The following is a 56,072-nucleotide window of genomic DNA, read 5'->3' on the forward strand; positions in this document are numbered from 1 at the left end:
CTGGATACGGTGCGCTTCTGGCTCGACCGTGGCGTCGACGGCTTCCGGCTCGATACTGTGAACTACTATTTCCACGACAAGCAACTGCGCAGCAACCCGCCGATGGTCTATGATACCGACGGCGCCGGCATGGAGACGGATACCAATCCGTATTCGATGCAGAACCATCTCTACGACAAGACGCAGCCGGAAAATATCGGCTTTCTGAAGCGGTTGCGGGCGCTGCTCGACAGCTACGACAACCGCGCCTCGGTGGGCGAAGTGGGCGACGGGCCGCGTTCGCTGAACACGCTGGCTCTCTATACGACCGGCGACGACAAGCTGCATATGTGCTACACGTTCGACCTGCTGGGCCCGGCGTTTTCTGCCGCCTATATCCGCAAGGTGATGCAGACCGTGCTCGATACGGTGGTGAACGGCTGGGTGTGCTGGGCGTTTTCCAACCACGACGTGGTGCGTCACGTGACCCGCTTTACTGAGGATCCGTCCGAGCAGGACCGCGTCGCCAAATTGTCTGCAACGTTGATTTCGGTGCTGCGCGGTTCGATCTGCCTCTACCAGGGCGAGGAGCTGGGCTTGAGCGAAGCGGAACTGACTTACGAGGATCTGCGCGACCCCTACGGCATCCGCTTCTGGCCGGCCTTCAAGGGCCGCGACGGATGCCGCACGCCGATGGTGTGGGAAGCGGGCGAGGCCCATGCGGGCTTCAGCGAGGGCGCCAAGACCTGGCTGCCCATTCCGGCCGATCACGCCAGCCGTTCGGTGGATGCGCAGGAGGCAATGCCGGATTCGGTGCTGCAGCACTACCGCGAAACCTTCGCCTTCCGCAAAAACCACCATGCGCTGATCGACGGCGACATGACGTTTATCGAGACCAACCAGGACCTGCTCGCCTTCGTTCGCGAAAAGGGCGGTGAGAAGCTGCTGTTCGTGTTCAACCTGACCCGCGAGCCGCAAAACTTCGTGCTGCCCAAGCGGATGGGCGACGTGATGCCGGTCGATCTTCCGGGGTTTGTGTCGAAGCTGGAAGCGGGTGCCGTGAAGCTCGATGCGCTGGATGTGTTCTGCGCGCGGGTGTGATGGCGTAGGTGTGAGTGGGATGGGAGGGGGAGGCAATCTTCCCCTCTTTCCTGTGATTGCCACAGGAATTTTGCCGACGCGTCGGTAGGGCGACCACGGTTCTTTCAGCCCAAGGACTTGGGCTGGCTGGGTTCCTTTGACGAGCACAGGAATGCGGGAGTGTGGGGGAATGCGGGGGAATGTGGGCGCCAAACTATCGGCGCCGTTGCCTGTGGATTGGTGCGGGAGCAAGACATTTTGGTGGTGCAACGCCCGTTGATCCCGCACCGCTTTCCCTGATCAGATCTCCTCGATCCGTCGGTCGTCTTCCGGGAGGATCGAGAGTTCGCGCCAGTCGATTTCCTCGAGCAGGAGATTGTATTCGTCGACGTTCAACTCGTAGGAAGCGCGGAGGTTTTCGAGTTCGGTGCGTTGTCCGGCGATGAAGAGAAGCACCAGCCTGCGGTAGGTGTCCATCGAGGCGGCACGGTCCGGGTCGTCGAAGGCCTGGTGTTCCATCGTGAGCTTTGCGCGCAGTTTTTCGGCTTCCGTCCCGGTCTCGCCATCGAGGCGGCCGATGCCTGCCTTGACGACGCGGCGGCGCATCTCAGACAGTTCCTGCGCGCTGGTATGGCGCCGGTCGAGGCCGAGCCAGCGGATGAGCGGTGAAAGCGTCAGGCCCTGCAGGACGAGCGTGGCGATGACGACGGCGAAGGCGGTGAGCACGACCATGTCGCGTTCCGGGAAATCGGCGGGAAGCGCGTAGGCCGTGGCAAGCGAGAGGAGGCCGCGCATGCCGCACCAGGAGGCGAGGATCGCCTGTCTGGTCGATGCCGGTTCCTCGCGTCCGTCGCGACGTGCCCGCCAGGCCTCGATGCGGTTATAGGCGAGGCAGAGCGCGAAGCGGGTGGCGATGACGATGGCGACGATCACGGCGGAAAACAGCAGAGCTTCGGCGAAGTGGCCGACCTCCATGTCCGCATAGATGTCGCGCACCTGCATGCCCATCAGCAGGAAGGCAACGACGTTGAGGACGAAGACGACGACCGTCCAGACCGCATAGGACTGCACCCGCATGCGCGCCGACGACAGGCTTTCGCTGGTGCTGGCGATCGTCATGGCGAAGGTGACGATGGCGAGCACCGCAGACAGTTCCAGATGTTCGGCGAGGATCCACAGAAGGAAGGTCTGGACGAATTGCAGGAGATTGCCACCAAGCGTGCCTGTGACGTAGGCCGACAGGCGGCGGATCACCAGCGCCGCGACCCAGCCGAGCAGGATGCCGCCGGGAACGGCAAGAACGAGATGGGTCGTTACTTCGCGATCAAGCCCGCCGGCCGACTGGACCGCAAGGGCTGCTCCAAAGATCAGAAGTGCTGCCGCATCGTTGAACAGGCTTTCGCCGCGCAGGATGGCATCGGTGGTGCGCGGCACCGACATGGTGGAGAGGACGGCGGTGGAGGCGGCGGCGTCCGGCGGCGCGACGATGGCGCCGAGCACGATGGCGGCCGCAATCGGCAGGCCGGCCATCACATAGCCGGCGACCGCGACCGTCGCCGTGGTGACGACGACGCCGCCGAGCGCAAAGACCACGAGCGGCAGCCAGAAGCGCCTTGCGGTATTCAGCGGGAAATCGAAGGCGGCATCGAGCAAGGCCGGCGCGATAAACAGCGCCAGCGCGATCTCCGGATCGAGCGCGAAGTAAGGCGCGCCCGGCACCAGCGCCACCGCGACGCCTGCCAGCGCCAGCATCGACGGATAGGGCACGGAGAGCCGCCGCGACACCTGCAACAGCACGATCGCGACCAGCATCAGGATGAGCAGGCTTTCGAAAAAGGTCATGGGGGTGGCGTCATTCGCTGCAGGGGTGATCGACCGGGCGCGTCACAGCGCATCCGTCGAGCATCATGTAGGGCGGGAGGGTGAAAGGGAAAACGGTTTTCGGGCGGGTGAGGGTGATGGCGGGTCTGCGTGGGCAGCGGGATTTGGGCGATGCCAGGTCCAAGGTCTGTTTCGAACGGCATTGCTCCGGGTTGCGGGACGCGATATCTGCTGGAGGCAAGGGCTTTGCATCGATCCAGCCAGATGGAGATGCAGGGCCGGCAGCGCTCAACAGGTGATGGACCGATGGCCCGCAAGAACAGAGACGAACCGGCTTCATGGGACGAGGCTGCGCCGGAGCCCGTGTATTGTCCGATGTGCGAGCGGGTGATCCCGGCGGATCAGCAGGAAAAGCATTATCTCGTCCCCAAGAGCAAGGGCGGCAAGGAAACGGTTTGCCTGCACCGGATCTGTCACGACCAGATCCATGTGAATTTGACGGATGCCCAGCTCGCCAAGAAGTTCTCGACGATCGAGGCTATCCTTGAAGACCCGGCGATACGGACATTCGTTGCCTGGGTGAAAACAAAACCTCCGGGGTATGCGGCTCCGCCGAAGGAGCCGCGACAGGGCCGGGGACGCGGGCCGAAAGCTTAAAGTCAGACGATGGCCCGGGCTGATACCGGACGCCATCAAGTGTGCGCGGGGCGTAGATGATGGCGAAGTCCGCCGACGCCGTCGTTCGCTTTTTTTGATCGGCTGCTCACAGGTTCCTCGGTGAAAAACAAGCGCTTGCCCTTGCGGTGCCAATCCGGACTATCTACGACCGGGGCAAAAGTAAGGGATTTTCATGAGCAGAATTATTTTGGTCGTTTTGGTTGTTCTCATCGCAGCAACCGGGTTTATCGGGCAGCGCTGGTACAGCTACGTGTCGAACACGACTTCGGCCTATGACGAGGTCGGTATCGAGATCAACAGCCGTCTGCCGGGACCGCTGAACAAATGGGGCTGCGACAAGCTGCATGCCACATTCGGCGAAGTGCCGCCGCCTTATGGCTGCGCGAGCGCCGACGGAACGTCCTGGCGCTGAGCGGAAGCGCCTGCCTTTGCCTGGATGGTGAGGGCAGCCACGTTTTCACAGTGTTACAAACAAAAAAGCCCGCGATTGCTCGCGGGCTTTTTTGTTGCTTGAACGGAGGCTGTTTCGATCTCAGTCGAAATGCAGCTCGCGTTCGCCGTTTTCGTCGCGGATGCAGGTCTGCAGTCCGATCTTGTTCAGGATGTTGAGGAAGGGCTTTGGCGCCAGTTCTTCGACGTTTGCCATCTTCTTCACATCCCATTCGCCTGATGCCACCAGCATGGCGGCGGCGACCGGGGGGACGCCAGCGGTGTAGCTGATGCCCTGGGAGCCCACTTCGTTATAGGCTTCCTTGTGGTCGGCGACGTTGTAGATGAACACCGTGCGTTCCTTGCCGTCCTTGATGCCCTTCACGAAATCGCCGATGCAGGTCTTGCCTTCGTATTCGGGCGCCAGCGACGACGGGTCGGGGAGGCAGGCCTTGACGACCTTGAGCGGTACGACTTCGGAACCGTCGGCAAGCTTGACCGGCTGTTCCGACAGGAGGCCGATCGATTTCAGGACGGTGAAGACGTTGATGTAGTGATCGCCAAAGCCCATCCAGAAGCGCACGTCGGCGCCATCCATGTTCTTGGCCAGCGAATGCACTTCGTCATGGCCGCACAGATAGGCGCGGCGGGTGCCGACGACCGGCAGGTCGTAGTCCTTGCCGATTTCGAACATCTTGTTGACGGTCCATTCGCCGCCCTGCCAGGCGTAGACGACACCGGTGAATTCGCGGAAGTTGATTTCCGGATCGAAGTTGGTGGCGAAATACTTGCCATGGCTGCCGGCATTGATGTCGACGATGTCGACATCGGTGACCTTGTCGAGATAGTCATCCTTGGCAAGGCGGGCATAGGCGTTGACGACGCCCGGATCAAAGCCTGCGCCGAGGATGGCGGTGATGCCCTTTTCCTCGCATTCCTGCGCACGCTTCCACTCGTAGTTTCCGTACCACGGCGGGGTTTCGCAGATCTTGTTCGGCTCTTCGTGAATGGCGGTGTCGATATAGGCGACGCCGGTATCCATGCAGGCGCGCAGCACCGACATGTTGAGGAAGGCCGTGCCGACATTGATGACGATCTGGCTGCCGGTCGCCTTGATGAGGGCTTTGGTGGCTTCGATGTCGAGGGCGTCGAGCGCGTGGGCTTCGAGCTTGCCTTCTACCTTCATCGCCTTCTTGTCGTGGACCGAGGCGATGATGGCGTCACATTTCGACTTGGTGCGGGAGGCGATATGAATATCGCCGAGCACGTCGTTGTTCTGGGCGCATTTGTGCGCCACGACCTGGGCGACGCCACCGGCGCCGATGATGAGTACGTTCTTTTTCATGGTGGGGACGAGTTCCTTCAAGTCCAATCGTCAGAAGCCGCTGAGCTTTGTGCTCAGGATAGGCTTTGTTCGTAGTCCGCGTAGCCGAACTCGCGGACCGTCCTGAGGCTGCCATCCAGTTCACGGATGGCGATTGCCGGCATTTGCACGCCGTTAAACCAGTTTTTCTTGACCATCGTGTAGCCGGCGGCATCCTGGAAGGAAATGCGGTCGCCGACTTTCAGTTCATTCGGAAAACCGAACTCGCCGAAAATATCCCCGGCAAGACAGGACTTGCCGCAGACCATGGCACGATAAGGCCCCTGGTTTGGATGAACCTTTGCGTTTTCACGGTAGATCAGAAGATCCAGCAGGTGCGCTTCGATGGAGCTATCCACCACGACAAGGTTCTTGCCGTTGTAAAGGGTATCGAGGACGGTGGTTTCCAGCGTCGTCGAGCGGGTGATCGAGGCTTCGCCGGGTTCGAGATAGACCTGGACGCCGTACTCGCCGGAAAAGCGCTTGAGGCGCTCGGCAAACAGGTCGACCGGGTAATCGTCGCCGGTGAAATGGATGCCGCCGCCGAGGCTGACCCATTCGGCCTTCTTCAGCAGGGGGCCGAACTTCTGCTCGATTTCGCCCAGCATGCGATCAAACAGCGAGAAGTCGCCGTTTTCGCAGTTGTTGTGGATCATGAAGCCGGAGATCAGGTCCATGACCGGCTCGACCTGCTTCTGGTCCCATTCGCCCAGTCGCGAGAAGGGGCGGGCGGGATCGGCGAGATCGAAGGTGGACGAGGAGACGCCGGGGTTGAGGCGCAAGCCGCGGGTGATGCCCGACGACTGGTTTTCGAAACGCTGCAACTGGCCGATCGAGTTGAAGATGATTTTGTCCGCATGCGAGACGACCTCGTCGATCTCGTAATCCGCATAGGCCACGGAATAGGCGTGGGTTTCCTTGCCGAAGCGCTCATGGCCAAGGCGGACTTCGTTGAGCGACGAGGACGTGGTGCCATCCATGTAGTCGCGCATGAAATCGAATACCGACCATGTGGCAAAGCATTTCAGCGCCAGCAATGCCTTGGCGCCCGACGTCTCGCGGACAGCAGCGATCCTCTCCATGTTGCGGAGAAGTTTCGACTTGTCGATGAGGTAGTAGGGGGTCTGGAGCATATCGTGCGGTCGGCCTCGTGACGGTCCTGGGAAAGCGTATGGCGCCTATTGCCTCAGGCGGCTGTCATCTTCAAGACCCGAGGGCCAAGATTGTCGAAAGGGCCGCGGTTTGGCAGCCCTTTTGACAGAGACAGAGACGGTCCCGTTTGCCTCGCGTCAGGCCGCGGGCGGCATCTTCGCAAAGCGCGCAAGGGCCGGGTCGAGGTGGTCCCATGGCTGGGCCGCGTCGGTCCACGTGATGATCTGCGGCCGATATTGGTCCGGTGCGTCGAGGCTTGCTGCGCGGATGACAAACATGTCCGGCATGGCCGGAAAGGTCATGGAGACGGGCGCGCCGCAGGTTGGGCAAAAGGCGCGTCTTTTCACGGTGCCGCCATCGCCTGTTGCTTCCCAGTGACTCGGCTGGCCCTCGATCGTCACCGTCGCTCCGACGAAGACGAGATTGGACGTGTGGCCGGTGCCGCTTTCGCGCTGGCACTGACGGCACTGACAATCGACCATGGCGACGGGTTCGCCGGTGACGGTGTAACGGACGGCGCCGCAGGTGCAGCCGCCGGTAAAGGGTTCATGCATTGACGCTGCTCCATTTCTGGTTGCCGGTGCCTGAGGCTCGCGCCGGGGCGGGGTGTGGTCGCTAGAGGATCTCAGGCGGGAACGATGGCTTCGTATTCCTCGCGCAGGCGAAGCCATGCGGGCCAGAAGGCGGCAGGATTTTTGCCCGCTGCCTTGACCTCGAGGATGTCGAGGTGGGCATGCCAGCCAGCGCCGACCATGACCATGTTGCGACGGTCGGAAATGCGGCGGTGGGTGAGGGTCAGAAGAACATCCCTGCCGACGGCCTGCAGTTCGATCGAGACCTCGCCTGAAGGTGGCCAGGAGAAAACCACCCGGTGGGGTGCTTCGAAGGCGATCATCTCGCTCTGCATGCGCTGTTCTTCGGGAAAGCCTTCCGGGCGGCCGGCGGAATCATCGCTGAGTTCGTCATTGCGCCAGATGAGTTCGAACGTGCCGCCCGGCTGGCTCGGCATCGTGCCGGACGCGAGCCACTGGCGGCGCAGATCGCTGTCGGTGACATAGTCCCAGATGCGTTCGATCGGCCCTGGTAGCTTGCGCTGGATCGTCAGGGCGAGGGGTTCTGTCATGAAGGCGTGCCTGCTCAACGATGTCATGTCGGTCATTGATCGTCTCCCGGTTTGCTGTGCGGTTTTCCTTCGGCTTTGGTGGTGGCCTCGCCTTGCGGGCCGGTGGTCTTGATCGCATCGTCCTCACGCAACAGCCGGTCGAGCGTGTCGAGGCGGGCGGTCCAGAAGCGTTCGTAGAAGGCCAGCCAGTCGTGGGCGGCGGCGAGCGGGCCTGGCGATAGGCGGCAGAGATGCGTACGGCCCTGGATTTCCCGGCGGACCAGCCCGGCTGCCTCCAAGACCTTGATGTGTTTCGACGCGGCTGCCAGCGACATGTCGTAGGGCGCTGCCAGTTGGCCGACAGTCTGCCCGCCGCTTCCAAGAGCCGTCAGCATCTGCCGGCGCGTGGTGTCGCTCAGAGCCTGAAAAACCGCATCGATCTGATGTTCCGTTAATTCAACCATAAGGTTTAACTTAAAGCCTCCGCTGTAATTGTCAACCATATTGTTGAATGTCCGGTTCTGGCTTTTATCAAGAGTTGCAAAAGCGAGAGGGAATCATAATCTGCAGGCGCTGCCCGATGCACCGGTCAGCCAAATGCAGACGTTCACCTCTCACCTGTCAGATCAATCGAGGGTAAGCCATGAGCAGCAGCTACATCACCACCAGCGACGGCACGCAGATCTACTTCAAGGACTGGGGCAGCAAGGACGCCCAGCCGATTGTCTTCCATCATGGATGGCCGCTTTCGTCCGATGATTGGGACGCCCAGATGCTGTTCTTCCTTGGCGAGGGTTACCGCGTGATCGCGCATGACCGTCGCGGGCACGGACGCTCCAGCCAGACCGATACCGGCAACGAGATGGATACCTATGCGGCAGACGTGGCCGAACTGGCGGCGCATCTGGACCTCAAGGAAGCCATCCATGTCGGTCACTCGACGGGTGGCGGCGAGGTCACGCGCTATGTCGCGATATTCGGCCAGCCGCAGGGCCGTGTCGCCAAGGCCGTGCTGATCGGTGCTGTACCGCCTGTCATGGTGCAGAGCGACAGCAATCCGGGCGGTTTGCCGCTGTCGGTGTTCGACGGATTTCGTACCGCACAGGCAGCCAACCGGGCGCAGTTCTTTCTCGATATCCCGACCGGACCGTTCTACGGCTACAACCGCGACGGTGCGAAGGTTTCCGAGGGCGTCATCCGCAACTGGTGGCGTCAGGGCATGATGGGCGGCACAAAGTCGCATTACGATTGCATCAAGGCGTTTTCCGAAACCGACTTCACGGAAGACCTCAAGGCGATCGACCTGCCGGTTCTCGTCATGCATGGCGACGACGACCAGATCGTGCCGATCGCCGATTCGGCGATGCTGTCATCGAAGCTTTTGAAGAACGGCACGCTCAAGGTCTACGAAGGTCTGCCGCATGGCATGGCGACGACGCATGCCGATCTCATCAACGCTGATCTGCTGGCGTTCTTCAAGGCATAGTTAAAACAGAAATGGCTCGTCGCGAGACGAGCCATTTCCAGAGATTTCATCGGTTTCAAAAAATCTTACAAAGCAAATTTCAAAAAGAAAAAATGCTACCAGCCATGCCGGCAACGCTGTGTGGATGCGTTCTGACCCGCCGCGTCATGCAGCGGACAAGATTTCAGGCGGCTGCAGATTTCGTCTCAGCCGGGATGCAGTAGATGTTTTCAAGCGTCGACAGGACCTTGAGAACCGAGTCCGCGGAACTCGAATAATAGATCGTCTGCGCATCGCGGCGCGTCTTCACCAGTTTCTGCGCGCGCAGCTTGGACAAGTGCTGTGACAGTGCAGACTGGCTCAGGCCAACTTGAGTAGCCAGTGCCCCCACAGCTACTTCGCCCTTGACCAGGCAGCACAAAATCATCAGCCGCTTTGGATTTGCCATCGCAGACAGCAAATTCGCTGCTGCATTCGAGTGGTCTGAAAGTGGCATCGTTTCCATCATATCTCTATCCCCTCTTCCTGAGCATGCCGTGCTCCGGTAATGCCGTAGTCCCTGGAACTGACTAAACCAGCAGACATCAAAGTTGTATATCCCTAGATTTTGGGTAGTCGACTACACTGTTTTAGACATATTGAAAATATACTGGGACGCGTGCTCGGGGGACGATTGCAACGTCCTGAACTCATGTCTCAGCAATGTGTCGCCGGCGATCAGATCTAGCCCAGCGCTATCTGCACCGACGAACCGCCATTGACCAGCATTCTTTGCGCCGAGCCGTGCGGCAAGGCTGTTCGCTTCGTCCGTCAACTCTCTGATATCGCGCGAGAAATTACTCCATTCCTCGCCGCTTCCAGGGTTCGCGATGACAAAGTCGCTGCCATTCAAGGCATAGGCCCTGCCAAAGCCGCCGTTGAGCGAGGCCGACTGCGGAACAAGGCGAAAAAAGTAGAAATCCGGAAAGTCGATATAGAGTTTTGCTTTCGGATGACGGTCCAGAAACCGCTGGCGGATGCGCAGATGGACGGGACTATCCCTTTCCACTTTTTCCGCAATGCACTGAACGGTGATTCGCGGATGGGCGAGCGGATCGCCCTTGCCGGTCTCGCCGGCGAGTAGAGAACAGCGGGGATCGCCTGCCAATCCCTTCGTATGACCCGACAGCGCCGATACGAGAATCACCGGCACGCCATCGAGATCGGTTCCGGTCAGCACGCGGCTCGCGGAGGGAAAACCGCTTGTGGGATCAAGCACCGCAAGCGCCATGTGACGGGCGCCGCGCACCAGCATCCGCGCAAGGTGGCGTGCCTCCTCATCCGTGTCGCGCAACACGCTTTGATCTTTCGAAGGTTCCTGCGCAGAGGTCGGTGGAAGAGCCTGTCTCACCGTCATTGCGCCCTGCAGCTCGTCGGTCAAAATATTCACCAGTTCTAAATTTCAAATCTCTATAACAGCAGATCATTAACAAACGAGTGTCAGTCCGCCTTGATTTGCATCAAGTCCGGCGTCGATGGCGTGTCAGACCTGCAATCACGTCGTCAGCCGTAATCGCGCCGACGACGGCGCCGTTATCGACGACCGCGATCGATCCCCTCTGGCGGGCCAGCGCATCCATGATGTCGACCAGCGGCGTGGTGCTCTTCGCTGTTGCCGACACCGGCGGCGCCCCGGCATCGGCGGTTACGCCTTGCCGCATCACGTCGCCCGCGGTCAGCAGGCTGATCGGGTTCATGTGCTGGACGAAATCGGCGACATACTGGTTTGCAGGTGCCTGGACGATCTGCTGCGGGGTGCCGCACTGGACGATACGGCCGCCTTCCATGATGGCAATGCGGTTGCCGATGCGGAAAGCCTCGTCGAGGTCGTGGCTGACGAACAGGATGGTCTTTTTCAGGCGGCGCTGGAATTCCAGCAGCTCGTCCTGAAGGCGGGTGCGGATCAACGGATCGAGCGCCGAAAAAGGTTCGTCCATCAGCAGGATCGGTGCGCCGGTGGCAAAGGCGCGGGCAAGGCCGACACGCTGCTGCATGCCGCCGGAGAGTTCACCCACCTTGCGATCCGCCCACTGGCTGAGGTTGACGAGTTCCAGCTGTTCGTCGACGCGCTTGCGCCGCTCCGGTTCGGCGACGCCGGCAAGCTCCAGCCCGAAGCCGACATTGTCGGCGACGGTGCGCCACGGCAGCAGCGCGAACTGCTGGAAGACCATCGAAACCGTGTGCATCCGAAGATCGCGCAAGGTGCGGGTGCCGGCCTTGTAGGGATCGACCGGTCCGGACGGGGTGGCGACGCTGACCGCGCCGCGCACGACCGGCGCCAGACCATTGACGGCGCGCAGGAGCGTCGACTTGCCGGATCCGGACAGGCCCATCAGCACCAGGATTTCGCCTTCGCGCACCGACAGCGTGGCATCGGCGACTCCGAGCACGATCCCGGTTTCTTCCGAGATCTGGTCGCGCGTCATGCCTTGGTCGAGCAGTTTGACAGCCCGCTCCGGGTTGTTGCCGAAGATAATATCGACCTTCGAGAAGGTGACGGCGGCAGGCGCTGTCCGGTTCATCGCGTCGGTCATGACTTGCCTCCCGGTTCTGCCGTTCTGAACATGCGGTCGAGAATGATCGCCAGGATGACGATGCAGAAGCCGGCATCAAAGCCGCGGGCGATGTTGACGGTGTTGAGCGCGCGCACGACCGGTACGCCGAGACCGGGGGCACCGACAAGCGCTGCGATTACCACCATCGACAGCGACAGCATGATCGTCTGGGTCAGACCGGCCATGATCTGCGGCATCGCGTAAGGGAGCTCGATCTTGCGCAGGACCTGCGACGGCGTCGCGCCGAAGGCGACGGCTGCTTCGGTCAGAGATCCGGGCGTCGAGATGATGCCGAGGCGGGTGAGGCGGACCGGGGCGGGGATGGCGAAGATGACGGTTGCGATAAGGCCCGGCACCATGCCGAGGCCGAACAGAATGAGCGCCGGGATGAGATAGACGAAGGTGGGAATGGTCTGCATCAGGTCGAGGATCGGCCGCAGGATTTCGTAGAGCCAGGGGCGACGGGCAGCAGCGATGCCGATCGGAATGCCGACCGCCATGCAGACGGCGGTGGCTGCAAGCACTAGCGCCAGCGTCTCCGTCGTCTCCTTCCAGTAGCCCTGGTTATAGATCAGCAACAGACCGATTGCGGTGAAGGCTGATATCGAGACGGATCGTCTCAGCCCGAAGGCGAGCGCTGTGACGATGGCGATCAGCACGAAGGGGTTCGGCCCCTGCAGCACGTACAGGATCGCATCGATGACCGCCGACAGCACGGTGGCAAGCCAGTTGAAGAACCAGTCGGCATTGGTGGTCAGCCAGTCGACCGCATCTTTCGCCCAGTTTCCAAGGCGGATCTTGCCGGTGGAATCCACAAGCCAGTTCGGGAGCGAGTTGGTTAGCCAGTTCACGTCGCGTGCCTGCCTCGTCTGGAAGGGTGATACAAGGAGCGAAAGCGTTACCCTCGAGGGCGCCCCCAAGGGTCTACCAACGTCAGCGGATCCTCGGGACGGGCCCGAGGATCACACCGCCGGCATTCGCCGGTTTGCGACGCGTCTTACAGGCCGAGTTCGGCCTTGACCGCGGCCTCGGCTGGCTTGCCGTCCTTGGTGGTGACGCCGGCAAGCCACGGGGTGATCGCAGCGCCATTGGCCTTCAGCCACGTGGTCGCCGCTGCTTCCGGCTCTTCACCGTCGTTGAGGATGCCGCCCATGATCTGGTTTTCCATCGGCAGCGAGAACTTCAGGTTCTTGATGAAGGTGCCGACATTGGGGCATTCCTGCGTGTAGCCGGCGCGGACGTTGGTATAGACTTCGGCGCCGCCGAAATTCGCGCCGAACACGTCGTCACCGCCGGTGAGGTAGGTCAGCTTGAAGTTGGCGTTCATCGGATGCGGTTCCCAGCCGAGGAAGACGACGGGTTCGCCGGCCTTGTCTGCGCGGGCGACCTGGGCCAGCATGCCCTGTTCAGAAGATTCCACCACTTCCAGCTTCTTGAGGCCGAATGTGTCCTTCTCGATCATGCCGAGGATCAGGCGGTTGCCGTCATTGCCGGGTTCGATGCCATAGATCTTGCCGCCCAAAGCATCGGCCTTGGCTGCGATATCCTTGAAGTCCTTGATTCCGAGTTCGGCGCCCTTGGAATTGGTTGCCAGCGTGTACTTGGCGCCGACGAGGTTGGGGCCGATGGATTCGACCGACTTGTCGGTGAGGAAGGGCCGGACGTCGGCTTCCTGGGTCGGCATCCAGTTGCCGAGGAAGACGTCGATATCCTTGTTCTTCAGCGACGAATAGGTGACCGGCACCGAAAGCACCTTCACATCCGTCTCATAGCCCAGCGCCTTCAAAAGGACGGAGGCGGTGGCGGTCGTGGCGGTGATGTCGGTCCAGCCGACATCGGAGAAACGGACGGTGCCGCAGCTTGCCGGCTCGGCGGCCGAAGCAGCTCCGCTCAGCGCCATCATGGAGACGGCGGCGGCCAGAATGGTCTTGGTCGAAACGGTCATGGTCATATTTATGCTCCCCATTAAAATCATGCCCAACCTTATCAATATCTCTCCGAAACAGGCAAGCTTGTGCATCACGGCGTCTGAAGCCACCATTTGCGACAAGGCGCCGATTGATGGGTCGTTCGCGTATTTTTTGTGGGTTTTGCGTGGCGGCGCTTTTCTTCGATGCCGATCGGCATCACAAAGCCGCATGGCCAAGCTCTACTTCCACTATGCAACGATGAATGCCGGCAAATCGACCATGCTGCTGCAGGCATCCTACAACTACCGCGAACGCGGCATGCGCACGGCAATCTTCATCGCCGACTTCGACCACCGGGGCGGCCAGGGGCGCGTTGCATCGCGGATCGGGTTGTCGTCCGAGGCAATCCCGTTCAGCCCGGAGGACGATCTCTATGCGGAGATCTCAAAGCTGCATGGGCAGGAGCCGCTGACCTGCGTCTTTATCGACGAGGCGCAGTTCCTGACGTCCGAGCAGGTGTGGCAGCTTGCCCGCATCACCGACCGCGTCGGCATTCCGGTCATGGCCTATGGTCTGCGGACCGATTTCCGCGGAAAGCTGTTTCCGGGGTCGCAGGAGTTGCTGGCGATTGCCGACGAACTGCGTGAAGTCCGCACGATCTGCCATTGCGGGCGCAAGGCAACGATGGTCGTGCGTGTGGATGCCGATGGCGAGGCGCTTCGCGAAGGCGCACAGGTTGAAGTGGGCGGTAACGACCGCTACGTCTCGCTTTGCCGTCGGCACTGGGAAGAAAAGATGCGCTGCTGGTAAGCGGCGACGCGAAGACTGGCATTGTTCCCGTTTGCGTTGAAACGACGTAGCGATTTTTCCAGCCTGTGATACCTTGAAATTCTCCCGGACGGTGGCATGGCCGCGGGAGTGCTTTGGGGAGGGCAGGGCATGGGAGATTACCGGCGATTTCACGAGGAAATATCCCGGATCGCGACGGCGTTTCAGGCAATGTGGGACGAGCTCGCCACATCCGAAGCGATGCTTTCGCGAGGGGTGAAGGACAGACACGTTCCAGATGTCGCAGACCTCGAAGCCGAGGCCGAGCGGCAGGCACGGGTGACGATGATGGGCGACGGCCTGGAGGCGGATCTCGCCAAAGCGGTCGGCGCGTTCGGCGATGCGGTGACGAGGCTGCGGCAGACCTTCGACGATCCTGTCGAGCCCACCAGTTTGAAGCGCATACTCGGCTGGACCACGAAGTGGTCCGGTCAACGTTCGGGGCAAAACAGGACGGGCATCGAGCCGGTGAAGCAGCTCCTCGATGTCGGAAATGCGTTCTACACGCTGCTCGACAAGGAACGTGTCGCGCTGATGATGGGACGCTACCGGTTCGAGAGGGGGCTTCTCGACCTTGCCGACCACCGCAGGGAGCTGGTGCGCGGGTTGATGGGCGAGGATCTGTCCAAACCCGACGCGGTGGGCCGGACGGAAGGCCTTTTCCGGCTGATGAACGGTATAACCGACCGGATGAATGCCAGCGTGATGACGCTCAATATCTTGCGCCACAAGGTGCTTTTCGACACCGGCGACCTGCTGGCGGTTCATCAGGCGCTCTGGCAGCGCGATCCACCGCTGCAGGGTCTTCTCCCCTACAGTGTTCCGGTAGCAGGGGTATTTGCCGAGAGTGCCTGGCGGGCCTCCGGTGCCGGGCAAGCAAAACGGGCGGCGCAACAGGCTTTTGCCGACCGGTTCCTGCCGAAGGCGGAGACCGATCCGGTGTCCGTGACCGATGGGAGCGAGCCTGGAGAGGTGACGGCTGTGAAGAGCGCCAGTGACGGGCGCTGGAGGATGCCGCACTGGCCGTTTGGCGGCTATCTGCGATCGTAAACCCGTGCTCCGCTGCCGATTTTTGTGCAGCGCGGTTGTTTGCCTGCTTGCGGAACCATATCTGTTGGAACAACCGGGCGGACCTATCGGCCCTACAGACAGGAGAACAGGATGCTCGATCGGCTCAAGGCCTCACTTCAGACCCTGGGCAAGGCGATCGCAAGGGGCATCGGACTGCTCGTCGCCGGGATCGTCTGGCCGTTTCGCGCCGCTCACGGCTGGTATGGCGAGCGGCACCTGATGGTGAAGGCGCCGATCCTGGCATTCCTCGTTATCCTGTTTGGTCTTTACGGCTATTTCTTCGTGCAGACCCAGATCTGGACCGGGTTCAACCCGAGCTTTGTCGATGCCTATCGCTGGAATGAGCGCACCGTGCCGGCCGGCCAGGACCTTCCTGCGACGGCGCCCGTGGCGGCGGCTGCTGCCGAAACATCGAACGGGACGGCCGCGTCTTCTCCCGTGCCCGCCGCGCCTGTTGTGGCTGCCCGCCAGTGCCAGTCGTCGGCGATCGTCGATGCGGCGGCGGATCTGACCGACGCCAACGTGAACCAGAATGCGTGGATCTCGTCCATGCTGCTCTACCGGCTCGGCTTCTTCGGCATCAGCTGGGACAATACGCCGTTTCTCGACAACAAGGCTTCGTTCCAGCGCGGCGTGAACCAGGCAGTGCGGCGCACGTCCAGCGAACTTGTCGATACGCTTGGCCGCGTGCGCGGCACGTCGGGTGTCAACACCAACCTACAGGATGCCCGCGGCAACCTGCAGTTTGATGAGTATTCCTGGTATTTCGGTGTCGATCCGTTCGGCTTCAAAACGCCGACGCCGAGCTACTATCGCACCGCGATCGAAAAGCTGCAGGCCTTCAACGCCGATCTCACCGCCTGCAACGCGACCTTCGACAGCCGCTCCGACAATCTCGTGCAGTTCGTCGACCGGATCGCCAATGATCTTGGTGCGACGGCTGCGATCCTGCGTGACCGGTCGGAAAACCATGCGGCGGGCTGGTTCGATACCCGTGCCGACGACCGTTTCTGGTTCGCCTATGGCCAGCTCTACGGCTATTACGCCGTGCTTTCCGCCGCCGGTGCCGACTTCTCGCAGGTCATCCGCGAGCGCAACCTGACGCAGCTTTGGAACGAGACGCTGTCGCGTTTCCGCGCAGCACTTCGCATCCAGCCGTCGATCGTGTCCAATGGGGCGGAAGACGGGATGATCATGCCGAGCCATCTGTCGGTGATGGGCTTCCATACGCTGATGGTGCGCTCCAACCTCGTTGAAGTGCGCGGCGTACTGGATCGGTAAGACGGTGCGGCTGCGGCAGCGCTAGCTGATCAGCCGCAGTCTCAGCGCTTTTGCCACAAGCTGGGTGCGGTTGACGCAATCGAGCTTCTTGATGGCATTGGTCATGTAGGCGTTGACCGTGTGATCGGAGAGGGAGAGGATCTTGCCGATTTCGGACGAGGTCTTGCCCTGTGCCGTCCAGCGTACGACTTCAAGTTCCCGCGTGGTCAGCGGCCCGAAGGTCGATGCCTGCTCCGATCGGCGGATGCGATCGAACACCGCGAAGGCGTGCAAAATAACCATGCCGATTTCGTTCAGTTCCGCCTGGGTCAGGCGCGGACGATCTCCCGACATGCGGATGCGGAAGCCGGTACCATCGACCGAATGAAGCGCCATCGCCACGCTGGTGATCATGCCGTACTGACGGCGCAGGGCGATCAGGTCCGGCGGGAGCTGGCCAGGCGAGTTGCGATCATCGAGACAGCAACAGTCCGGGAGCGACCAGCCGCTCGTGGCATCCGCCATCCGGGTGCGTGGCAGCAGCCGCAGTCGATCGAATTCGCGGATATAGTCCTTGGGAAGATTGGTCTCGACGATGATGCGGGACAGAAGCGTCTCGCTTGCAGGCGGAAGCTTGACCAGAGCGAAATGGCGCAAGCCAAATTCGCGTGTGGCCCGTTCAAAGACCGTCGAAATCTCCGCACGGGAGTAGGCTGCAGAAATTTCGCCGTTGAGGATCGATTGCCGCTCCAGCGTGATCATATTAGCTTCGAAAAAAGTGAATGGTTATTATGTTAAGCGCAACAAATATACTAATCGCTTTGTAAATCCAGCGGAAAAGTGAGCAAAAGCCCCCGTGTGGAGTAATTTTCCGAGATACTGTTATATTTGTCTCATGTATCGCCGAGATGGGCTCATTCGCAAGCCCTTTTGCGGTTCGTCAATCACCGGTCCGGCCTGATCCGGGGTAATTTAGACCCTGAGTCGGTCAAAGCTTGGTTTCGTGTTTGTGGGCCTTTGTCGTCGCCATGATCTTCTCCAGCCAGCCGAGCATGACGGCCGAGACCACAAAGGTGAGGTGGATGATCGTGTACCACATCAGCGTGGTATCCGAGTACTGGTTGGCATTGAGGAAGATCTGCAGGAGATGGATCGACGAGATGGCAACGATGGAGGAGGCGACCTTGATCTTGAGGCTTCCGGCATCCAGTTTGCCGAGGAACGAAACGTCGGCTTCCGTTTCGTCGAAGCGGCTAACGAAGTTCTCGTAACCAGAGATCATCACCATCACGATCAGGCTCGCAACGAGTGCCGCATCAATGAGACCCAGCATGGCGAGGATCATTTCGGCTTCACTCAGCGTGAAGACTTCCTTGGCGACTTTCCAGAACTTGAACATGAAAGACAGCGCGTAGACGGCGAGTGCGGCAACCAGGCCCAGATAGAAGACGACGAGGAGCCAGCGACTGGAGAGGATGATCTTCTCGACAAGCAGTTCCAGCGATTTCATGGGGGCCGTTCTCCGTTGCAGGCGCTGGAGATTCCCATAAGCTGGGCCGAAAACCGGTGCAAGATGCCTATCCTGACGAAAACGCCGCACCCCCTACGGGGAATGCGGCGTCCAGGATCAAAGGGCGATCGTCGGGGAGGGATCAGAACTTCTTGGTCACCGACAGTTTGAAGCTGCGGCCGGGCTCGCTGTAGAAGTCCTGCGCCGAAGCCGAAACGCCGTCCGGGACGCTGACCGCGTCAAAGTACTTCTTGTCGAACACGTTGAAGACGCCGGCCTGAACCTTGAGGCCGGTCAGATCAATGCTTCCAACCTTTTCGGGTGCCCACCACACGGTCGTATCGACGAGGCCGTAACCGGGTGCCTCGAAGCCGGTGCCGCTGACCTTGTGGCGGGAGGCGGCAAGCGTCAGCGAGACGTCCGAGCCCCAGGTCTCGGATGAATAGCCGAGGCCGATGATGGCGCGCAGCGGCGCGACCGAGTTCAGGTAGTCGCCGGTATCGGTATCCTTGCCATGCGAATAGGCAAACGAGCCCCAGGTGCGCCAGCGTGGATCGAAGCGCCATTCGCCACCCAGCTCGATGCCGTAGATGCGGACGTGGTTGAGGTTTTCGTAGCCGGTAATGCCGCCGACCGGGTACTCACCGCCTGGAGGCGCGATGGTGACCGTGTCGATGAAGTTCTTGTAGTAGTTGTTGAAGGCGGTCGCCTTGAATGAATAGTCGGCCGCGTCGTATTTGGCGCCGATTTCAAAGCCGTTGCTGGTTTCGGTTTCGAGATCGGGATTACCGATGCGGGCATAGGAGCCCGGAGCCCCGTAATTCTGGTAAAGCTCGGTCGCGGTCGGCGCGCGGAAGCCGCGGGCATACTGGGCAAACAGTTCCAGTTCCTGGGTCGCCTTCCAGCCGAAACGGAGTTTCGGGGAGATGCCGAAGTCGTTGTTGCTTTCGAGATAGGCCGGATCGTAGTTCGGGCTGTCCTCGAAGCTTGCGGTCGATTTCGGATCGTAATCGTACCAGTCGAAGCGCACACCGGGCGTCACCGTCAGGCGGTCCTCGAAGAACTTGATGTCGTCTTCGGCATACATGCCGAGGATCATCCCGTCGACGTCAGGCATATCGGACGAATTGGAATGGAGCATGCGGCAGGACTGGGGACCGAAGGGTTGCGGGATGGTCGTCCAGTCGACATCAGGGCAATTGTCGACGCCGGAGGAGTATTGATAGGTCTTCTGCCAGGAGAGCTCGCCGCCGAACCGGAATTCGTGGCTGACGCCGCCGATGGTCAGTTCCTTCGAGGCGCTGCCGGAGATGCCGTAGCTATCCTGTGTCAGCTGGTTGTCTCGGCTGTAGATACCGCTTGGGGAGCCGTAGAAGAAGGGGTCGCCGGGAATGATTGAGCCGCGTGGGTCGGTAAGGCGGAACCCGTCCGTCGTGTTGTTCAGTCGCTGCTTTTGCCAGTAGGTGATGATGCTCGCCTGATCGACGATGTCGCCGCCGCTGGGGGAGGTAAAGTCGTAGGATGCCGACAGCCGCTTGCGATCGACCTCTTCGCCGCTCTTCAGCGTGCCCTGCTGGTAGCTCGTGGTCGTGCCGCGCATGTTGTCGCTGTCGATCTCCTTGTTGAAGAGTTCGCCGGTCAGGCCGAAACGATGGCCGCCCTCGATATACTGGTGGAACTTGGCGAGCAGGTTGCGCTGCCAGTAATCGCTTGGATTGGCCTCCGTGCGGGTGGTGCCGTAACCACCTATTTCGCCCTCGTTATCGGTCTCGTTGCCGCGCTTGTAGCCGCCCTGGAGCATGAACCAGCTGTCATTGTGTCGTGCGGCGATGGCGGCATTGTTGCCGAGGCTGCGGTCGGCGCTGTCATAGGTGCTCTTGGTCAGAGCGCCGAAATTACGGCCGTCCTCGATCAGGTCTTCCGGATTGATCGTGTAGAGCTGGACCGCGCCGCCGAGGGCGCCGGATCCGACGCGGCTCGAATCGGCACCCTTGGTGATGTCGATCGTCGAAAGCGTGTCGAAATCGAAGGCGTTGTTGCCACCACGGGCGCTATCGCGCGGGTCGGTCAGCCAGGGCTGGCGGATCCCGTCGATCGTCGTCAGGACGCGCTCGTTTTGCAGACCGCGAATGTTGATGCTCTGGCTCTGCCGGTTGAAGGTGACGCCGGCATCGACGCGACGGGAGAAATCCTTGAAATCGGTGACCATCCGGTCCTGGATGACCTGACGATCTGTCGTTTCGGTCAGCGGCGAATTGGACTTGCCGACGTAAGTCCCGTCGCGCAACACGATCGGCTTCAGGGCGGTCGTATCCTGTCCATCGGCAACCTGGGTCGCGGCGGTCGTTCCAGCGGCGGTCGTTCCAGCGGCGGTCGTTCCAGCGGCGGTCTGGGCAGTCTCTTGCGCCCATGCCGGCGGCGCGGCCGTGATCAGCAGAAGTGCGGCAGTTCCGGCGTAGAGATGGCGATGCCGCGACGAACGGGTAGGCATGGTGGTTCCCCTCAAAAAGACATGCAGAGACATCGGGCGCGGCGATAGCCTGCGTCCGGGTAACGTTCGGATTGTTTGATTTCCGCCGAAGCAGAAGCCCCGCAAAAAGCCTTAGAAATCTAAACTAAATGAGTCAAGTTTGAATCTGAGTGAAATACTCATGTTTTTGCGCAGCGTGTCGTGAGAGCACGCCGTGACGAGTGTTGGTCGTCGTCACGGCGTGGTTGGTCAGTGGCTCGGTGGTGGGTTTGCGGAAGACGGGGAAGGCGCGACTGTCAGCCTGACGCTGCCGCGGTTGTTGCCGTAGGCGCCCCAGGCATCGTTGGCGAAGCAGTAAAGATAGCCGTCGCCCTTCGGTGTGAATTTCGCCTTGCTGCGGATGAGAAACACCTCGTGGGGCAGTTTGAGAATGCCGTTCTTGGGCGTCTGCTGCTGAGCGGGCGGCGGCACGTCGTTGGCGATCACGCCGATCAGGCTGAACCAGGGAAGCTCCTCCTCGCGACGGGTCCACCAGAAATCCACCTGCTGGTTTCCGGTCGACCATTTCCACGCCTTTTCGAGCTGGCCAAGGCCGCTCGAGGCAATATGGGCAATCTCACCGGCCTGGAAGTTTCCTCCATCTTTCGGGCCATCGGCATTGCACAGGACCGTGCCATCCGTCCACTCGCCTTTCGCGACGAACGAGTAGGTGATGCCCTTTTGCAGAAAGATGCCGGTGTCGTTCCAGTGGTCGCGTGCGAAGACGTCGACCTCTGCGGGCAGGTCTGCGTTGGCGTGCCGGTAGCGCCCCTGCGACAAGGGCGGGGTGCGGTGCCGCTCGGAGGCGGAGCTGTGCAAATCTTCTGAAGGCGTTGCGGTCACGTGCGGTACGGCGCGCGGTCTCGTTTTCAGCTTGGCGAAGATGCCACTGGCGGAATCATGCAGCACGCCGCGCGGATCCGGCCTCAGCTGGTTTTCAGCCCCTTCGCGGAATACGAGACCGCAGCTTTTTGCCTCGTTCATCATCCACAGGAGAGCGCCGTCCGAAAGGCCTGTTGCGGCATAGCCACCGCCGACATCACCATGCACGCCCGGGAACCAGACCTGTTTCAGCGTTCCGGTCCAGCCATCCGGCTTGACCCAGAGCGTCGGCATGAAACTTTGGCGGAACTCGTCGAGCGCCACCGCATGGCGGGCGTTGAGGACGGCGGAACCGAGTGTCGTATCGTGAAACTCATGGTTCTCCGGATTGTCGAGAAGGTTGAGAAACCCCATGTCATCGGGAATGCCGAGCGCGCCAACCGTATCCCAGACGCCGATGAACTGGATGAGCGTTGAGGCATTGCGGGTGCCGCCTGGGGCGACGTTGTGGAAGTGGATCTTGCCGGACTGTTTGCGCTTGGTGCCGGCTTCGCTCTTGGCGCGGTACTCCGTGAAGATCGCCTCGATCGCCTTCCAGGTTCCCTCTTCGTCGAGCTTAGAGGCTTTGATATCCAGAAGGCCGCATTTGGAGATCATGCCGCCGAGGCTGCGGACCGTGTAGGCGCCACGGCTGAAGCCGAACAGATAGATTTGATCTCCGGATTTGTAGGTGCTGGCAAGCCATTTGTAAGCGCCCTTGATGTTGTCAGCGAGACCCTTGCCGGTACCGCCTTCCACCGCACGTCGCCACCAGGTTCCGTCTGTGCCGACACCGGGGTGATAGTAGGCATCCTGTTTGATGCCAGCGGCATCCTTGTCGGCGACTGCATTGTAAATCTTGCGAACATTGGTCGGGCTAGGCTGGCCGCCATCCATATCGTCGGGCGTGTTCCAGGTGCCGTCGCAGCAGAGAATAAGGTTCATTGGTCGTTCCCCCTCGATCCCCCATGGATCAGAGATATATAAGATTGTATCGAATTAAATTGCAACTTTGGTGTGTGGATGAGCGCGTTGTAGTGTGCATAATCAGGGCGCTGTTCCCGTTCCGGGCTTGTCGTGGGGAAGCGGCTGTGGCCATGGTTCACGCAAACCAACAAGCGAGAGACAAGCATGGCCCCCGTTCCATCCGACATCGAGATCGCCCGCGCGGCAAAAAAGAAACCGATCGCGGACATTGGCGCGGCGCTTGGCATCTCTCCCGAGGCGTTGGTGCCCTACGGCCATGACAAGGCGAAGATCGGGGCCGATTTCATCGGCTCGCTGCAAGGTCGCCCCGATGGCAAGCTGATCCTCGTGACGGCGATCAATCCGACGCCTGCCGGCGAGGGCAAGACGACGACCACGGTAGGCCTCGGCGACGGGTTGAACCGGATCGGCAAGAAGGCCGTGATCTGCGTGCGCGAGCCGTCGCTTGGGCCCTGCTTCGGCGTCAAGGGCGGGGCTGCCGGCGGCGGTTATGCGCAGGTCGTGCCGATGGAAGACATCAACCTGCATTTCACCGGCGACTTCCACGCCATTACGTCTGCGCACAATCTCCTGTCGGCGATGATCGACAACCATGTCTATTGGGGCAATGCGCTCGACATCGACACGCGCCGCATCACCTGGCGGCGGGTGATGGACATGAACGACCGGGCGCTGCGCCAGACCGTGACCTCGCTCGGCGGCGTCTCGAACGGGTTTGCCCGGGAAAGCGGCTTCGACATTACCGTCGCATCCGAAGTGATGGCGATCCTGTGTCTGGCGCAGGATCTGGCCGACCTCGAAAAGCGGCTCGGCGATATCGTCATCGGCTACCGGTTCGACCGCTCGCCGGTCTATGCCCGCGACATCAAGGCCGACAAGGCGATGGCGGTGCTTCTGAAGGACGCGATGCAGCCGAACCTGGTGCAGACGCTGGAAAACAATCCGGCGCTGGTGCATGGCGGGCCGTTCGCCAACATCGCCCATGGCTGCAACTCCGTGATCGCGACGAAGACGGCGCTGAAGCTTGGCGACTATGTGGTGACCGAAGCGGGTTTCGGAGCGGATCTGGGTGCCGAAAAGTTCTTCGACATCAAGTGCCGCAAGGCAGGGCTGAAGCCCGACGCAGCCGTGATCGTTGCGACCATCCGGGCGCTGAAGATGAATGGCGGCGTGAAGAAGGACGATCTCGGGACAGAGAATGTCGAGGCGCTGACGCGCGGCTGTTCGAACCTGGGACGCCACATCGCAAATGTGCGCAAGTTCGGCGTGCCGGTCGTGGTCGCGATCAATCACTTCATCTCGGATACCGATGCGGAAGTGGCGGCGATCAAGGACTACGTCTCGCATCACGGCGCCGAGGCGATCCTCTGCCGTCACTGGGCGGAAGGTTCCGCCGGCATCGAGGAACTGTCCTACAAGGTGGTGGAACTGGCGACAAGCGGTGCCGCCAACTTCAAGCCGATCTATCCTGACGACATGCCGCTGATGGAAAAGATCGAGGCGGTCGCCACCAAGATCTATCATGCCGGCGAGGTGACGGCGGAAAAGCCGGTGCGCGATCAGCTGAAGGCCTGGGAAAGTGCTGGTTACGGCCATCTGCCGGTCTGCATCGCCAAGACGCAGTATTCGTTCTCCACCGACCCCAACCTGCGCGGTGCTCCGGAAGGGCATGTGGTGCATGTGCGCGAAGTGCGACTGTCGGCCGGCGCCGGCTTTATCGTGGCAATCACCGGCGAGATCATGACCATGCCGGGTCTTCCGAGCGCGCCTTCGGCCGAGCGGATCCATCTCAACGCGGATGGGCTGATCGAGGGGCTGTTCTAAGCAGGGAGGCTGCTCAGCGGGTTTTCTCCGGATCGTCCTGGCCTCTCGCCTTCGCGGGTGAGGGGCAACGTCATGCGTCTGTCACACCGAAATGGTCTGCTTGCCCTTACTCTTCAGGCACTGGCGGTGACCCGACGATTCGGGGCCGGCCATCGGGAACATCAGGATGGATCTTGTTCTTGCGACACTCGCCATGGCCCTTCTGGCGATCAATCTCTTCAGCATCGCGGTTGCCGGCCTGCGGCTTTCGCATCGGGACAAAGCGAGTGACAAGCCGGCGGTGATCAAGCCGGACGGTGTATCGATCGTCATTCCGGCGCGCGGCATCGAGGCCTATTCCAGCCTGACGCTCGCGCATGCATTCAAGCTCGAGTGGCCGGATTACGAGCTGATCTTCTGCGTGCAGGACGAGGGTGATCCGATCATCACCGAGATCCGCTCGGCGATTGCCGCGCATCCGGCGGTGCCGGCGCGGCTGCTGATCGGCGATGACCGGATCAGCGCCAATCCCAAGCTCAACAACTGCGCCAAGGGCTGGCATGCGGCACGACACGAGTGGGTGGTGCTTGCCGATTCCAACGTGTTGATGCCCAAGGACTATATTCAGAACCTCGTCTCCGGTTGGCGGGCCGATACCGGGCTCGTATGCTCGACGCCGATCGGATCGCGTCCGGACGGGTTCTGGGCGGAAGTGGAATGCGCTTTCCTGAATACGCTGCAGGCGCGCTGGCAATATGTGGGCGAGGCGCTGGGGCTCGGCTTTGCGCAGGGCAAGAGCATGCTGTGGCACAAGCCGTTTCTGGATGCTGCCGGCGGCATCCAGGCGCTGGCGGCCGAGATTGCCGAGGACGCGGCGTCGACCAAGCTCGTCAACCGGCATGGCAAGAAAGTGCATCTGGTCTCGGCACCGTTCGAGCAGCCGCTCGGGCGTCGCGGGCTGGAGGAAATCTGGTCACGCCAGACGCGTTGGGCCCGGCTGCGGCGGGTGACGTTTCCCCTGTTCTTCACGCCGGAGATCCTGCTCGGAGCGCTGCCGCCTCTGACGCTTGGACTGATCGCTGCCGTCCTGCTGGATCTCAATTCGGCAGCGGTTGCTGCAACCGTGTTTGCGGCAACCTACCTGCCGGAACTGGCCCTTGCGCGGGCCAAGGGCTGGAGACTGTCGATCCTGTCGCTGCCAGCGATGATGGTGCGCGACGCCATGCTGCCGGCGATCTGGATCAGAAGCTGGCTTTCCGGATCGTTCGAATGGCGCGGCAATGCCATGACGATCGGCACGCAGGAAAGCCGGCTGACCGGCTCCTCGCCGGCCTGACCCTGGCCCTCAACGGCTACTCGCAGATGCGGTAGCCGCCATCCCTGTCGATGATGTCGAGATGAAGGTGATCCTCGTGCGCAGCATCGCTGCCGGGTGCGAGGACCGTGGTGAAATGCAGGCATGCGCCGGCGGTGGCGGTCATCTGGAAGGCACCTTCCAGCGTGTGATCGTCCTCGCGCCGCTTCATCACGACCTTCTCGCCGTTGTCGAGCTTGAAGGCTGCGACATCGAAGGCGTTGCCGCGACCGTGCTCGGAGATCTTGCCGGTCGAGGCGCTGTTTCTCAGGCGGCACTGGTAGGTGGAGCCGGGAACGAGGCCGGTGATCTTGCGGCCCGGCATGGCGATGTTGAGCGCGGGCTGGACCGTATCCTTCAGCCAGTGGGCCATGGTCAGTGCCGTCTTGCAGCGCATGGTGGCGCCGCCGAGATCGACGCCGGGCAGGACCTGCGCCACCTCGATCGGCTGCTTTATGCCGCAGCCATTGCCGTCGTCGATCGGTTTGACGGATTCGAACTTGGCGCCGATGGCACCGAGGTCTGCAAGGCAGGCCTTGAGTTCTGCGGCGTCTTCCTCGACGAGAGGCGGAGGAGGCGGGGTCTCGGCCTGTTCCTGCTTTTCGTCCGCAGGCTTGTCGGCCGGAGTTTTGTCATCAGCAGCCTTGTCCTGCGGTGCCTTGTCATCGGGCTTGGCGGCGTCCGGTTTGGCAGAATCAGCTTTGCCGTCGTCGCTCGATGCGGCGGGCTTCTGTTCTGCGGGTTCTTCCGGCTTGGGAGTGGGGGTCGGGATGGTTTCTTCAGGAGCTTTACCGGTCTGTTCCGGGCTCTGGGTCTGTTCGGGGGCCGGGACAGGTGGCTCTGCGGGGCGCTCTGCCGGCTTCTCCGCAGGGGTTTCGGGCGGGTTCTCGGGCTTTGCTTCGACGGGCTTTGCGGCGACCTCAGGTGTAGCAGCGGCTGCGGCCGTTGCCGCCGTTGCCTCGGGCACGGGTTCACCACCCGGCTTTGCCATGGGAAGCGGAACGATGGCGAGGGCGGGGGCGGCGGGGATCGCGGCTCGGCTCTGGTTCTGGGCACCCTGTGCGGGGCGGGTCGACTGGTTTTTGCCGGACGAGGATTTGCGCGTCGACTGTTTGCGGGTGCGTCCGGCATCGCGCATGAACTGGTCGATGATGTTGATTTCGACAACGTTCGGCGTCGAGCCTTGCGGTGCTGGGCGGGCGGGCAGAGGCGCTGCACCCAGTGTCAGCGGTGCGCTCATTGCCAGCGAAGTGCTTAAAGCGAGAAGGCATAGAGTATGCTTCATCCTTCGGTCGTCCTTTCCCATGTTTCGGAGACGCAACGCGGATGACCCTGTTTTGGTCGCATTGTGGCCAAATAAATCCACTTGCGCGTTTGCCGGAGCCGCGCTAACAATTCGCTCCATGATGATTTCGATGAGCAACAACGGTAACTGGTGGTGGGCACGCTGACGCGGCCTTGACCAGTCATGTCCATCGACAAGACTATGACCAAGCCGCCCGATTACCGAGGCGGCTTTTTTATTGGCCGCTTCTGAGACCCGGGCAGATCAACAGGGATTTCAAGAGGCAGACATGGCGACGATCATTCACGACGACGGGTCCGAGACCTACGAGACCAAGGGCGGAATCAGCGTCAGCCGCGCCCGCAGGCCGGCCGAATATGCAACCGCGATCTCGTCTTATGTCGACCGGCTGGACGAGCGCCGCGGCGCGGTGTTCTCGTCGAACTACGAATATCCGGGGCGCTATACCCGCTGGGATACGGCGATCGCCGATCCGCCGCTCGGCATTACCTGCAACGGCCGGGCGATGTGGATCGAGGCCTATAACGGTCGCGGCGAAGTGCTTCTGTCGTTTATCGCCGACAAGCTTGCGACAATTTCCGACCTGACGCTTGGTGAGCGCACCGACCGCCGTCTGGATCTGACCGTCAATCAGCCGTCTCGCGTCTTTACCGAGGAAGAGCGCTCGAAGATGCCGACGGTGTTTACCGCGCTTAGGGCCATTGTCGATCTCTTCCATTCGGATGCGGATTCGGCAATCGGTCTGTTCGGGGCTTTCGGCTACGATCTTGCGTTCCAGTTCGATGCGATCAAGCTTTCGATGCAGCGGCCGGAAGACCAGCGCGACATGGTTCTCTACCTGCCCGACGAAATTCTGGTCGTCGATCACCATGCTGCAAAGGCCTGGGTCGATCGCTACGACTTTGCCAAGGACGGCGTGACGACGGAAGGCAAGGCGCAGGATATCGCGCCCGAGCCGTTCCTGCGCACCACGGTGACGCCGCCGAAGGGCGATCATAAGCCGGGGGAATATGCGAGCCTCGTTACCCGCGCCAAGGAAAGCTTTCGCCGCGGCGACCTGTTCGAAGTGGTTCCGGGCCAGAAGTTCATGGAGCGCTGCGACAGCAATCCGTCGCAGATTTCCAACCGGCTGAAGGCGATCAACCCGTCGCCCTATTCGTTCTTCATCAATCTCGGCAACCAGGAATACCTGATCGGCGCATCGCCGGAAATGTTCGTGCGGGTGTCCGGCCGTCGCATCGAGACCTGCCCGATTTCGGGCACGATCAAGCGCGGCGAGGATGCGATTTCCGACTCGGAACAGATCCTCAAGCTGCTCAATTCCAAGAAGGACGAATCCGAGCTCACCATGTGCTCCGACGTGGACCGCAACGACAAGTCCCGCGTCTGCGAGCCGGGTTCGGTCAAGGTGATCGGCCGCCGGCAGATCGAGATGTACTCGCGGCTCATTCATACGGTCGACCATATTGAAGGACGGCTCCGTCCTGATATGGATGCGTTCGACGGCTTCCTGAGCCACGCCTGGGCGGTGACCGTGACCGGTGCGCCGAAACTGTGGGCGATGCGGTTTGTCGAGGCCAACGAAAAGAGCCCGCGCGCCTGGTATGGCGGCGCGATCGGCATGGTCGGCTTCAACGGCGACATGAATACGGGGCTGACGCTTCGCACCATCCGCGTCAAGGACGGCATTGCCGAAGTGCGTGCCGGTGCGACGCTGCTCAACGATTCGGATCCGCATGAGGAAGAGGCCGAGACCGAGCTGAAGGCATCGGCGATGATTTCGGCGATCCGCGATGCGCGGGCCGGCAACACGGCCAAGGCTTCGCGCGACGTCGCCAAGGTGGGCCAGGGGGTGAAGATCCTGCTGGTCGACCACGAGGACAGTTTCGTCCACACGCTTGCCAACTACTTCCGCCAGACGGGAGCGACGGTCTCGACCGTTCGCTCGCCGGTGCCGGAAGAGGTGTTCAACCGGATCGATCCGGATCTTGTCGTCCTGTCGCCGGGGCCGGGCAATCCGAAGGATTTCGACTGCAAGGCGACGATCAAGGCAGCGCGGGCGAAGGACCTGCCGATCTTCGGCGTGTGCCTTGGCCTGCAGGCGCTGGCCGAAGCCTATGGCGGCAAGTTGCGGCAGCTGGCGCTGCCGATGCACGGTAAGCCTTCGCGGATCCGGGTTCTGGAGCCCGGCATCGTGTTCTCGGGGCTGGCGAAGGATGTGACGGTCGGGCGATATCACTCGATCTTTGCCGATCCGTCGACGCTGCCCTCCGATTTCATCATCACCGCCGAAAGCGAGGATGGCACGATCATGGGGATCGAACACGCCAAGGAGCCGATCGCCGCGGTGCAGTTCCACCCGGAATCGATCATGACGCTGGGCGGCGATGCCGGCATGCGGATGATCGAGAACGTGGTGGCAAACCTTTCGAGAAAGCGCGCGACAAAGGCGGCCTGATGGACGATGCCGACACGGTGGGTGGCGCTGACGGCGTCACCATCGAACCGCTCCGGGACGAGCATATCGAGGGCTTTCACAAGGCGCTCGATATCGTCTGCCGCGAGCGGCGCTACATGGTGTTTCTGCGCGCACCTCCGCTCGACGAGATGCGGGATTTCGTGCGCGAGAGCGTGGCTGCTGGCAATCCGCACATCGTCGCGGTCGCTGACGGTGAGGTCGTCGGCTGGTGCGATATCCGAAGGCTGGAGCGCGATGTGCATGCTCATCGCGGCCTGCTCGGCATGGGCATCATTCCCGGGTTTCGCGATAGAGGCTTGGGCCGTCGGCTGATCGATACCGCGGTCGAGGCCGCGAACCGGTCCGGCATTCACCGCGTCGAACTCGACGTGCATGCGGACAATCACCGGGCGATCGCGCTTTACCGGAAGGTGGGATTTCAGGTGGAGGGCGTGGCGCGCGATGCGTTGAAGATCGACGGATGCTACCTGGACAGCGTGCGGATGGCGCTAATCTTTACCTGACGCCTGGTCTCTGACGCCCGATGCCCGCCTGCGACGATGCCCCGTTGTTGATAACGTCTGACGACGAGCATACCCGGCGACTGGACGCGCAAGACCGGCTTTGACAAACCGCGAGGCTTGCGCCATACAGCCGGCCATTATTCGAAACCGCCGCTGCGAGACGCTCTCGCCGCGGCGGTTTCGTCGTTTTGGGCATAGCTTCCTGCAAATCGCTTGCAGATGCAGGAGGACGATTAGTGAAGACGGGTATGGGCGATATGGACAGAGTGGCAAAGGACGACAAAAAGGTCGAGAGACTGGCGATGTGGGGCATCCCGATCTCGATCGGCGTGCTGTTCCTCAAACTTGCTGCGTGGTGGGTAACCGGCTCGGTGGCGCTGCTGTCGGACGGTCTGGAATCACTGGTCAACGTGGCGGCGGCATTCATTGCCTATTTCGTCATCCGCTATGCTCAGCGGCCGGCAGACGATGACCACCACTTCGGCCATCACAAGGCGGAATACATATCCGCCGTGGCGGAAGGCGCGTTGATCGTGCTGGCGGCGATCCTGATCATTCAGGAAGCCTGGGGCGCTCTGGGCGCCCCGAGCATGCCGGAAACGCCATGGCTCGGGCTTGCCATCAACGCTACGGCAGGCGGAATTAACGCGGTCTGGGCGACCGTGCTGATAAGGGTCGGACGGTCGCACCGGTCTCCGGCGCTTCTGGCAGACGGCCAGCACATCATGTCGGATGTGGTGACGTCGGCCGGCGTGTTCGTCGGTCTGGTGCTCGCGGTTCTGACGGGTTACCTCATCCTTGATCCGCTGCTTGCGATCTTCGTCGCCTTCAACATTCTCTGGCAGGGTTACAAGGTCATCACCCACTCGCTGGGCGGGCTGATGGACAAGGCGCTGCAGCCGGAGGAGGAAGCGGCCGTGCGTGCGGCGATCACCGCCCATTGCGACGGGGTTCTCGATGTGCACGATCTGAAGACGCGACGGGCGGGATCGGCTGCGTTTATCGATTTCCACCTGGTGGTGCCATCGCGAATGTCGGTCGGCGAAGCCCACGAAATCTGCGACCGCTTGGAAGATGCGATCAAGGAGGCTATTCCCGGTGCCACCCTGGCCATCCATGTGGAGCCGGAAAGCGAACACGCGCATGGCAAGCGTGTTGCCATTGAAAGCCATGCGAATCTGAAGGGAATTTAAAATGACGATGACGGATGTCAGCGGACTGTCGCAGCTCGGCAATCAGGTCGAGGCCCCAACGAGCCCCGAGACGGCGGTTCTGGAAAAGGTGCCGAACGGCAACCAGGGCACGGATTATGTGGTGCGCTTTACCGCACCCGAATTCACCTCACTTTGCCCGATGACCGGCCAGCCGGATTTTGCCCATATCGTGATCGACTATATTCCCGACGGGTTTCTGGTCGAATCAAAGTCGCTGAAGCTGTTCCTGCATGCGTTCCGCAACCACGGCGCCTTTCACGAGGACTGCTCGGTCTATATCGGTAAGCGGATCGTTGACCTGCTCAATCCGAAATGGTTGCGGATCGGCGCTTATTGGTATCCGCGCGGCGGCATTCCGATCGACGTGTTCTGGCAGACCGGCGAAGCGCCGAAGGGCGTGTGGTTGCCGGATCAGGGCGTGGCGACCTATCGGGGACGTGGGTAAGATTTATTGGCAATTAGCCCGGCACGCACCGGGCTAATTGCGACACTCAACCCGTTCGGGGAGAGGGCCATTCCGCCTCAGACATTCATGTTGTCGTCGCCGCCGAAATCGCCGCCGCCGAAGTCGGACTGATCGTCGTTGCCAAAATCGGCCTGTTGCCAGCCGCCGTCATTGCCACCGGGATCGGGTGTTGCGTCGTTGCCGTTATCTGCGTCCGTATTGGAGGCCTCACGGATTGCGTCGTCGCCGATATAGGTGTTGTTGATGACGGTTTCCTCGGTTGGGCCGCCTGTGAACGGATTGGCTTCGGCTGCGGGATTGCCCAAGCCGAGGCCTGACATGTGGTTGCCGAACAGGCCCGAAAGCGAATTGGCAAGCAGCATGCCGCCCGCCACGCCGGCGGCCGTGCCAAGTGCGCCGCGCAAAAAACCGCCGCCGGCAGATGGTGCCTGACCCTGCTGATAGCCTTGTGCCCCCTGCATCTGTGATGACCAGGGACCTGACGGGGCCGATGGGCGATAACCGTCGTCGTTGCCGCGGTATGGCTGCTGATATCCCGGTCGCGCACCCCAGGGGCCGGATGGCTGCTGGCCGGCCTGTTGGGACGGCATTTGCGGTGCCGGAGGGCGAGGCGCCTGGCCGGAGCCGAAGATCGAGCTCAGGAAACCGCCGCCCTGTTCGTCGCGCCTGATGTCGCTTTCGCCGGCCTGAAGCTGCTTGACCTGTTCTTCGAGCTCGCGGATGCGGGCGGATGCGGCCTCAAGGCCCTTCTCCTGAACGATCACCGCCTGGGTGAGGTAATAGGCGGAATAGGGCTGCTGGCGGGTCGCGTCATCGATCAATGCCTCCGCATCACGGTCGCGCGGGGTGGTCGAGGCTGTTTTCACGCGATCGAACAATGCGGTCAGAAGCTGGCGTTCTTCCGGTGACATGGTCTCACTCCTTGTGGACGTCCCAAGCGGCCGTCATCTGACAAGGAGTTAGTCGGCATTTTCGGGATTTCAAACCCGCTGCCGGGTTAAATCTTGTTCATGTAGAACATGCGCCGCCTGACACTATGATTCAGGCGGCGCAGCCTATCTTGTTGTAATATCAGCCGAATGCGAGCGTCAGGCCGAGCACTGCGGTTGCTGCGCCGAGGATGCGGGTTACAGCTGGCGCAAAGCGCGCGATACCGAGGCCGAGCGCGATGCCGGCTGCGTGAAGAAGAGCTGTCGCGATGACAAAGCCGAGGCCGAACTGAAGCGCACCGGCACTGCCGAGTTCGCCGCCATGGGCATGGCCGTGGAACAGCGCAAAAACGCCGACGATTGCAGCGCTGGCGGCTGTCGGAAGCTTGGCGGCGGTGGCGACCAGAAGACCGAGTGCGATGACCGAGGCGAGGATCGCCGGTTCAACGAAAGGCAGATCGAGACCGGAGACCGCGAGCACGAAGCCGAGCGCCATGGTGCCGACGAATGCGGCAGGCACGGACCAGATGGCCTTGCCGCCGATCTGTGCTGCCCAGAGGCCGACGGCGAGCATGGCAAGCACGTGGTCGAGGCCGAAGATCGGATGCGAAATGCCGGCCATGAACGAGCCATGCGCTTCAGGATCGAGATGGGCAAAGGCGGGAGCGGCAGCAACGACGACTGCGCCCGTTGCGAGCGAAATATGCTTCAGGGCGGTTTGGAAAGGTCTGGTCAACATTTTAATCCCCGATGAAATACATGATGCGTGAAGCGTAAAACGATAGGCAAGAGCAGTCACCGCGTCCATTGCCAATTGTAACGATCCGGCGATGCGGACTACGTCATTCACCTTAGTCGCTGGAAGCTTGCCATGTTCAGGCCGGGGTGCATTGTTTTGTGACCGCGAACACATTATGTCCCGTATATGAATTTCATGCAGGAGACTTTGACCGTGCTGAACGACGAAGACGACACAGAAGACAAGACGAAGGAACTGCCGCTCGGTAAGGAAACGGAGGCGAATCTTTTCAAGTCGCGTTCGATCTTCATCTACGGAGCGATCACCCAGGAACTGGCGCAGAAGGTCAACACGCAGCTCGTGGCACTTGCCGCAGCCAGCGACGAAGACATCCGCATCTACGTGAATTCCCCGGGCGGCCATGTCGAGTCGGGCGATTCGATTCACGATATGGTCAAGTTCATCAAGCCGAAGGTCTGGATGATCGGCACGGGCTGGGTCGCTTCTGCAGGCGCCCTGATCTACGTGTCGGTTCCGAAGGAACGCCGCATCGCGCTGCCGAACACCCGCTTCCTGCTTCACCAACCATCTGGCGGTACGCGCGGCATGGTCTCCGACATCGAGATCCAGGCCCGTGAAATCATCAAGATGAACGAACGCCTGAACAAGATCATGGCAGAAGCAACCGGCCAGCCGATCGAAAAGATCGCAGCCGATACGGACCGCGACTACTGGCTGTCGGCACAGGAAGCCGTCGCCTATGGTCTTGCATCCAAGATCGTGACGTCGCAGAGCGAAATCTGATCCAGACGTCGTTCTGACAAATCAAAATCCCTCGTCGGCTTCAGGCCGGCGGGGGATTTTTGCGTTTGAGGGCAATCGTTTCAGGCGCGGGTAGGGGCCGACAGGTCCGGATGACCGGAACCCTTTCGGCCACCGCGCGATATCAGGCGAGCTTGCGGGTGGGTACGGCGGTTGCCGGGACGCGGCCCTGCTGCCAGTGGGCGGCAAAATCCATGAACGCATCGGGCGACATCGGTTCCGCGAAGGCATAACCCTGCAGCACCTGGCAACCAAGGCCACGCAGGATATCCATATGGGCTTCCGTTTCGACGCCCTCGGCGACGATCTCGATCCCTTGCGAACGGCCGATCTCGATGATCGAAGCCACAAGCCGGTGCTGGGGACCTGACGCCTGAAGCGGAGAAATCAGCTGCCGGTCGATCTTCAGCCGCTTGGGGCCGAGTTCCAGCAGACTGACGATCGAAGCGTGTCCGGAGCCGAAATCATCCAGCTCGATATCGATACCCAAATCCTTCAGCGTGCCGATGATCTTGCGCAGGCCGCGGTCGTTTCCTTCAAACGAGATCGATTCCAGAAGTTCGAATGCAATGCTGCCCGGCGCAAACGACAGGTGCGACAGCTGCTCCAAAAGGTTTTCGTCCTTCAGGCGCTGGGCTGAGACATTGACAGAGACCCTTGGGACGGCAAGCCCGCGGGCACGCCAGCGGGTGGCCTGGAACAGCGCTTTTTCGAGAATGAGCGCGTCGATCTCACCGGAGCGATGAAGACCTTCGGCAATATCGAGAAACGCTTCGGGCGCGAGCAGGCCGCGGGTCGGGTGGACCCATCGGGCCAGCGCCTCGACACCGACGATATCGAGGGTGACGGCATCGAACTGCGGCTGGAAGAAGGGAACGATCTGGTCGTTCTCGATTGCCGCGAGAAGCTCGTCGGACGTGCGTTTTACCTGGATCGCCGTCAGAAGCAGGGACTCTGAAAACACCTCGGCGCGGTTACGGCCGCGTTTCTTGGCCTCGTACAGTGCGACGTCGGCATTGATCAGCAACTGGCGCGGTTCTTCGAACGCAAGCGTCTGCATGGCGATGCCGGCGCTGCAGCCGACATGGCATTCCTGGCCGTCGATCGTCATCGGTTTGGCGATCGCCTTGACGATCGAGCGGCCGAGATGTTTTGCGCGCTCTTCCGGGGCTGGGCCGCTGGTGACGACCACGAATTCGTCGCCGCCGATCCGCGAGACGAATTCGTCATGGCCGATCAGTTCCAGGAGCCGGGCCGTCGTCTGGCGCAGGACCTCGTCGCCGGCCGCGTGGCCGAGCGTGTCGTTGACTTCCTTGAAGCGGTCGAGATCGAAATGGATGAAGGCCAGGCGGTGACTGTGCGTCGTCGCGTTCGAGGCTTCCATGAACTGGTCGAGAAAGCGCCGGTTGGGAAGGCCGGTCAGGGCGTCGTGCAAAGACTGGTGCTGCAACGTGCGGCGTGTTGCGCGCAACCGCTCGTTCTGTTCTTCCGCGCGGGCGCGCTCTTCCCGCAGTTCGATCTGCAGATTGACGTCATCAGTGACATCCCAATTGGCGCCAACGACGCGTTCGACGCCTCCCGATGTTTTGTAGGCCTTCCCGTGCGCGCGGATGTGACGGATCTCGCCCGAAGGTCGGACAATCCGGAACTGGGTAATATAGGGCTCGGTGGCACCAATGACCTCGTTCAGCCGATTTTCAGCCGTCTCGATATCGTCCGGATGGACAGTCGAACGCCAGTCCTCGTAGGTGAAGATGTCCTTGCCCGGAGGCGCAGAATACAGGTCCTTGAGCCGCTCGTCCCAGAAAAGGCGGTCTGTGGCGCCCTCGTATTCCCAGACGCCTATCTGCGACGCTTCGAGCGCCAGCGTCAACCGGTGGTGAATGGTCTCGAACTGCTCCTCCCGGTGTTGCAGATCGACGATGTGGCGATTGCGCTGCCTCATCAAGATGCCCACCCAGATCATCGGGGCGACGATGCAGAGTGCGATCAGCGTCGCGTAGGCATAAAGCCAACCGATATCCGGCGGGGTCGTCTTCCAGCCGGCTTTCGGGACTGCTGCGAGATACCAGGTGTCGTATCCGAGCTCGATGCGGGCACGAACCGCATCGGCGGAGAAGATCGCCGGGTCACCGGTAAAGACGTCCTTCGCAACCGGTGCCGGCCGCCTGGAGATAGCGATGCTGAGGGGTTGCCGTTCGGTATCGAGGTCGATGTCGCGGAACAGGCGCTCCACGTCGATCACGCTCGAGACGATGCCCCAGAAATGTCCGTTGGCTTGCGAAAAAACCGGGTAGCGGGCCAGCAGTCCCAGTCCGCCCTGAGCGAGTTCGACAGGTCCGGCGATCGTGGTGGACCGGCGCTTGATCGCCTCCATGACGGACACTGACCGTTTGGGGTCGGCCGTGTAGTCTCGTCCAACAAGCTGCTTGTTCTGGTCGTAAGGGTAGACGTACCGGATCACAAGATCGGGCGCCACGGCGACGTTCTTCAGCTGCGAGGGAACAGCGAAAACTCGCTCGGAGAGCGCCGCAAATTGCGTTTGCGTGATGGATGGGTTTGAAGCGATCGCGGCAACGAGACCCTGGACCAGATTGACGTTGCCGCGAATATTGGTTTCGAGGCTTGAGGACACGCGCGCCAGTTGTTCCGACGCGACGAGCCGCTGCTGCGCCATGTATTGGGCGCGCTCTTCCAGATCGGCCCGGACAATTCCGAAAATGACCGCGGCGACCATAATGAAGGCGGGCAGATACCAGCCGAACCGGTAGAATCGCCGTTCCCGGCTTCGGCCGGGCTTTATCATGGAGGAAGAGAAGAGCATGCAATGTTCCAACAGGTCTCCCGCCAACATTTCAGACAAGGCTTAATTTAGTCTGAGATGTAACGGCGCCCGACGGGTCGTCGAGCCGAAATACTGGTCTCCACTCCAATATTTTTGAGAAATCCGGCCCTTTATACATGACTGAAAATCGGAAAAAATCAGTCGGCCTGGTCATCTCTTGGGCTTGTCTCGCGGCGGCCGGTCGTGCTCCATGCACCCTTCACCGCGTCGGGTTCTCATCATGTTCAAAGACTTCTCTTTTTCCGCCCTGACGATGGGGATGCTGACCGCGTTTGTCGGTTTCGTCAGTTCCTTTGCCGTGATCATTCAGGGTTTGCAGGCAATGGGCGCCAATAGCGATCAGGTCGCCTCCGCGCTCCTGGCGCTTTCCCTGGCGCTCGGCATTCTTGCCGTGAGTTTCTCGGCCGCTCTCAAGATGCCGATCAGCATTGCATGGTCGACGCCTGGTGCCGCTCTTCTCTCGGGGATCGGGATGATCGAGGGCGGATTTCCCGCAGCCGTCGGCGCCTTCGTCATCTGTGGCGGGCTGATCATGCTGTCGGGCCTGTTCCAGCCGCTCGGGCGCGCGATCCGGATGATCCCGGGGCCGCTTGCCAATGCGATGCTGGCCGGTATCCTGCTCGGCCTGTGTCTTGCTCCCGTGAAGGCGGTGGCGTTCGACCCGATGCTGGGACTGCCGATCGTGCTGACCTGGGCGGTCGTCGTGTCGCGCTGGCGGCTTCTGGCCGTGCCGGCCTCGCTTGCGGCGATGATGCTGGTGCTGATCTTCGGCGTCGACCTGCCGGCAGATACGCTGAGCCAGATCGGCGCTGCGATCCATCCGCAATTCGTGTTCGTCGAGCCGGTCTTCACCTGGCACGGCGCGATTTCCGTGGCGGTGCCACTGTTTATCGTCACCATGGCGTCGCAGAACATTCCCGGCATCGCGATCCTCAAGGCGCACGGATACGAGCCGCATCCCGGACCGATGTTCGTGGCAACCGGCGCCCTGTCCTCGCTTGTCGGCGTTTTTGGCGGCGTGCCGGTCAACATGGCGGCGATCACGGCAGCGATGTGTGCCAGTACCGACGCTCATCCGGATCCCGCCCGGCGTTACGTAGCGGCGATCATCGGCGGCTTCAGCTACGCGGCGCTGGGGCTGGTGGCCGGCGGCATTATCGCCTTCGTATCGCTCGCGCCGCCGATCCTGTTGCAGGCCGTCGCCGGGCTCGGGCTGATCGGCGCGTTCTCGAACGCGGCATACGCCGCCTACCACAACCCCGCTACCCGCGAGGCTGCAGCCATCACCTTTATGGTCACCGCTTCCGGAATCGCCTTCGCCGGGATCTCGGGGGCGTTCTGGGGTCTGCTGGCCGGTGGCGTGATGATGGGTTTGCAGAAGGCTCTCAGACGCGAAAGATTGCCTTGAAAGGGAACCGCGGCCGTCGTTGCAACATCAAATGCCGTTCGAAAGTGCACTTGCACGTTCTCTGCCCGCCCGCTATAGATTCTCCCATGACCATGACAGGTGCGATCATGTCCGACCGTTTGCCGACCCGCAGCTTCGCTGCCGGGGCGACGGTTTTCGCGCCTCTCTCGCTTCTTAGCCTCGACCTTACACTCGGTTGCCGGGTCCGTTGAGGAGCGCCCGGCGGCCGAAAGCCCGCCGGCGTAAGAGCTCCTCGCAAGATTTACCGATATAGCTGAGACAGACCTTAAGAGGTCGCCATCCTCACCAAGCAGGCCCCAAAAGTGCGGCGCGCGGCGGATGGATAGGACGAGGACTTGAAGACCATGGACGCCAAGAATTCCAACGTGACTACTGCCAACAAGGCTAAGGGTATGGCCGAGGCGGCGGTGAAATACCGTGCCTATCCCGCCATCAACATTCCCGACCGGACCTGGCCGTCGAAGGTGATCGACAAGGCGCCGATCTGGTGCTCGGTGGACCTGCGTGACGGCAACCAGTCGCTGGTCAACCCGATGGGCCACGACCGCAAGGCCCGCATGTTCAAGCTGCTCCTGGATATGGGCTTCAAGGAAATCGAGATCGGTTTCCCGTCGGCTTCGCAGACCGATTTCGACTTTGCCCGCTGGTGCATCGAAGAGGGTGGCGTTCCCGACGATGTGTCGATGCAGGTGCTGGTTCAGTGCCGGCCGGAACTGATCACCCGCACGTTCGAATCGCTGGAAGGCGCCAAGCATCCGATCATCCACTTCTACAACTCGACATCGGAACTGCAGCGCCGTGTGGTGTTCGGCAAGGATGTCCGCGGCATCAAGCAGATCGCCGTCGACGCGGCGAAGATGATCACCGACATGGCTGCCAAGGCCGGCGGCGATTACCGGTTCGAATATTCGCCGGAAAGCTTTACCGGCACCGAGCTGGAAGTGGCGTTGGAGATCTGCAACGCAGTCATCGAGGTCGTAAAGCCGACTGCTGACAACAAGCTGATCCTCAACCTGCCCTCGACCGTCGAGATGGCGACACCGAACATCTATGCCGACCAGATCGAATGGATGTGCCGTAATATCGACTCTAGAGAAAACGTTATCATCTCGCTGCATCCACACAACGACCGTGGCACCGGGATTGCGGCGACGGAGCTGGCGCTGATGGCCGGCGCCGACCGCGTCGAAGGCACGCTGTTTGGCAATGGCGAGCGCACCGGCAATGTCGACGTGGTGACGCTGGCGCTCAACATGTACACGCAGGGCGTTGATCCTGGGCTGGACTGCACCGATATCGAGCGCATCAAGGACGTCTACGAATATTCGAACGAAATGGTCATTCCCGAGCGCCATCCTTACGTCGGCGAACTGGTCTATACGGCGTTTTCCGGCTCGCACCAGGACGCGATCAACAAGGGCATGAAGGCGATCAAGACCGCCAACCATCCGGTGTGGGAAGTGCCTTACCTGCCGATCGACCCGCGCGACGTCGGCCGGTCCTACGAGGCGATCATCCGCATCAACTCGCAATCGGGCAAGGGCGGCATCGCCTATATCCTGCAGCAGGATTACGGCATCAACCTGCCGCGCAACTTGCAGGTTGAGTTCCGCGAGGACATCCAGCGGATTACCGACGAAGAAGGCAAGGAAGTCGCTTCCAAGCGTATCCATGAGCGCTTTATCGAGCGCTATGTGGACCAGCCTTCAGCACGGCTGAAATTCGTCGATCACCAGACGTTCCCGGCCGGGATGGAGCACAAGGGCATCCGCGTCGTTTCCGCCGAGATCACCGATGGTGGTGAGACGAAGACGATCGAAGGCCGCGGCACGGGCCCGATCGACGGGTTCATCAACGCGCTGTCGGCCTATCTCGGGATCGAGTTGTCGGTGAACGAGTATTCGGAACACTCGCTGCAGCATGGCTCGAACGCCTCGGCGATCGCCTATGTCGAGGTCGAGCATCCGGGTGGAAAGCTGTTCGGCGCCGGCATCAACAACAACATCGTGACGGCATCGCTCGATGCGATCGTGTCTGCTGCCAACCGGGTGTTGGAAGAACGCGGCCAGTAGTAGGATTCTGTAAGGCATTAGAAGACAGAAGCCGCATCGCCAGCCGATGCGGTTTTTTGTTGGGATCAGATCGGGCGGATGGGCTTCGAAGCAGGCCGGAGGCTCAGATCAGTCCCGCGGCCTTGGCGGCGATCTCGTCGAGATCGGCGGCGGAGGAGGGGCCGACGACGACATAGGTCGCGAGCGGCGTGCTCCAGGACACAAGACCCGTATCGGCGCGGATGTCCTCGACCGGTTTGTTGGTGTCCGGACGGGTCTTGGAGAAGGTGATCGCGATGATCTCTCCTTCATCGCCGCGGCGGTAGAGGAGGAGGCCGGAGGGGCGGTTGTCGGCGGTGAAAAGCCGCGCGCCGGCGAAGGTCAGCCCGCTTTGCGACAGGTCCGGAATGCGAAAGGCGATGCCGGTGCCTGTTGTCAGCCATGCGAGAATATCGCCGGGCCTGTCGGCACCGATTTCCACCAGACGATCGGGCAAGCGGGTATAGAGCCGGTAATGGGCGACGACGTCGTCAAGCCAGTCCCGCGAGTCGAGCTGCACTTCCGAGCCGCCGAGACGGGTCGATCCCGGCTGGGTGCCGAGCGCATAGCCGATGCCGCCGCCGAGGCAGAGACTGAGAAGACATGCGACAAGGGCCTGCGTTCTGCTTGGCTTGAACGAGAGTGCCTGACGCTTTTTGTCATCAGGCAGCCTGATCGCGCGGCGCGGCAGTGGTGCGTTCTTGATGGTGCGGACGAGTTCGAGCGGCAGCGGTTCCTTCATGGCATCGTCGAAGACGCGCCGGCCGTAATCCGTGCCGCGTTTCAGGTTGTCATGCAGGGCCCGCGCCTGCGGCTCGTTGACCAGAAGCGCTTCGATCTCCTGCCGTTCGTGTTCGTTGGCTTCGCCATCCAGGAAGGCCGAAATGCGCTGTTCGAGCGCGGACCAGGAAGCACTGGCTTTCATGCGCGGCGCTCCGATGCTTCCGGCGCGATTTCCGACAGTCTGAGCCGTGCAGAACACAGGCGTTCGGCGAAGGCCTGTTCCGGAATGCCGAGGATAGCAGCCGCCTCGCCATAGGCGAATGCCTCGACGTCCACGAGAAGGAAGACACTGGCGAGGCCTGAGGGCAGGGACAGCAGGATCTGATCCGATGTGGCCATCGTGGAAATTTCGGTAGCCGATACGACGCCCTGTGCCTTCGGGGTGGAGGACGGCTGGGTCTTGCGGCGCTTCTTGATCTCGTCGGACCAGGCTGTGCGCATCAGGCTGAACAGCCAGCTTTCGATGCGGCCTTCGCCCTTCCAGTGATGGCTTTTCTGGATTGCACGCGAACAGACTTCGCGCACCAGCCTGTCGGCATCCTCGGCGGTGCCTGCAAGCGTCAACGCGAAACGACGAAGCCTCGGCAGCAAGGCTACGAGGTCACGGCGAATGTCCATGGTCTGGGTCGGATTGTTCATGCGGAAACAAGCTTAACGGGGCTATGCGTTATGATTACGGCCATCTCGTTAAGCTATGAATCGAATGTGATGCATTTGCAACAGGCGACGCAATTAATCTACAAGATTTCGACGGTCTCGGGCTGGATCGCCGGCATAGGCAGTGGTTGATCGCCATAAAAGACGTGGCTGCTGTCCAGCGCAATGCCGTCACCTGCCTGCGTCAGCCCGTAGCGTTCACAAACCAGGTTCCAGTTGCCGGGTTCGCCCGACAGCGAAAACAGGTTGTAGGAAGCAGGTGGCTTGTGGCCGCCCGGACCCTGCGAAGCGGACGCTATACCGACGACCGGCACGGGCCGGTTATGGGTCTTGAGTTCGTAGACGGTGTTAAGGTGCGTATGGCCGTGCAACACCAGTTCGGCGCCGCCGGTCGAGATGGCCGCAGCAAATCGACGGATGCCGATCATACGCTTGTGCGATGACGCCGCGCCGTGGATCGGCGGGTGGTGAATCATTACCACGCGGAATAGGCCACGTTCGCCGGCTTTCTTCAGCAGGTTCACGGTTTCGCGCGCCTGGCGCGGGCTGAAATAGCCGGATGCGGAAAACGGCGGCGTGGCATTGGATGTGGAGCAGCCGATGATGGCGATCGGGCCACGCTCCCGGTAGGTCGGGAAGATGTGATCGTCCTTCGGCCATTCGCCCGGATCGTCGTCGCTTTTCACGAAGGGATACCAAGCGGCAACCGACTTGTCGTGAGCGCCCGGCACATAGGCATCGTGATTGCCCGGCACGACGGTCGTATCGGCGGGTTCGCCGATCGTATCGAGCCATTCGCGGGCCAGCCGGGTTTCGATCTTGGTCGCCAAATTGACCAGATCACCTGTGATGAGCAACTGGTCCGGCTCTCGGTCCTTCATGTCGCTCAACAGCAGATCCAGCGTGTTGACGAGAAGATGCTTTCGGCGGGTGCGGTGCCAGTTGACGAAACCGGTGATGCGTTTTGACAGAAGCTCGCGCATCGTCAGCCGCGGAAGGGGCCCCAGGTGGATATCGGAAATATGCGCGAACTTGAACATGGCGAAGACATAACGCATGAGAGAGCAATTGGTACCGAATTTATCGCCGCTCCCGAAGTTATGAAGTGGAACGCCTGAATGGTTGAGCAGGGCATTCCCGAAGTTACCGGCGGCCGGGCCCGCATTCTCGTCTGGCTGATGCACAAGGCGTTCATCGTCACACGAGGCATGACGATGGGTGTGCGGGCCGCCTGTTTCGACGAGGAGGGCCGGATTTTCCTGGTGCGCCACACCTATGTGCCGGGATGGTATATGCCCGGCGGCGGCATGGAGCGCGGCGAAACCGCGCTCCAGGCGCTGCACAAGGAACTGCGGGAAGAGGGCAATCTGGAAGTCCTGGGAGTGCCGGAGCTTTTCCACGTCTACCTGAACCGCAACGCTTCAAAGCGCGACCACGTGCTGTTCTACAAGGTCAACGTCAACCAGACGGCGCCGCGCGCCGCGGATTACGAAATTGCGGAAAGCGGCTTCTTTGCCCTCGACGCGCTACCGCCCGAGGTCACCCAGGCGACAGCGCGCCGATTGCAGGAGCTTTCGGGAAAGATCGAGAAGGGGGAGTACTGGTGAGAGTTACCCGCTTTCCTACCCCCGCCCATGCGGTGCGTCGAGATCGAGCTCTGGTCCTGTCGGGACGATGCCGGTCGGGTTTATGGTTTTGTGGCTCTCGTAATAGTGGTGCTTGATGTGTAGAAGATTGCAGGTCTCGGCCACGCCCTCGTGCTGGTAAAGATCGCGCAGATAGGCTGAAAGGTCCGGGTAGTCGGCGATGCGGCGGATGTTGCATTTGAAGTGGCCGACATAGACCGGATCGAAGCGGATGAGTGTGGTGAACAGCCGCCAGTCGGCTTCGGTCAGCTTGTCTCCGAGCAGGTAGCGGCTTTTCGAGAGACGGGTCTCGAGACTGTCGAGCGTTTCGAACAGCTTTGAGACGGCCTCTTCATAGGCGTCTTGCGTGGTGGCGAAGCCGGCCTTGTAGACGCCGTTGTTGACGGTGTCGTAGACGACTGCGTTGATCGCGTCGATCTCAGTGCGCAGATCTTCAGGGTAGAAATCGACATAGGAACCGGTGATGCCGTCGAAGGCGCTGTTCATCATGCGGATGATTTCGGCGCTTTCGTTCGAGACAATCGTGTTCTGCTGCTTGTCCCAAAGGACCGGAACCGTGACGCGGCCGGAATAGGCGGGATCGGCTTTCAGATAGACCTGGTAGAGATAGTCGGAGCCGAACAGGGCGTCGCCGGTTGCGCCGTCGCGTTTGCGGAATTCCCAGCCGTTTTCCAGCATTAGGTAATCGACGACGGAGACCGAGATCAGATCCTGCAGCTTCTTGAGGTTGCGGAAAATCAGCGTCCGGTGCGCCCAAGGGCAGGCGAGCGATACATAGAGATGATAGCGTCCGGCCTCGGCCTTGAAGCCGGAGGTGCCTGACGGTCCGGCGGACCCGTCAGCTGTCACCCAGTTGCGGAACTGTGATTCGGAACGCTTGAAATGACCCTTGCTGGCCTTGGTGTCGTACCAGATGTCGTGCCACTTACCGTCTACCAGCATGCCCATTGCAATCTCCTTGGTTGTCTTTTTGTTAGATACGACAAAGCCTGACAATGACGAGGTGCGATTTTGTAAACGCTGCGTTTTTGGATTGGACGGGTGGAATATTTTCTGATAGCTCGCTTGTCACGATTGTTCGGGAACATCAGAGAATGACCGAAGTGCGGACACTGCGACGACGCTGAAGATCGATTACGACGCCTGAAAACGCGTCGCGATATCGCTCGTCCTGTCTGCTCTCTCCTTACGGCTTCGGTTCTCCATGTCCCTGCATCTTGTTGCGTCGCAATCCTCAACATCCCAGAATTCTTCGTCCGAAAACACCCCCAAGTCCATGGCGAAACACGACCTCGTCTATCTGACCGAGGATGCGTCTCACGATGACATCATCGAGGTGATCAACGAGGAAGCGTTCGGCCCCGGTCGGCATGTCCGCGCTGCGTCCCGCATTCGCGAGCAGGGGCCGCATGACCGGTCGATCTCGTTTGTCTGCGCTGACGATGGCGAGACGATCGCTTCGGTGAGGATGACGCCGGTTCTGGCGGGAAGCGTGAAGGGCCATATGCTGGGCCCGCTGGCGGTCAGGCCGTCGCACAAGAACCTCGGGATTGGCCGCGAACTGGTGCGGATCGCCATCGATGCCGCCCGCCGCCATGGATCGGAAGCCGTGATCCTGATCGGCGATCCGCCCTATTACATGCCGCTCGGCTTCGAGAAGGTGGCCTATGACGCGCTCGATTTTCCGGGACCGGTCGATCCGGGCCGGGTGCTGGTCGTGCCGCTCAAGGACGGTGTGCATGACGGGCTGAAGGGCGTGATCGGCTGGCGGGAGCTGTGATCCGTCAGGACTTCGCGCAAAACCCTTGATCTAGAATCGTTTTTCCAGCCACGTTACATCATGTCCGCCGGCGAGGCCTTCGAGCTTGCCGATCGGGTGGTAGCCGAGCTTCAGATACAGCGCGAGTGCTGCCGGGTTCATCGTATCGATATAGGCGCCGATACAGCCGCGCTTCGCCGCCTCCGCTTCGGCCATGGTCATGAGGCGGGCGGCGAGGCCTTTGGCGCGCATCAATTCCGGAATGAACAGCATCGAGATGTAAAGCCAGCCGCGGCCGGTATAGCCGACGAGGCCGCCTGCGATATCGCCGGCCGTATCACGTAGCGGGATTGCCAGTTCGCGACGGTCGCTCGCGCCGAAGCATTCGATATTGAAGGCTTTCAGCTTGTCGAGGATGATGTCTTCGTCCTGCTGCGAGATGCCTTCGACGATTTCCAGATCCATATCCAACCTCTCGAGTTGCGGCCGAGATGGATAGACTAAAGCGCTTTTTGAAGGAAGGTGCGGGTTCTGGTTTCGACGAAATTTGGAATCTCGCCAAACACTTGGTAGCCGTGGCTCTTGTAGGCCTTGAGGGCGAGTGGGTTGAACGTATCGATCCAGGCGCCCTTGCAGCAGCGGGTGCGCGCTTCGTTTTCAGCCTCGGTCAGAAGCTTTGCCGCCATCCCCTTGCCGCGCAGGGTTTCCGGAATGAACAGCAATTGCGTGAAGAGCCAGCCCCAGGACGTGTAACCGGAGAGGCCGCCGATGACCGTGCCGCTCTCGTCGCGGATCAGCACGGCGAGCAGTTTCCTGTCGGAGGCTCCGACCTCGCCTTCGTTGAAGGCGGTGAGGCCGCTGCTGACGACTGCCAGATCGTCTGAGGTCGGCGCGTCGGTGAGATAAAGCTCGTGGCCCATCAGCGACCCTCGCGCCACCACATCGCGGCCATTGCGAACAGCAGCACCGACAGGCCGGCAAAGCCGGCAAACAGCGGCAGCGTGTTGATGCCGCGCAGCACCGTCTCGTCGGTCATGCGGATGACCATGCGGTTTGGATCGCTGACGCGGACCTCGCCGCGAACGGGGAGGATGTCTGGGATGGTGATGCCATCGCCTGAGGCGACGCGCGTCACGAGGCCACGGGTCTTGTCGGCATAGGGCTTCAGCGTCGCCTCTATGGAGATCATCGCCTTGAACTCGGGCGAGTCGACGGCGCCGACATGGACCAGCGTCTGGAAGTCGCCGTTTCTCACTTCGAACAGGCCGGTTTCGTCCATGCGGCTTTCATAGCGATACTCGCCGGGGCCGGCGGGCGTCATCTGGACGGTTTCGGTGCGGCCGGACGGATAGCGGATCGTTGCGGGGCCGGGGTCGTCGCCGATCGTCTGGCGGGTGGCGGCGAGCGTACGGCCGACGGAGCGGGCGGTCAGCGCCTCTTCCTCGAGTTCCGGCTCCTTCATCAACCAGTGAGCGATGCGGCGATAGAGCGCCACATGCGGGCCGCCGCCTTCGAAGCCACGGGCCCAGAGCCAGCCCTGATCCGACAGGAGCATGGCGACGCGGCCTTCGCCCTGACGGTTGAGGACGAGGAGAGGGCGGTCGCCATCGCCTTCCATCACCGTCTGGCCCTGCGGCGGATCGACATCGATGGTGCGGAACCAGCGTCCCCAGGCGGGCGGCGTCTGGTTGGAGCCTTCGAGACCGCGGGTGACCGGGTGCTTGGTGCCGACTTCCGATAGATGCGGGAAGAAGCCGGCATTGTGGACTTCGCCCGTCGGTGCGGCCGGCAGGACCTGTTCGAGCGGTGTCGCGGCGATCGAATCTTCGCCAGCGTGTTCGGGGCCTGCCGCGATCAGCAGCGCGCCGCCGTTTTGCACATATTGGGAGATGTAGTCGTAATAGAGGATCGGCAGCACGCCGCGATGCTTGTAGCGATCGAAGATGATCAGATCGAAATCCTTGATCTTCTCGACGAACAGCTCGCGGGTGGGGAAGGCGATCAGCGACAACTCGTTGATCGGCGTGCCATCCTGCTTTTCCGGCGGACGAAGGATGGTGAAATGCACGAGGTCGACGGAGGCGTCGGACTTTAGAAGGTTACGCCAAGCGCGCTCACCGGCATGGGGTTCGCCGGACACCAGCAGCACGCGCAGGTTCTGCCTGATGCCATCGATGACATGGACGGCGCGGTTGTTGGCGGTGGTCACTTCGCCAGGGAGCTCGGCAACCGAGAACTCCATGACATTGTTGCCGCCGCGCTGGACGTTGAACGAGAACGGGGTGGTGACGCCGGGCGTTGCCTGCAGCGTGGCGATCTGCTGGCCGTTCATGCGCACGATGACTTCGGCGGGGCCGCCGCCCTGGCGACCGTCGTCGAACACGCGCAGTGTCAGTTCCTGCTCTTCGCCGACAATGCCGAAGCGGGGCGCGCGCAGCACTTCGATGCGGCGGTCGAATTCGTTTGGCTGGCCGGTGATCAGCCCGTGGACGGGTGCGTTGAAGCCGAGATCCTGATTGATGCCGGGGAGATCATGGATCTGGCCGTCTGTGAGGAACACGGCGCCGCCGACACGGGCCGGCGGAACGTCCGACATCGCGGAGCGCAGCGCAGTGAACAGCTTCGTCGAAGGTGTGTCGCTGTCTACATCGTCTCCGGCCTCGACGATGCGCGTCTCGATGCGGGGATAGCGGGAGAAGCGGTCGCGCAGTTCCGCCAGCGCCTGATCGGTCTGCTGCTCGCGGCCGGCCGTCTCCTGGCTCTGAGAGCGGTCTACGACGATTGGTACGATGGTGGAGAGCTGTTCGCGATCTTCCTGGTTGAGCGTCGGGTTGGCGAGCGCCATCAGCAGGGCGGCAAGCGCCAGCGTCCGAAGGACCGCACCACGGACGCCGCGCAATAGGGCGGTCACAGCAAGGACGAGGGCCAGTGCACCGAGGGCTGCAAGGATCGGCCACGAGAAGAAGGGGGCGAATTCGATGGTCATCGGTTACTGCCCCAGCCGTTCGAGGAGCGCGGGGACGTGGACCTGATCGGCTTTGTAGTTGCCGGTCAGCATATACATCATGATGTTGACGCCGGCGCGGTAGGCGTATTCGCGCTGCATGTCGTCAGGCGGTACGGTCGGGAGCATGGAGTTACCCTGTTGATCGACTGCCCAGGCGCCGGCAAAATCGTTGCCGGTGATCAGAAGCGGCGTCACGCCGTCGCCGCCCGAGGAGAGCTGCGAGGTGGAGTTGCGGGCATCCTGACGGGCTTCGACCCAGAGCGGGCCGCCGCGATAGCGACCGGGAAAATCCTTGAGCAGATAGAAGGTGCGGGTCAGCACATGGTTTTCCGGTGTCGGCTCGAGCGGCGGGATATCGATGCTGGCGAGGATTTCCTGCAGCCGCAATCCGTTGGGGCTGGAGCTACCATCGAGTGCGGAGACCTGGTCGCGGGTGTCGAACAGGACCGTGCCGCCGTTGCGCATATAGGCGTCGATGCGCGAGATCGAGGCCTGCGACGGCATCGGCGCTGTCGCGGAAATCGGCCAGTAGATGATCGGGTAGAAGGAGAGGTCGTCCTTGGCGATGTCGAGTCCGACAGGGGCGCCGGGCTCCAGCGTCGTGCGGTAGCGCATGTATTGGGTGAGACCATCGAGGCCCCGCTCGGAGATGCTGTCGACGTCGCTTTCGCCGGTCTGGACATAGGCGAGGTGGGTCGTGTCGAGGCGGTCGAGGATCTGGTCGTCGCCAGGCTTTACGCCTTCACCGGGCTGCATTTCGCGAAACTGCTGCGGCTGGGCCGATTGCGGTTGCGCCGCGGCAGCGGGCGGCGAGGGTGGCTGCTGGGCGAGCGACGGGTTCGGGTTGAGCAGCGCCATTCCCAACGCGAAGCCGAGGATGAGGGTCGCGGCGGTGCCAGACGTCCGGGCGGAGGTCGGCTTGGAGCGTCCGGGGCGGCGGGAAAAGGCACCGTTCATGAAGAGCATTACCAGGCTATCGAGGACGAGGAGCGCGAAGGCGAGAGCAAACAGGGTCGGACGCAGGGAGAGAGCCTCGCCGCCAGCCAGTTGCTCGCGTGCGACCTGCGTTCCGCCGACCGATGGATCGAAGGGGGCGAGAACGGTCGCGGGGGCAAGAAGATTGACGGCGGAGTAGCCGTCTTCGGTGCCGTAGAGGCCCGGAGGATGATCGAAGCTTGCGACGGGCCTTGCGTTGGCCGGGATGATGATCGGACGGGCAGCGCCGGTCTCGGTCGTCATCACGCCATCGGCGGTGAGAAGGCGGTAGGGAGGCAGGGCCGCGGCAGCGCCTTCCGTTCCTGGTGCACCGGACGCGCTGCCACCGGCAGCACCGCCGACGCGGGCCATCTGCACCAGCCGGCGCAGCATCTCGACGAAATTGCCCGACAGCGGCAGGTTCGACCAGGTTGCCTCGGCGCTGGTGTGGAACAGCACGATACGGCCGGCTTCGACTTCCTTTTCTGTGACCAGCGGCGTGCCGTCGGCAAGGCTTGCCCAGGTGCGCTCGGCAAGATCCGGCGTCGGTTCGGCCAGAACCTGGCGGGTCACAGTGATATCCGCTGCGCGCGGCAGGCCGGCGAAGGGGCCGAAATTCGGGAAATCGGCCAGCGCCTGCGGCTCCGACCAGGACATGGCGCCGCCGAGCGCGCGTTCGCCCTGGCGCAAGGTGACCGGTACCAGCGGATCGTCGGCCGGTGCTGCGGCAAGGCGAGGTCCGGCGAAGCGGACGAGCGTGCCGCCACGGGAAATCCAGCGCTGCAGCGGCTGCGAGATTTCGGGCGGCAGGCGGCCGACATCGGCCATGATGATCGCCGAGGGATTGTCCTCGAGGATCTGCGGGATCGACACCGAGAGATCGGCGGTGTTGGGCTGGATCACATCGGCATAGGGCTGCAGTGCCCGGCTGATATAGTAGAGCGGCTGCAGCAGCGGCTGGAAATCGCTGCCGCTTTCGCCGGCAATCAGCGCCACGCGACGGCGGCGGAAACCGTCGTCGAGAAGGTGGGCTGCACCGGCGGTTGCGATGCCTTCGACAGACAGGCGGGCGAAATCGTTGCGCAGTTCGAACGGTGCGGAGATTTCCGTCGTTGCCGTGTTGGCGCCATCGGCAAATTCCAGCGTGCCTGCGGCAAGCGAGCGACCTTGCGGATCGAGCGCGTTGACGGTGAACTGCTGCGTGCCAGCCGTGGAAAGGCGTGTGGCGCTGACATTCATCGCCGTGGAATTGTTGGTGGCACCGGTGATCGCGACGGCCGATTGTCCATCGCCTTCGAGGACGCGCATGTCGCCTGCCGAGAGGCCGGCAAGGGCGGTCATCGTTTCGGCGTCGGTCGTGGCGGCGATGCCGTCGGAGACGAGCGCCAGCGTGCCGGGGCGGGTGCCGTTAAGGGCTTCCCGGAGTGCGGTGACGGCGCGCGTGCGGTCGGGCACCAGCGGCCTCGGGCTTGCGGCGGCGAGCTTGTCACGCGCTGTGGCGGCACTGCCGGGCGTTGCTTCCTGGTTCTGATCGGCGGTGAAGGCGATCGCGACCGGGAGGTCAGCGCTTTCGGCATCGTCGATCAGGAGATTGGCGGTCTCGACGCGGCGTTCCCAGTCGGTCGATGTCGCCCAGCCGTTGTCGATGACCAGCGCCAGCGGGCCGCCGGTGTTGAGCGAACTCGTGCGCGGGTTGATGACCGGATCGGCGATGGCGAGAATGATCGCGGCGGCCAGAGCCATGCGCAGAAGCGTCAGCCACCACGGGCTCTGGGACGGCGTTTCCTCGCGCTTCAGGACGCTTGCGAGAATGCGCAGAGGCGGGAAGACTTCCGATTTTGGTCTGGGCGGGGTCAGCCGCAGCAGCCACCAGATGGCGGGCAGGGCGATCAGGCCGAACAGGATGGCGGGATAGGCGAAGGCGAGCGCGCTCATGACCTCTCCTCCATGCGTCCGGTCTCAACACGTCGAGGTGCCGGCATGCCGGAGAGGTAGCCGTGGACGGCGACCAGCGCTTCGGAGGCGAGACGGTCGGTGCGGTGGAACACGAAACTCCAGCCGAGACGGCGAAGGCCTTCTCCGAGCGCATCGCGGCGGGCGAGATAGGCGCGCTGATAGTCCTCGCGGATATTTTCGGCGCGGCCGGAGACGAGCTTTTCGCCAGTTTCGGGATCGGTGAATTCGGTGCGGCCGGTATAGGGGAAGGTCTCTTCGGCGGGATCTGCGACCTCGATCACATGGCCGCGCAGGCCGCGGCGGCCGAGTGGGGTGATACGGTCCATGACCTTGTCGGCGTCATCGAGGAAATCGCCGATCAGGACGATATCGCTCTGGCCGCGGATCATGCCCGTGTCCGGCAGGCCGGTCGCCTGCGGCGCGTGCATGATGGCGGTCGCCAGCCGTTCGGCGGCGTTGCGGGCCGAGACCGGCTCCATGATGCCGGGGCATCCGATCCGCTCGCCCGAGCGGGCAAGGATTTCGGCAAGCGCCAGCATGATGACCAGCGCGCGGCTTTCCTTCGATACTGACCCGAATGTCGATTTGTACATCATCGACGGCGACATGTCGGCCCAGAGCCAGATCGTGTGGGCTGCTTCCCATTCGCGGTCGCGGACATAGGTATGGTCGTCGCGGGCGGAACGGCGCCAGTCGATGCGCGACAGGCTTTCGCCCTCGGCATAGGGACGGAACTGCCAGAAATTCTCGCCCATGCCGCGCTTGCGGCGGCCGTGCCAGCCGGCAATCACCGTATTGGCGATGCGCTTGGCCTCGACCATGCAATCGGGCACCAGCATGGCGCGCTGCTGGGCGCGATGAAGGACATCGCTGCTGGCGGTTTGGTCGACGATCTGGCCGATGGATGCCACGGAGGTTCCTTTCTAGCCTGAACCGGCGATCTTCAGCCGCGGGCCTGTTTGACCAGGCCGGCAATGACATCGCGGACCGACATGCCTTCGGCGCGGGCGGCGAATGTCAGCGCCATGCGGTGCTGCAGGACCGGTTCGGCAAGCGCGTGGATATCATCAAGCGACGGTGCGAGGCGGCCTTCGTAAAGCGCGCGAGCGCGGGCCGTCAACATCAGCGACTGGCCGGCACGTGGGCCTGGACCCCAGGCGACATGCTTGTCGGTGGACGCGTTGCCGTGGCCCGGTCGGGCAGAGCGGACGAGCGACAGGATCGCATCGACCACCTTGTCGGAGACAGGCATCTGGCGGATCAGCGCCTGGATGTCCTTCAGCCGCGTCGCGTCGATTACGCTGCGCGCCTTGGCTTCGGCGCTGCCTGTCGTGTCGAGCAGGATCTGACGCTCGGCGGCGAGCTCCGGGTAGAGAACGTCCACCTGCAGCAGGAACCGGTCGAGCTGCGCTTCGGGAAGCGGATAGGTGCCTTCCTGTTCCAGCGGGTTCTGCGTGGCAAGGACGTGGAATGGTGCCGGCAGGTCATAGCGCTGGCCGGCCACGGTGATGTGATATTCCTGCATGGCCTGCAGCAGCGCAGACTGGGTGCGCGGCGAAGCGCGGTTGATTTCGTCGGCCATCAGCAGCTGTCCGAAGACGGGTCCCTTGACGAAGCGGAAGGAGCGGCGTCCGGTCTCATCGGTATCCATCACTTCGGAACCGAGAATATCTGACGGCATCAGGTCGGGTGTGAACTGGATGCGGTTTGAATCCAGCCCGAGGACGGTGCCGAGCGTCGAGACGAGCTTGGTCTTGGCGAGGCCGGGAACACCGACCAGCAGCGCATGGCCGCCGGACAGGACCGCTAGCATGGTGTTTTCGACGACACGCTCCTGGCCGAAGATGACCTTGGCGACTTCCTCGCGGATGGCGGCGATATCGGCAAGTGCCTTTTCGGCCGAGGCGATGATGGCTTTCTCGTCGAGGACTGTTTGCGTAGAATTCATCATGCCCATGTCGTTCACCATCACCTTTGATTGGTATCCAGATCCAGCAGGCTTCGCCGAACCTATCCGTCCGACCGTGAATCGCTGCATCGCAGCGGCCACCTTAGACGTTGAAACTTATTCCGCCAAATAAGGCTGACAAGCACGCGATGAATGACTATCTCGTGAGAACATTCACCTTGGCTGATGCTTAAGGTCGAACCGGGACTGAAAAATGGCAGTAGAACCAATTAATAAGGCGGCCGATGCCGCTGGTCTCGCGGCAATGATCGCCCATGCGTCGGAGCAGGCGAGTGGTGGCCCGAGGGGCGAAATGCCCGGCCTGCCGCCGGTCGAGCGGTGGAACCCGCCGTTCTGCGGCGATCTCGACATGGAAATCCGTGCCGACGGGACCTGGTTCTATCTGGGCACGCCGATCGGCCGGGCGCCGCTGGTCCGGCTGTTTTCGACCGTGCTGCGCAAGGACGAGGACGGCCGAACCTATCTCGTCACGCCTGTGGAAAAGGTCGCGATTCGGGTCGTCGATGCGCCGTTCGTGGCGGTTGAGATGCAAACGAGCCTACGAGACGGCCAGCAGGTGCTGACGTTTCGCACCGGTGTCGGGGATGTGGTGGAGGCAGGCAGCGATCATCCGATCCGCTTTGCGATCGCAGGCGAGGGGCAGGAGCTGAAGCCCTACCTGCATATCCGTGGACGGCTCGAGGCACTGGTGTCGCGGGCGGTGATGTATGATCTGGTCGCGCTCGGTGAGACGATCGAGATCGATGGCGTCGCGATGTTCGCAGTCCGCTCCTGCGATACGGTGTTCCCGGTGATGCCGGCGGCGGAGCTGGAATTGTTGTCGCGATGAGTGGTCTCGGTTTTTATTCCGCCGACGAGTTTCGCCGCCGTTCGCTGTCCCAGAAGGGCGGGCCGATCGAGGATGCCTGGCGCGATCATGGCGATCATGTGCTTAACCCGGCCTGGGTGAACGCGACCATTCAATCCAAGCTGAAGGATGCCGCGGTGCTGGTGCCTGTCATCGACGATGCCGATGGCGCCAAGGTGATCCTGACGCAGCGGACCGTGAAGCTGCGCAAGCATTCCGGACAGATCGCGTTTCCGGGCGGTGCGATCGATCCCGAGGACGGATCGCCTGAGGTGGCGGCGCTGCGCGAGGCCGAGGAAGAGATCGGTCTTGACCGACGCTTCGTCGAGCCGCTGGCCAGACTTCCCGATTATTACGCCGCGACCGGATTTCGCATCACGCCGGTGCTGGCCGTGGTGAGCCGCGGTTTTGAACTGACGCTCAATCCGGACGAAGTGGACTCGGCTTTCGAAGTGCCGCTGTCCTTTCTGATGGACGAGGCGAACCACCAGCGCGGCACCCGCGACTGGAATGGCGCGACCCGGCACTTCTACGTCATGCCCTATGAGGACCGGGAAATATGGGGCATTACCGCCGGAATTTTACGCACGCTGTATGAAAGGCTTTACGCATGACCTCCATTGCTACCCCCTCGGTTGCCGATGAGGCATGGTTCAACGATGCCGCTCTGCAGCGGCTTCTTCTCCTTCTGAACGCCGATGGCGGCGAGGCGCGGGTGGCGGGTGGCGCGGTGCGCAACGCGCTGATGGGGCTTGCCGTCGCCGATATCGACGTGGCGACGACGCTTCTGCCGCAGGACGTGGTGGAGCGGGCAGAAGCTGCCGGCATGAAGGCCGTGCCGACCGGGATCGAGCATGGGACGGTAACGCTGGTGATCGACGGCACGCCGTTTGAGGTGACGACGCTTCGGCGCGATATCGAGACCGATGGCCGCCATGCCAAGGTTTCGTTTGGCACCGACTGGCAGGCTGACGCGGAACGGCGCGACCTCACCATCAATGCACTCTACGCGGATGCGTCGGGCGCTGTGGTCGATCTGGTCAAGGGATTGCAGGACATCGAGAGCCGGACGATCCGGTTTATCGGCGACGCCTCGCAGCGGATTGCCGAGGATCATCTGCGCATTCTCAGGTTCTTCCGGTTTTTCGCCTATTACGGATCCGGCCGGCCGGATGCGGACGGATTGCGGGCATCGGCACGCGCCAAGGACAGGCTTTCGACGCTTTCTGGCGAGCGGGTCTGGGGCGAGACGAAGAAACTGCTGTCCGCCCCCGATCCGTCTCGTGCACTTTTGTGGATGCGGCAGGCAGGCGTTCTGACGGAAATCCTGCCCGAAACGGAAAAATGGGGCATCGACGGCATTCATCCGTTGGTCGCTGCGGAAGCGGCGCTCGGGTGGACGCCGGATCCGCTGCTGCGGCTTGCTTCGATCGTGCCGCCCGATGCGGAGCGGCTGGCGGCGATGGCGAAGCGGCTGCGGTTTTCGAATGCCGATGCGGCGAAGCTGGCCGTCTGGGCGTCCGCACCCGCCATTCCCGACGAGGTGACGGATGTCGGCTTTGATCGTCTGCTCTACCGAAATGGCGTGGCCGGCATGGTTGCACGCGTCAAGCTGGCGCTGTCGTCGGCCAGAGCAGCGGCCGAGGGCGATCCAATGGCGATGCGCAAGTCGGCAAGGCTGTCGGTTCTTCTTAAGCGGGCCGAGGGCTACGCCAAGCCGGTCTTTCCGATCGCGGGCGCCGACGTTCTCTCGGCAGGTGTGCCTGCCGGCAAGAGGGTCGGTGAGATCTTGAAGCAGATCGAGGACTTCTGGGTGGAGCGTAACTTCAACCCCGACCGGGCAGCGCTGGCCACCCGGCTGGACGAGATCGTGAAGCAGAGCTCCTGATCAATCC

At 61.9% G+C, this 56,072-nt stretch carries 50 protein-coding genes (1 of these 50 cut by a window edge); 21 read left to right on the top strand and 29 right to left on the bottom strand.

Annotated features, from left to right (window positions below):
• A protein-coding gene (locus tag ACQY1L_RS04230) for an alpha-glucosidase family protein (RefSeq protein ID WP_430242967.1) crosses the window boundary here: on the top strand, positions 1–1,080 show its 3' portion. 582 nt of this gene lie to the left of the window's left edge; only the last 1,080 of its 1,662 coding nucleotides appear in the window; the start codon falls outside the window, past its left edge; the stop codon is at positions 1,078–1,080.
• A gap of 279 nt (positions 1,081–1,359) precedes the next feature.
• On the opposite strand, the gene ACQY1L_RS04235 is transcribed toward ACQY1L_RS04230, so the two are convergent.
• The gene (locus ACQY1L_RS04235; RefSeq protein WP_092660281.1) at positions 1,360–2,901 is read right to left on the bottom strand and encodes a cation:proton antiporter; all 1,542 of its coding nucleotides are present in this window, start codon (positions 2,899–2,901) and stop codon (positions 1,360–1,362) included.
• Positions 2,902–3,186: 285 nt separating this feature from the next.
• On the opposite strand from ACQY1L_RS04235, the gene ACQY1L_RS04240 reads away from it, so the two are divergent.
• Positions 3,187–3,537: an HNH endonuclease gene (locus ACQY1L_RS04240; RefSeq protein WP_062457890.1), complete on the top strand. Its 351-nt coding sequence runs from the start codon at positions 3,187–3,189 to the stop codon at positions 3,535–3,537.
• A gap of 193 nt (positions 3,538–3,730) precedes the next feature.
• Positions 3,731–3,970, top strand: coding sequence for a hypothetical protein (locus ACQY1L_RS04245; protein ID WP_062455595.1), 240 nt, complete (start codon positions 3,731–3,733; stop codon positions 3,968–3,970).
• Positions 3,971–4,090: 120 nt separating this feature from the next.
• Here the strand turns inward: ACQY1L_RS04245 and ACQY1L_RS04250 are convergent, their stop codons facing one another.
• The 5 genes from ACQY1L_RS04250 to ACQY1L_RS04270 all read right to left on the bottom strand — a co-directional run bounded on the left by ACQY1L_RS04250 (position 4,091) and on the right by ACQY1L_RS04270 (position 8,107).
• The gene (locus tag ACQY1L_RS04250) at positions 4,091–5,332 is read right to left on the bottom strand and encodes a saccharopine dehydrogenase family protein (protein WP_113110775.1); all 1,242 of its coding nucleotides are present in this window, start codon (positions 5,330–5,332) and stop codon (positions 4,091–4,093) included.
• 53 nt (positions 5,333–5,385) lie between these two features.
• Positions 5,386–6,483 (bottom strand): carboxynorspermidine decarboxylase, encoded by a 1,098-nt coding sequence (locus tag ACQY1L_RS04255; protein ID WP_430242970.1) that lies wholly within the window; start codon positions 6,481–6,483, stop codon positions 5,386–5,388.
• Positions 6,484–6,639: 156 nt separating this feature from the next.
• Entirely contained in the window at positions 6,640–7,056 is a 417-nt protein-coding gene (locus ACQY1L_RS04260) for a GFA family protein (protein ID WP_062455604.1), read from the bottom strand.
• Positions 7,057–7,127: 71 nt separating this feature from the next.
• The gene (locus ACQY1L_RS04265; protein WP_430242972.1) at positions 7,128–7,661 is read right to left on the bottom strand and encodes an SRPBCC family protein; all 534 of its coding nucleotides are present in this window, start codon (positions 7,659–7,661) and stop codon (positions 7,128–7,130) included.
• Positions 7,658–8,107, bottom strand: coding sequence for an ArsR/SmtB family transcription factor (locus tag ACQY1L_RS04270; RefSeq protein ID WP_430242974.1), 450 nt, complete (start codon positions 8,105–8,107; stop codon positions 7,658–7,660). The genes ACQY1L_RS04265 and ACQY1L_RS04270 overlap by 4 nt, the downstream gene beginning before the upstream one ends.
• Before the next feature lie 140 nt (positions 8,108–8,247).
• On the opposite strand from ACQY1L_RS04270, the gene ACQY1L_RS04275 reads away from it, so the two are divergent.
• Positions 8,248–9,090: an alpha/beta fold hydrolase gene (locus ACQY1L_RS04275; RefSeq protein ID WP_430242976.1), complete on the top strand. Its 843-nt coding sequence runs from the start codon at positions 8,248–8,250 to the stop codon at positions 9,088–9,090.
• A gap of 163 nt (positions 9,091–9,253) precedes the next feature.
• Here ACQY1L_RS04275 and ACQY1L_RS04280 read toward each other — a convergent pair whose 3' ends face one another.
• The 5 genes from ACQY1L_RS04280 to ACQY1L_RS04300 form a co-directional block, all read right to left on the bottom strand.
• The gene (locus ACQY1L_RS04280) at positions 9,254–9,574 is read right to left on the bottom strand and encodes an ArsR/SmtB family transcription factor (RefSeq protein ID WP_062457893.1); all 321 of its coding nucleotides are present in this window, start codon (positions 9,572–9,574) and stop codon (positions 9,254–9,256) included.
• A 114-nt stretch (positions 9,575–9,688) separates the two neighbouring features.
• Positions 9,689–10,465 (bottom strand): HugZ family protein, encoded by a 777-nt coding sequence (locus ACQY1L_RS04285; RefSeq protein ID WP_430243815.1) that lies wholly within the window; start codon positions 10,463–10,465, stop codon positions 9,689–9,691.
• Between the two features lie 103 nt (positions 10,466–10,568).
• Positions 10,569–11,642 (bottom strand): choline ABC transporter ATP-binding protein, encoded by a 1,074-nt coding sequence (gene choV / locus ACQY1L_RS04290; RefSeq protein WP_062455615.1) that lies wholly within the window; start codon positions 11,640–11,642, stop codon positions 10,569–10,571.
• A complete protein-coding gene (choW, locus tag ACQY1L_RS04295; RefSeq protein ID WP_092660294.1) occupies positions 11,639–12,514 on the bottom strand; it encodes a choline ABC transporter permease subunit in 876 nt (291 codons plus the stop codon). Before choW ends, choV begins: the two co-directional genes overlap by 4 nt.
• A 146-nt stretch (positions 12,515–12,660) precedes the next feature.
• Positions 12,661–13,608: a choline ABC transporter substrate-binding protein gene (locus ACQY1L_RS04300; RefSeq protein ID WP_430243817.1), complete on the bottom strand. Its 948-nt coding sequence runs from the start codon at positions 13,606–13,608 to the stop codon at positions 12,661–12,663.
• Between the two features lie 193 nt (positions 13,609–13,801).
• On the opposite strand from ACQY1L_RS04300, the gene ACQY1L_RS04305 reads away from it, so the two are divergent.
• The 3 genes from ACQY1L_RS04305 to ACQY1L_RS04315 all read left to right on the top strand — a co-directional run bounded on the left by ACQY1L_RS04305 (position 13,802) and on the right by ACQY1L_RS04315 (position 16,753).
• Entirely contained in the window at positions 13,802–14,383 is a 582-nt protein-coding gene (locus ACQY1L_RS04305; protein WP_430242979.1) for a thymidine kinase, read from the top strand.
• A 96-nt stretch (positions 14,384–14,479) separates the two neighbouring features.
• A complete protein-coding gene (locus ACQY1L_RS04310) occupies positions 14,480–15,451 on the top strand; it encodes a hypothetical protein (protein ID WP_192086234.1) in 972 nt (323 codons plus the stop codon).
• Positions 15,452–15,562: 111 nt separating this feature from the next.
• Entirely contained in the window at positions 15,563–16,753 is a 1,191-nt protein-coding gene (locus ACQY1L_RS04315) for a DUF2333 family protein (protein WP_430242981.1), read from the top strand.
• Positions 16,754–16,774: 21 nt separating this feature from the next.
• Here the strand turns inward: ACQY1L_RS04315 and ACQY1L_RS04320 are convergent, their stop codons facing one another.
• The 4 genes from ACQY1L_RS04320 to ACQY1L_RS04335 form a co-directional block, all read right to left on the bottom strand.
• On the bottom strand, positions 16,775–17,494 hold the full coding sequence (locus tag ACQY1L_RS04320) for a helix-turn-helix transcriptional regulator (RefSeq protein WP_062455631.1): 720 nt from the start codon (positions 17,492–17,494) through the stop codon (positions 16,775–16,777).
• Positions 17,495–17,720: 226 nt separating this feature from the next.
• Positions 17,721–18,242, bottom strand: coding sequence for a TIGR00645 family protein (locus ACQY1L_RS04325; protein WP_082472017.1), 522 nt, complete (start codon positions 18,240–18,242; stop codon positions 17,721–17,723).
• Between the two features lie 142 nt (positions 18,243–18,384).
• Positions 18,385–20,733, bottom strand: a complete 2,349-nt coding sequence (locus ACQY1L_RS04330) for a TonB-dependent hemoglobin/transferrin/lactoferrin family receptor (protein WP_430261968.1) — start codon at positions 20,731–20,733, stop codon at positions 18,385–18,387.
• 228 nt (positions 20,734–20,961) lie between these two features.
• Positions 20,962–22,557: a DUF2235 domain-containing protein gene (locus ACQY1L_RS04335; RefSeq protein WP_430242986.1), complete on the bottom strand. Its 1,596-nt coding sequence runs from the start codon at positions 22,555–22,557 to the stop codon at positions 20,962–20,964.
• A gap of 186 nt (positions 22,558–22,743) precedes the next feature.
• On the opposite strand from ACQY1L_RS04335, the gene ACQY1L_RS04340 reads away from it, so the two are divergent.
• Together ACQY1L_RS04340 and ACQY1L_RS04345 are read left to right on the top strand one after the other, a co-directional pair.
• A complete protein-coding gene (locus ACQY1L_RS04340) occupies positions 22,744–24,423 on the top strand; it encodes a formate--tetrahydrofolate ligase (protein ID WP_113167205.1) in 1,680 nt (559 codons plus the stop codon).
• A gap of 166 nt (positions 24,424–24,589) precedes the next feature.
• The gene (locus ACQY1L_RS04345; RefSeq protein WP_430242988.1) at positions 24,590–25,738 is read left to right on the top strand and encodes a ceramide glucosyltransferase; all 1,149 of its coding nucleotides are present in this window, start codon (positions 24,590–24,592) and stop codon (positions 25,736–25,738) included.
• Between the two features lie 16 nt (positions 25,739–25,754).
• On the opposite strand, the gene ACQY1L_RS04350 is transcribed toward ACQY1L_RS04345, so the two are convergent.
• Positions 25,755–26,996: an extensin family protein gene (locus ACQY1L_RS04350; RefSeq protein WP_430242990.1), complete on the bottom strand. Its 1,242-nt coding sequence runs from the start codon at positions 26,994–26,996 to the stop codon at positions 25,755–25,757.
• Positions 26,997–27,330: 334 nt separating this feature from the next.
• Here ACQY1L_RS04350 and ACQY1L_RS04355 point away from each other — a divergent pair, with 334 nt between their 5' ends.
• The 4 genes from ACQY1L_RS04355 to queF all read left to right on the top strand — a co-directional run bounded on the left by ACQY1L_RS04355 (position 27,331) and on the right by queF (position 31,703).
• Positions 27,331–29,520: an anthranilate synthase gene (locus ACQY1L_RS04355; protein WP_430242992.1), complete on the top strand. Its 2,190-nt coding sequence runs from the start codon at positions 27,331–27,333 to the stop codon at positions 29,518–29,520.
• Positions 29,520–30,044 carry an N-acetyltransferase family protein gene (locus ACQY1L_RS04360; protein ID WP_430242994.1) on the top strand — a complete coding sequence of 175 codons (525 nt, stop codon included), beginning with the start codon at positions 29,520–29,522 and terminating at the stop codon, positions 30,042–30,044. Before ACQY1L_RS04355 ends, ACQY1L_RS04360 begins: the two co-directional genes overlap by 1 nt.
• Positions 30,045–30,301: 257 nt before the next feature.
• Positions 30,302–31,237: a cation diffusion facilitator family transporter gene (locus tag ACQY1L_RS04365; protein ID WP_062457901.1), complete on the top strand. Its 936-nt coding sequence runs from the start codon at positions 30,302–30,304 to the stop codon at positions 31,235–31,237.
• Position 31,238: 1 nt separating this feature from the next.
• A complete protein-coding gene (gene queF, locus ACQY1L_RS04370; RefSeq protein WP_062455655.1) occupies positions 31,239–31,703 on the top strand; it encodes a preQ(1) synthase in 465 nt (154 codons plus the stop codon).
• A gap of 77 nt (positions 31,704–31,780) precedes the next feature.
• On the opposite strand, the gene ACQY1L_RS04375 is transcribed toward queF, so the two are convergent.
• Both ACQY1L_RS04375 and ACQY1L_RS04380 read right to left on the bottom strand, forming a co-directional pair.
• Positions 31,781–32,635, bottom strand: a complete 855-nt coding sequence (locus ACQY1L_RS04375) for a DUF2076 domain-containing protein (RefSeq protein ID WP_430242996.1) — start codon at positions 32,633–32,635, stop codon at positions 31,781–31,783.
• 160 nt (positions 32,636–32,795) lie between these two features.
• On the bottom strand, positions 32,796–33,392 hold the full coding sequence (locus ACQY1L_RS04380) for a HupE/UreJ family protein (protein WP_092660313.1): 597 nt from the start codon (positions 33,390–33,392) through the stop codon (positions 32,796–32,798).
• Positions 33,393–33,608: 216 nt separating this feature from the next.
• Between ACQY1L_RS04380 and ACQY1L_RS04385 the strand changes: the two genes are divergently transcribed.
• Positions 33,609–34,196, top strand: a complete 588-nt coding sequence (locus tag ACQY1L_RS04385; protein ID WP_062457904.1) for an ATP-dependent Clp protease proteolytic subunit — start codon at positions 33,609–33,611, stop codon at positions 34,194–34,196.
• Between the two features lie 142 nt (positions 34,197–34,338).
• Here ACQY1L_RS04385 and ACQY1L_RS04390 read toward each other — a convergent pair whose 3' ends face one another.
• The gene (locus ACQY1L_RS04390; RefSeq protein WP_430242999.1) at positions 34,339–37,038 is read right to left on the bottom strand and encodes a bifunctional diguanylate cyclase/phosphodiesterase; all 2,700 of its coding nucleotides are present in this window, start codon (positions 37,036–37,038) and stop codon (positions 34,339–34,341) included.
• Positions 37,039–37,279: 241 nt separating this feature from the next.
• On the opposite strand from ACQY1L_RS04390, the gene ACQY1L_RS04395 reads away from it, so the two are divergent.
• Positions 37,280–38,467 (top strand): benzoate/H(+) symporter BenE family transporter, encoded by a 1,188-nt coding sequence (locus ACQY1L_RS04395; RefSeq protein WP_062457907.1) that lies wholly within the window; start codon positions 37,280–37,282, stop codon positions 38,465–38,467.
• Positions 38,468–38,832: 365 nt separating this feature from the next.
• The gene (leuA, locus tag ACQY1L_RS04400; protein WP_430243819.1) at positions 38,833–40,560 is read left to right on the top strand and encodes a 2-isopropylmalate synthase; all 1,728 of its coding nucleotides are present in this window, start codon (positions 38,833–38,835) and stop codon (positions 40,558–40,560) included.
• Between the two features lie 103 nt (positions 40,561–40,663).
• Here the strand turns inward: leuA and ACQY1L_RS04405 are convergent, their stop codons facing one another.
• From ACQY1L_RS04405 to ACQY1L_RS04415, 3 genes are all read right to left on the bottom strand, one after another.
• Positions 40,664–41,503, bottom strand: a complete 840-nt coding sequence (locus ACQY1L_RS04405; RefSeq protein ID WP_430243001.1) for an anti-sigma factor family protein — start codon at positions 41,501–41,503, stop codon at positions 40,664–40,666.
• Positions 41,500–42,000 carry an RNA polymerase sigma factor gene (locus ACQY1L_RS04410; protein WP_062582897.1) on the bottom strand — a complete coding sequence of 167 codons (501 nt, stop codon included), beginning with the start codon at positions 41,998–42,000 and terminating at the stop codon, positions 41,500–41,502. The genes ACQY1L_RS04405 and ACQY1L_RS04410 overlap by 4 nt, the downstream gene beginning before the upstream one ends.
• Positions 42,001–42,098: 98 nt before the next feature.
• The gene (locus ACQY1L_RS04415) at positions 42,099–43,058 is read right to left on the bottom strand and encodes a metallophosphoesterase family protein (protein ID WP_062583179.1); all 960 of its coding nucleotides are present in this window, start codon (positions 43,056–43,058) and stop codon (positions 42,099–42,101) included.
• Positions 43,059–43,136: 78 nt separating this feature from the next.
• Between ACQY1L_RS04415 and ACQY1L_RS04420 the strand changes: the two genes are divergently transcribed.
• Positions 43,137–43,625 (top strand): NUDIX domain-containing protein, encoded by a 489-nt coding sequence (locus tag ACQY1L_RS04420; protein ID WP_092660318.1) that lies wholly within the window; start codon positions 43,137–43,139, stop codon positions 43,623–43,625.
• A gap of 15 nt (positions 43,626–43,640) precedes the next feature.
• Here the strand turns inward: ACQY1L_RS04420 and ACQY1L_RS04425 are convergent, their stop codons facing one another.
• Positions 43,641–44,612: a glutathione S-transferase family protein gene (locus ACQY1L_RS04425; RefSeq protein ID WP_430243004.1), complete on the bottom strand. Its 972-nt coding sequence runs from the start codon at positions 44,610–44,612 to the stop codon at positions 43,641–43,643.
• A 328-nt stretch (positions 44,613–44,940) separates the two neighbouring features.
• On the opposite strand from ACQY1L_RS04425, the gene ACQY1L_RS04430 reads away from it, so the two are divergent.
• Complete coding sequence (locus ACQY1L_RS04430) at positions 44,941–45,444, top strand: GNAT family N-acetyltransferase (RefSeq protein WP_062455683.1); 504 nt, start codon at positions 44,941–44,943, stop codon at positions 45,442–45,444.
• Positions 45,445–45,474: 30 nt separating this feature from the next.
• Here ACQY1L_RS04430 and ACQY1L_RS04435 read toward each other — a convergent pair whose 3' ends face one another.
• Genes ACQY1L_RS04435 through ACQY1L_RS04460 form a run of 6 tightly spaced genes read right to left on the bottom strand, consistent with a single transcriptional unit; the run spans position 45,475 to position 53,318 of the window.
• A complete protein-coding gene (locus ACQY1L_RS04435; RefSeq protein ID WP_092660322.1) occupies positions 45,475–45,888 on the bottom strand; it encodes a GNAT family N-acetyltransferase in 414 nt (137 codons plus the stop codon).
• Positions 45,889–45,923: 35 nt separating this feature from the next.
• Positions 45,924–46,343: a GNAT family N-acetyltransferase gene (locus ACQY1L_RS04440; RefSeq protein ID WP_430243007.1), complete on the bottom strand. Its 420-nt coding sequence runs from the start codon at positions 46,341–46,343 to the stop codon at positions 45,924–45,926.
• Positions 46,343–48,409, bottom strand: a complete 2,067-nt coding sequence (locus tag ACQY1L_RS04445) for a hypothetical protein (RefSeq protein ID WP_430243009.1) — start codon at positions 48,407–48,409, stop codon at positions 46,343–46,345. The genes ACQY1L_RS04440 and ACQY1L_RS04445 overlap by 1 nt, the downstream gene beginning before the upstream one ends.
• Before the next feature lie 3 nt (positions 48,410–48,412).
• Positions 48,413–51,340: a DUF4159 domain-containing protein gene (locus tag ACQY1L_RS04450; protein ID WP_430243011.1), complete on the bottom strand. Its 2,928-nt coding sequence runs from the start codon at positions 51,338–51,340 to the stop codon at positions 48,413–48,415.
• On the bottom strand, positions 51,337–52,272 hold the full coding sequence (locus ACQY1L_RS04455; protein WP_092660331.1) for a DUF58 domain-containing protein: 936 nt from the start codon (positions 52,270–52,272) through the stop codon (positions 51,337–51,339). Before ACQY1L_RS04455 ends, ACQY1L_RS04450 begins: the two co-directional genes overlap by 4 nt.
• A 32-nt stretch (positions 52,273–52,304) precedes the next feature.
• The gene (locus tag ACQY1L_RS04460) at positions 52,305–53,318 is read right to left on the bottom strand and encodes an AAA family ATPase (protein ID WP_062457917.1); all 1,014 of its coding nucleotides are present in this window, start codon (positions 53,316–53,318) and stop codon (positions 52,305–52,307) included.
• Between the two features lie 205 nt (positions 53,319–53,523).
• On the opposite strand from ACQY1L_RS04460, the gene ACQY1L_RS04465 reads away from it, so the two are divergent.
• The 3 genes from ACQY1L_RS04465 to ACQY1L_RS04475 are packed head-to-tail and all read left to right on the top strand — an operon-like array spanning position 53,524 to position 56,065.
• Positions 53,524–54,159, top strand: a complete 636-nt coding sequence (locus tag ACQY1L_RS04465; RefSeq protein WP_113110750.1) for a DUF1285 domain-containing protein — start codon at positions 53,524–53,526, stop codon at positions 54,157–54,159.
• Positions 54,156–54,791: a CoA pyrophosphatase gene (locus ACQY1L_RS04470; protein ID WP_113167607.1), complete on the top strand. Its 636-nt coding sequence runs from the start codon at positions 54,156–54,158 to the stop codon at positions 54,789–54,791. Before ACQY1L_RS04465 ends, ACQY1L_RS04470 begins: the two co-directional genes overlap by 4 nt.
• A complete protein-coding gene (locus ACQY1L_RS04475; RefSeq protein WP_430243014.1) occupies positions 54,788–56,065 on the top strand; it encodes a CCA tRNA nucleotidyltransferase in 1,278 nt (425 codons plus the stop codon). The genes ACQY1L_RS04470 and ACQY1L_RS04475 overlap by 4 nt, the downstream gene beginning before the upstream one ends.
• The last annotated feature ends 7 nt before the right edge of the window (positions 56,066–56,072 follow it).

It is taken from the genome of Neorhizobium sp. DAR64862/K0K3, assembly GCF_050500185.1.
Classification (GTDB): domain Bacteria; phylum Pseudomonadota; class Alphaproteobacteria; order Rhizobiales; family Rhizobiaceae; genus Neorhizobium; species Neorhizobium soli.

Excerpts from the sequence above, each read along its gene's own strand:
- ACQY1L_RS04280 (WP_062457893.1), bottom strand. The coding sequence starts at position 9,574 with ATGGAAACGATGCCACTTTCAGACCACTCGAATGCAGCAGCGAATTTG.
- ACQY1L_RS04425 (WP_430243004.1), bottom strand. The coding sequence starts at position 44,612 with ATGGGCATGCTGGTAGACGGTAAGTGGCACGACATCTGGTACGACACC.
- ACQY1L_RS04300 (WP_430243817.1), bottom strand. The coding sequence starts at position 13,608 with ATGACCGTTTCGACCAAGACCATTCTGGCCGCCGCCGTCTCCATGATG.
- ACQY1L_RS04310 (WP_192086234.1), top strand. The coding sequence starts at position 14,480 with ATGGCCGCGGGAGTGCTTTGGGGAGGGCAGGGCATGGGAGATTACCGG.
- ACQY1L_RS04245 (WP_062455595.1), top strand. The coding sequence starts at position 3,731 with ATGAGCAGAATTATTTTGGTCGTTTTGGTTGTTCTCATCGCAGCAACC.
- ACQY1L_RS04430 (WP_062455683.1), top strand. The coding sequence starts at position 44,941 with ATGGCGAAACACGACCTCGTCTATCTGACCGAGGATGCGTCTCACGAT.
- ACQY1L_RS04240 (WP_062457890.1), top strand. The coding sequence starts at position 3,187 with ATGGCCCGCAAGAACAGAGACGAACCGGCTTCATGGGACGAGGCTGCG.
- ACQY1L_RS04275 (WP_430242976.1), top strand. The coding sequence starts at position 8,248 with ATGAGCAGCAGCTACATCACCACCAGCGACGGCACGCAGATCTACTTC.
- ACQY1L_RS04375 (WP_430242996.1), bottom strand. The coding sequence starts at position 32,635 with ATGTCACCGGAAGAACGCCAGCTTCTGACCGCATTGTTCGATCGCGTG.
- ACQY1L_RS04285 (WP_430243815.1), bottom strand. The coding sequence starts at position 10,465 with ATGACGGTGAGACAGGCTCTTCCACCGACCTCTGCGCAGGAACCTTCG.
- ACQY1L_RS04360 (WP_430242994.1), top strand. The coding sequence starts at position 29,520 with ATGGACGATGCCGACACGGTGGGTGGCGCTGACGGCGTCACCATCGAA.
- ACQY1L_RS04440 (WP_430243007.1), bottom strand. The coding sequence starts at position 46,343 with ATGGGCCACGAGCTTTATCTCACCGACGCGCCGACCTCAGACGATCTG.
- ACQY1L_RS04355 (WP_430242992.1), top strand. The coding sequence starts at position 27,331 with ATGGCGACGATCATTCACGACGACGGGTCCGAGACCTACGAGACCAAG.
- ACQY1L_RS04250 (WP_113110775.1), bottom strand. The coding sequence starts at position 5,332 with ATGAAAAAGAACGTACTCATCATCGGCGCCGGTGGCGTCGCCCAGGTC.
- choV (WP_062455615.1), bottom strand. The coding sequence starts at position 11,642 with ATGACCGACGCGATGAACCGGACAGCGCCTGCCGCCGTCACCTTCTCG.
- ACQY1L_RS04450 (WP_430243011.1), bottom strand. The coding sequence starts at position 51,340 with ATGAGCGCGCTCGCCTTCGCCTATCCCGCCATCCTGTTCGGCCTGATC.
- ACQY1L_RS04330 (WP_430261968.1), bottom strand. The coding sequence starts at position 20,733 with ATGCCTACCCGTTCGTCGCGGCATCGCCATCTCTACGCCGGAACTGCC.
- ACQY1L_RS04470 (WP_113167607.1), top strand. The coding sequence starts at position 54,156 with ATGAGTGGTCTCGGTTTTTATTCCGCCGACGAGTTTCGCCGCCGTTCG.
- ACQY1L_RS04265 (WP_430242972.1), bottom strand. The coding sequence starts at position 7,661 with ATGACCGACATGACATCGTTGAGCAGGCACGCCTTCATGACAGAACCC.
- ACQY1L_RS04380 (WP_092660313.1), bottom strand. The coding sequence starts at position 33,392 with ATGTTGACCAGACCTTTCCAAACCGCCCTGAAGCATATTTCGCTCGCA.
- leuA (WP_430243819.1), top strand. The coding sequence starts at position 38,833 with ATGGACGCCAAGAATTCCAACGTGACTACTGCCAACAAGGCTAAGGGT.
- ACQY1L_RS04340 (WP_113167205.1), top strand. The coding sequence starts at position 22,744 with ATGGCCCCCGTTCCATCCGACATCGAGATCGCCCGCGCGGCAAAAAAG.
- queF (WP_062455655.1), top strand. The coding sequence starts at position 31,239 with ATGACGATGACGGATGTCAGCGGACTGTCGCAGCTCGGCAATCAGGTC.
- ACQY1L_RS04420 (WP_092660318.1), top strand. The coding sequence starts at position 43,137 with ATGGTTGAGCAGGGCATTCCCGAAGTTACCGGCGGCCGGGCCCGCATT.
- ACQY1L_RS04255 (WP_430242970.1), bottom strand. The coding sequence starts at position 6,483 with ATGCTCCAGACCCCCTACTACCTCATCGACAAGTCGAAACTTCTCCGC.
- ACQY1L_RS04365 (WP_062457901.1), top strand. The coding sequence starts at position 30,302 with ATGGACAGAGTGGCAAAGGACGACAAAAAGGTCGAGAGACTGGCGATG.
- ACQY1L_RS04260 (WP_062455604.1), bottom strand. The coding sequence starts at position 7,056 with ATGCATGAACCCTTTACCGGCGGCTGCACCTGCGGCGCCGTCCGTTAC.
- ACQY1L_RS04345 (WP_430242988.1), top strand. The coding sequence starts at position 24,590 with ATGGATCTTGTTCTTGCGACACTCGCCATGGCCCTTCTGGCGATCAAT.
- ACQY1L_RS04405 (WP_430243001.1), bottom strand. The coding sequence starts at position 41,503 with ATGAAAGCCAGTGCTTCCTGGTCCGCGCTCGAACAGCGCATTTCGGCC.
- ACQY1L_RS04445 (WP_430243009.1), bottom strand. The coding sequence starts at position 48,409 with ATGACCATCGAATTCGCCCCCTTCTTCTCGTGGCCGATCCTTGCAGCC.
- ACQY1L_RS04465 (WP_113110750.1), top strand. The coding sequence starts at position 53,524 with ATGGCAGTAGAACCAATTAATAAGGCGGCCGATGCCGCTGGTCTCGCG.
- ACQY1L_RS04410 (WP_062582897.1), bottom strand. The coding sequence starts at position 42,000 with ATGAACAATCCGACCCAGACCATGGACATTCGCCGTGACCTCGTAGCC.
- ACQY1L_RS04335 (WP_430242986.1), bottom strand. The coding sequence starts at position 22,557 with ATGAACCTTATTCTCTGCTGCGACGGCACCTGGAACACGCCCGACGAT.
- ACQY1L_RS04390 (WP_430242999.1), bottom strand. The coding sequence starts at position 37,038 with ATGCTCTTCTCTTCCTCCATGATAAAGCCCGGCCGAAGCCGGGAACGG.
- ACQY1L_RS04460 (WP_062457917.1), bottom strand. The coding sequence starts at position 53,318 with ATGGGCATGATGAATTCTACGCAAACAGTCCTCGACGAGAAAGCCATC.
- ACQY1L_RS04395 (WP_062457907.1), top strand. The coding sequence starts at position 37,280 with ATGTTCAAAGACTTCTCTTTTTCCGCCCTGACGATGGGGATGCTGACC.
- ACQY1L_RS04305 (WP_430242979.1), top strand. The coding sequence starts at position 13,802 with ATGGCCAAGCTCTACTTCCACTATGCAACGATGAATGCCGGCAAATCG.
- ACQY1L_RS04270 (WP_430242974.1), bottom strand. The coding sequence starts at position 8,107 with ATGGTTGACAATTACAGCGGAGGCTTTAAGTTAAACCTTATGGTTGAA.
- ACQY1L_RS04315 (WP_430242981.1), top strand. The coding sequence starts at position 15,563 with ATGCTCGATCGGCTCAAGGCCTCACTTCAGACCCTGGGCAAGGCGATC.
- ACQY1L_RS04350 (WP_430242990.1), bottom strand. The coding sequence starts at position 26,996 with ATGAGCGCACCGCTGACACTGGGTGCAGCGCCTCTGCCCGCCCGCCCA.
- ACQY1L_RS04475 (WP_430243014.1), top strand. The coding sequence starts at position 54,788 with ATGACCTCCATTGCTACCCCCTCGGTTGCCGATGAGGCATGGTTCAAC.
- ACQY1L_RS04435 (WP_092660322.1), bottom strand. The coding sequence starts at position 45,888 with ATGGATCTGGAAATCGTCGAAGGCATCTCGCAGCAGGACGAAGACATC.
- ACQY1L_RS04415 (WP_062583179.1), bottom strand. The coding sequence starts at position 43,058 with ATGTTCAAGTTCGCGCATATTTCCGATATCCACCTGGGGCCCCTTCCG.
- ACQY1L_RS04325 (WP_082472017.1), bottom strand. The coding sequence starts at position 18,242 with ATGAAATCGCTGGAACTGCTTGTCGAGAAGATCATCCTCTCCAGTCGC.
- ACQY1L_RS04235 (WP_092660281.1), bottom strand. The coding sequence starts at position 2,901 with ATGACCTTTTTCGAAAGCCTGCTCATCCTGATGCTGGTCGCGATCGTG.
- ACQY1L_RS04320 (WP_062455631.1), bottom strand. The coding sequence starts at position 17,494 with ATGATCACGCTGGAGCGGCAATCGATCCTCAACGGCGAAATTTCTGCA.